Origin of the sequence: Flavihumibacter fluminis, assembly GCF_021491375.1 — a bacterium.
Lineage (GTDB): Bacteria > Bacteroidota > Bacteroidia > Chitinophagales > Chitinophagaceae > Flavihumibacter > Flavihumibacter fluminis.
In genome coordinates this window covers 57,672-115,342 of the sequence record NZ_JAKEVY010000004.1, presented here as the reverse complement: position 1 = coordinate 115,342, position 57,671 = coordinate 57,672, and the positions used below count along the sequence as shown (strand labels likewise).

Below are 57,671 nucleotides of genomic sequence, written 5' to 3'. Positions count from 1 at the left end.
CAAAGATAGGGAGTCGGACTTCCGTCTTTTTCCTTAATTTCGGCCTCTCATAAGCAAACGAAAACTAAATATTTCATTCAGATGGCAGAAGTGATATTGATGCCCCGTTTGAGCGATACCATGACCGAAGGCGTTATCGCAGCCTGGCACAAAAAGGTAGGAGATGCTGTGAAGAAAGGGGAACTACTGGCGGAAGTAGAAACCGATAAGGCTACTATGGACCTGGAAAGTTATAAAGATGGGACCTTATTACATATTGGAATTGAACCAGGAGGAAAGCTGCAGGTAAATGATCTGCTGGCAATCATCGGAGAACCTGGTGAAAATATTGCGGATCTGGTTAAATCAGGGGGAAGCGCCGCCGCTCCTGCTGCAAAAACGGAGGCAGCAGCACCTGCTTCCAAAGAAACCGCTGCACCCGCTGCGCCTGCAACCGCCGGCGTTGATCTCTCAAAAATTGAAGAAGTAATCCTGATGCCCCGTTTGAGTGATACCATGACCGAAGGGGTAATTGCAGACTGGCATAAGAAAGTGGGTGATAAGGTAAGCAAAGGTGATTTGCTGGCCGAGGTGGAAACCGATAAGGCTACCATGGAATTGGAAAGTTATAAGAACGGTACACTTTTATATATTGGTGCGCAGAAGGGCGATAAGGTTCCAGTGAATACCCTGCTTTGTGTTATTGGAGAGCCTGGTTCCGTTGACCTGGATGCAATTAAAGCTGCAGCCAATGGCGGACCAGTAGCTGCTGGTTCAGCATCTCCAGCTGTTGAGCAGGGTTCAGCATCAGGTTCAACCGAAGCGGCTACTGCTACACAGGAGTCAACCAGTAATGGAAGATTAAAAGCATCTCCGCTGGCCCGTAAACTGGCTGCTGAAAAAGGCATCAACCTGCAGCAGGTTCAGGGATCCGGAGATGGCGGAAGAATTGTAAAATCAGATATTGAAAGTTTCCAACCTGGTAAAGCAGCACCGGCCGCTGCTGCCACAGCTGCTGCACCTGCAGCGAGCACTCCGGTACAACCGGCAACTACCACTACAAGTGGTGGAACCGGCCTGGTTAGCTTCGAGGATCGCCCTGTTTCCCAGATGCGTAAAGTAATTGCGCGCCGCCTGGCTGAAAGCAAGTTCACAGCTCCGCATTTTTACCTAACCATGTCCATCGATATGGATAAGGCAGTTGCGAGCCGTGCTCAACTCAATGAACTCGCTCCTGTTAAAATTTCCTTCAACGATATGGTACTGAAAGCAGTGGCTATTGCTCTCAAACAGCACCCGGTGGTAAACAGCAGCTGGCTGGGAGATACCATTCGTACCAATCATCATATAAATATTGGTGTGGCTGTGGCTGTTGACGAAGGACTGCTGGTGCCAGTAGTACGTAATGCCGATACTAAGGGCCTTTCTCAGATCGCTACGGAAGTGAAAGACTTTGCCGGTAAAGCCAAGGCTAAAAAATTACAGCCCTCCGATTGGGAAGGAAGTACGTTTACCATCAGTAACCTGGGTATGTTTGGAATTGATGAATTTACCGCAATCATCAATCCGCCGGATAGCTGTATTCTCGCCGTTGGTGCGATTCAGCAGGTTCCGGTTGTGAAAAACGGAGCAGTGGTGCCCGGGAACGTAATGAAAGTAACCTTGAGTTGCGACCACCGGGTTGTGGACGGAGCATCAGGATCAGCCTTCCTGCTAACTGTTAAAGGACTGCTGGAAGAACCACTCCGAATGTTGATCTGATAAATCAGCACCAGATATTAACAACCCGCTGTCACCGGCGGGTTTTTTCTTGCCCAGCTCCAACTGGAATACACCAGAAATCCCAGCGCTGCAGCAAAAAGGCCCGGTAAAACGAGGGTTGCAGGCCTGGACGGATTGGGTAATCCTTGCCAGGAAGACTGGTTTTTAAGTCCCGGAATCAATTCCAGCAGATCAGTCAGATCTTCCGATTGAAAAAAGTATCCAATGCCGGCTTTTTGTAAACAAGGATGATCGCGTCGACTGGCGCTCACATAAATGATATTAGCAGCGGGGAGCTGATAACGGTCGTGGATATGCGCAAATAAATGTTCTTTACCATACTGCTCCCCATCAAGGAAAAACGGAGCAATTTCCAGTTCCCCTGTAATAATGCCGTCTTGCAGTAATAACTCATTGCTCAAAACAAAATCTATCCCGAGTTTGTTTTTTATATGACTTGCAACACAGGTAAAAAGTTCTGAGACCAGGCCGATCTTGTATCCTTTTTTCTTTAATTCCGAAATTACTTGTGTAATGCCTTTAACAAGGGGTATATCATCTGCGATTTCGAGCAGTTCGGGCATGCTTACTCCTTTGAACTGAGCGGCAATTGATTGTAGCTTTTCATGGGCTGGTGAAGCACTCGAAACAATAGGCAGCAATTCTTCGGTTAGGCCTAACTGTTGGGATACTGCAGCAAGATAACGTCCGTCAAGCACTACACCATCCATTTCCAGCAGCACCATTTTATCAATCTGATCAACTGATTCCAATACAGAGTTTTCCAGTTGACGGCTAATGATATTGATCTCTCCAATAGTTGCCAGGCTTTGCAGGCCCTCTGCACTGGCTTTTTGCAAAATGGTTCTGGATACCTGTTTTGACATTTTTCCCAACTGCTCCAGGCTTTGCATAGCATTCTGCACCCGGCCGATATTCACTTCTTCAATACGCGCACCAAGTTTATGTACATCAATCAGTAAGCCGATGTCAACACCGTAATCCTTTTCAAAACCAACTTGCAACAGCAATTCTTTTTTGGCTGCGATCATGCCACTCAGGGGCTGATCAAGATGACTCAGTTCGGGGAATAAAATACTCAATAAAGGTTTTGCTACCAATTGTGTTACCCGTCCGGCTTGCCGTGTGAAACAGGATTTTACAAAATCAGCCCTCCCTTCCAGGATCGGAGCAGCCAACAGGTCCACAATATTGGGTGGGTAGGTGGTAATGTCTCCATCCAGGTAAAGGATGGTATCATATTTAGAAGCCAGCAGTCCTTCTCGCATGGAAAGTCCCTTGCCACGCTGGCTGCTGGTAACTATCCGAACCGATTCCTTCAACGCTTCTGCTATCGTATTGTCTGTAGAATTGTCATCAACAACAATGATCTCATGCGGAAGGCTTGTTTTACGAATGGTTTTAATCACTTTCCGAATCGTTGCTCCTTCATTCAAAACGGGTATTACAACAGAGACCATAGCAAAGGTTTTTTGATTCTTCCGGTTTATAAAGTTATCGCCAATACTAGCGATTCATCCCCCTTAATCAATAAGGCGCCCGGTTTTAATCGAATTTTCATGCCAGAAACCGGAGTTTGATTTGGGATGACTGATATGTCGTAATTTGTATAGCATAAAAAAAGAGTATATGAAATGTTGGCGGATTCTATATGCAATACTAGCCTTTCTGGTATTGGGTTGTGGTGGTTCGGGCCGGTTAAACAAATACTATACAGAAGAAGATCGCGCGGTACTTGATCTTATCACACAGGTCAAAAAAGAACCCACAGACAAAGCAAGTATCCGTTTGTTATCGGATGCTTATGAAGCCGCTTTTCAGAAAAGAGCCAGGATGGCGCAGCCTTATGCGGGCAGCCAGGCCGGTGATCAGTATATGCAGCAGGTAAGGGAATGGCAGGTAGTGGGACAAATGTATGAGCAGATCCAGGCTATTCCGCAGGTGGTCAAACAATTTCCTGGCTTGCCGGATCCCCGGCCACAGGAGCAGCTGGCACGCCAGCAGGCGGCCGAACAATACTACCAGGCGGGACGTGCATATATGGGATACAATACCCGTCAGCAGGCACAGCAGGCCTATGATTTTTTTGAGAAAGCAAACAAAGCCTGGCCTGGTTACAAAGATGTTAACCAGCAACTTCAACTGGCAGCAGAAAGAGCACTTACCCGGGTATTGGTTAATCCGGTTAATTATAACCGTTATGGATTTGGTTATTGGGGATTTCAAAACGACTGGTTGCAGCAGCAGATGGTCAGGGATCTGAATGCCCGCGCGTTTCGAAATGTGCGTTTTTTTACAGAGTGGGAATTAAGAGCACAACAATTGGTGCCCGATAAAATTGTGGACCTGGATTTTGTAGAACTTTTCGTAGACCGGGTGCATGCAGAACGCCGGCAATATGAAAGAGTGAAAAACATCAAAACAGGTGAAACCAAATCCAAACCTCCTCAGCCGGTATATACCACTGTCAGGGCTACTGTTTTTGTGGAACGACAGTATATGACCAGTTATGCCACACTGGAATGCCGGATTTATGACCGCCTCAGCAACCAGAATAGTTTATACGATCGTTTTCCTGAACGAATCAACTGGACACAGGAGCGTGCCCGGTTTACCGGAGATCGAAGGGCCCTGGAACCTGCTGATATTGCGTTGCTGAACAATCGATGGAATGATTATCCTCCTACGCGGGAACAAATCGCGGATCAGTTGATAAGGGCTACTTATCAGCAGTTATTAAGCAGGATCAACAGTGGGGTGAGTTTTTAAACCGCCATTTATCTTCTGCGGTAAATCCACTGCTGTTGGGTTTGCTTTGGTGGCACGGGTTTACCCCGGTCGAAGAATTTGATCAGTAAAAATCCGGCTGCGAATCCTCCGATATGTGCGGCATAAGCCACCCCATCTGACTGGCCGGATAAACTGCCGAAGCCACTCACTAACTGCAGACCGATCCACATGCCCAATGCAATCCAAGATGGAATGGCGATGATGAACCAGCCAACCAGTGCATTTACCCTTCTGTTTGGATACAGGAGTAAATAGCCGCCCATAACGCCCGAAATTGCACCGGATGCACCCAGGCTTGGAATCATCGGGTCAGCACCGGCAAACTGGGTGAATAATACATGCGACAGCGAAGCGATAATTCCGGTTAACAGGTAAAAGAGCAGGTAACGGCCATGGCCCAGCCGATTTTCCAAGTTATCTCCAAAGATCCAGAGATACAGCATATTTCCTGCAATATGCGCAATACCGCCGTGCATGAACATGGAGGTGATCAAAGTCAGGTAAACCGGAATGGGAGTTGGCTGCAGGCCGGGCACCTGGAAAGTTTGACCACTTGCCATATCCCGTATCAATTTGCCTTCCGTTATGAGATCGTTATTGGTAAGTATCTCTGCCGGTACGGTAGAGAACGCATAGGTAAATCCGATATTGGATCCCAATCCCTGTAAGAATACAAAGACAAAAATGTTCAGCGCGATCAAGCCCCAGGTTATGAAAGGGGTAATATGCCGGTCGCTGTTATCGTCAGAAATTGGGAAAAGCATGAAATGGCTTGATGGGAGATACCTGCTATACCAGTAAAATTTTTGTACCAGTAATTTAAAGTATTTAAGGCAGTAAAAAAAATCTGCGGATATCAGCCTTCGAAGATTAATGAAAATACAATCTGGCGGCTCTGGATGCGGTCAATCACATTCGAGAATTTCAGATCCGGGTCACGTGCATGCACATTACTGATTCCATTACTGATTTTGATCTCCGGTGAAAAAATGAACATTTTGTTATAGAAATTAAACCCGATACCGGCTTCAATACCCATATCGGCTTTTTTCAGTTTCACAAAATTTTCCGCGTTCCGACTATTGGCTTTGGATGTAAGATCCGTTTCAAATTTCACACCTCCCATCATGTATACCCGAAAATTGCCAATTCGGTCGGATTTGAGTTTTAACTGGATAGGAACCCCCAGGAGAATGGATTCAACCTGCTGGTTCATCACCGGCGCCTCGTCATTATTGGAATTGGGATATTTCAGGTTATAGTTGATCGATTTGTTCACAAACAATAACTGTGGGAAAACCACCCTCGCTTCGAATCGGTGATTGATCCGAAAGGTATGCATGCCACCGATCCCGAAACCGAAACTGTTGTTCGGGTTACTGACCATCACACTGTCGTACTGGAGAAAACGGGGATGCTGATTAAACTGGAACCGGTTGGAAGTTCCCATGATCACAATCCCAATATGATACCACTTGTCGTCATTGTCGGGCAGGTTAATGGTATTTCGCAATTGGGCATGCCCTTCTGTTGCCTGAAACAGCAGCATCAAACTGAATAATAGGGAAAAACAAACACCCGGCATCCTGAACGGGCTAACCTTCATAACTGCATACATACGTAAAAATCGAACTATAGGCTGGTGTTTGGCTTCAATAATCAAATAAACGGCCAAAAATTGGTTCTATTGTCGGCTGAGCTGATTATAACATTGCTTTAGTACCTGCATAAATCGTGCTGATGCCCATTGTCAGCGGTTTACGGTAAGTAGCTTCAAATCCGGTTGCGCTTAAAATTTTCAGAAAATCATCCCCCTCCGGGAAAGCCTGCACGGAATCGTTGAGGTATTGGTAGGCAGATTTATTTTTTGCGATCAGTTTGCCGATACCTGGTGTTACCAGGTTCATGTAAAACTTGTACAGGGATTTGAATCCAACTGTTTTCGGTTTGGAAAACTCCAGCACCACCAGTTTGCCCCCGGGTTTTAACACCCTCAGCATTTCAGCCAGGCCCTTGTGCAGGTTTTGAAAATTCCGAACTCCGAATGCTACGGTAATGGCATCAAACTGATTATCAGAAAACGGAAGCGCCTCACTGTCTGCCTGCTGCAGGGTAATGATTTTTTCCAGTCCCAGCCGGGCTATTTTTTGGCGACCGATATCCAGCATGCCATTGGATATATCAATACCTGTAATATGATCTGGCTGCAGATATTTGTAGGTCATCAAGGCCACATCTGCCGTTCCCGTGGCTACATCCAGTACTGTTTTGGGCTGGATAGATTGCAATTCCCGGATGGCCTTTTTTCTCCACCGTACATCAATGCCTCCACTGAGAAACCGGTTCAGGAAATCATACCGAAAAGCGATCTGGTCGAACATTTCCGCAACCTGCTCTTTTTTACTTTTATTCTCATCGCCAAAGGGCACAATGGTATCGTGTGGAAGAGGACTATTCATTGGCGCAAAGGTAACTGGTTTTGATGCGAAGCCGACAGGTGTTTTAAATTCCGGAAACTATTTTTATCTTATTCGCTTAAACAAAGTACCCCGCATGCTTAAACCTCATCCTGATTTCCAGCGGTCTGCCCGGCAGGTCGTTGTACAGATCCTCTTTTTTATCCTAACCTATTTAGTTTTGGTCCTAGCCGGCGCAGCATTGGCAACGGCCTGCGTTCTGGGAGGACTTGCGCTGATGATGGCGATCCCCAATTTTTTCATCCTGCTGGTAGGGGTGGGTATCATCGGACTTGGCTTGATGGTACTTTTTTTCCTGCTGAAATTCCTCTTTCACGTAAACAGGCAGGACAGGTCCGGTTATATCCGGATTATGGAGGGAGAACAACCCGAACTTTTTGAAACAATCCGCGGTCTGGCTACCGAAATTGGTGCGCCATTCCCCAAACATGTATACCTGTCACCCGATGTGAATGCCAGTGTGTTTTATGATTCAGGATTCTGGAGCATGTTTTTTCCGGTTCGGAAAAACCTGGTTATCGGATTGGGACTCATCAATACGCTGAACAAGGGAGAACTGAAAGCAGTGCTGGCACATGAATTCGGACACTTTTCCCAAAGTTCCATGAAACTGGGAAGTTATGTTTACCAGGTGAACAAAGTGATTTATAACATGCTCTATGATAATGAAGGATTTGGAAAAGCCCTGAATGCCTGGGCCAGCGTGAGCAGCACGTTCGCGGTTTTTGCGCAGATAACGGTAAGCATTGTGAAGGGTATTCAATCCATTCAGAAGAAAATGTATGCCCAGGTTAATAAATCCTACATGGGCCTTTCCAGGGAAATGGAGTTTCATGCAGATGCGGTTGCAGCGGAGGTGGCCGGAGCCAATAATCTGATTACAGCACTTACCAAACTCGAATTAGGAGATGCCTCCTACCAATGGGTACTGAACAGGTGTGATGGCTGGCTGAAAGACCAGCAGATTGCTCGAAATTTTTATACCGCACAGCAGTACCTGCTAAATCGCCAGAATGCAACGGGAAACTGGACAACATCTTTCAATCGTATCAACTGCAAGGACCAATGGGCTTCCCATCCTCCGATGGAGGAACGGGTCAAAGCTCTTCAGGCCCTGAACAGGGATAAATCTGCAGATACAGGTGTTGCCTGGGATTTACTTCAACAACCAGAATCTGTACAGGAATCCATGACTTCCCTGGTATACAGGAATGGTGGAGTCGATACAACGAATACCAGTTATATTGATTTATCCGAATTCAGCAGGCGCTATGATTTTGAACAGGAACACTATTCTTTACCTGCAGCATATGCCGGATGTTATGATGGCCGCCCTTTCAGTGAACTGACGATGGAAGTAATACTGGCGGCTCCGCCGGAAAAAAAGAATTGGGAAGAACTTTGCGCTGCTGATCAGGCAACTATCTATCGCAGGATTATTGCTGCAGAGCAGGATATTCAGTTGTTACAGGCCATTCTGGACAAGCAAGTGGAGATTACCAGTTTTGATTTTGAAGGAGCGAAATATCAGGAAGCTGATGCTGCTCAAATAAAGGCAAAGATTGAAGCTGATCGGGAGGAGTGGAAAGCTGCTCTGGTTGATTTTGATTTGCAAATGGCAAGAATCGCGCTTCAAAAAGCAAAGGAAATTCAGCGGGAGGAGGAATTAGTCAACTCATATACTACATTCTTATCGGTCAGGGATCAATTTTCAAATTTTGAAAAAGATGCGTCCTATATGTTTCAATTGCTGGAGCCGATTTTTAAGGGAGAAAGTATCACTATTGAACTGATTACTTCCATGATGGTGGAGCATACGACCAATCGTGAGCCTGCATTTAAACAATACCTGAAAGCCTTTATGGAAGATGGATTATATACAGACAAACCGGAATTGAGTCAAAAGGTTCAAAACTACCTCAACGCCAATTTTGTCTACTTCGCGAACAACCAGTTTTTTGAATCGGAATTCAACACTCTGATTGAATTGTACCGGTCAACAGCTGACTTAAAACAGGAATCAGTTTTTGAGCAATTCAAAAAGCTGCTGGTACTGCAATTGGACTTGCTTAGTAGTCCAACTCCAGCTTCAGCCGGTCTTTCAGGTCCTTTATCAACGGAAACTGCTCAGCCAGTTGCTGGAACCGTTCCCTTGAATTGAGCGGAGCTTCAATTTTAATGCTCAGGTCCTCCCGCTGTTCTACCACTACCTGGTAGGAAAGGCGGCGGTTGTGGAATCGCTGTTGCAGATAATCAGTCAGTGCAATCCGTTCTCCGTCAATGAATTTTTGCTGGAGATTATTGGGGGTTACCACTGTAAACTGCTCCTCATTCACTACCCTTAGCTCTGCCAGTTCAAAACTCTGAACAGCAGGATTGCGGTTGACTTTCAGTTGTTCAATAAATTCCTGCCAGGCGGCCTGTAACAATTCTGTCGTTATAAAAATGACAGATCGTTCCTTGCTGTTTTGGGTGGTTGAGCTGACCTGCTGTCTTAGCTTCTGCAAGGATCCAAGTTTGCCGGTAGCTGTTTTTTTCTCCGCAATCAGTTGATCTTCGATGATCAATTTTGGACCTGATGCAACTTTGGTTACTGGCTGAACCGGAGGCGCCTGAATGGGAGCCTGTTGCACGGTCTGAACCGGATTGGATGAGACGGCATCAGCTACTCTAACTGGCTGGATTACCCGAAAATTAAGTGGCCTCAGGTCCGTTTGTTTTTTTTTATCGGAATCTGCCACCACACTTAGGGCCTGTTGCAGATAACAAAGTTTGATGAGCGCCAATTCAACATGCAGTCTTTTGTTGCGTGCTGATTTAAAATTGATTTCTGCTTCTGCCAGTATGTTTAAGGCGCTGACAAGATAACCCGTACTGCAGGTTGCCGACATTTCCTGATAACGCTGCCTGAAACTTTCCACCACTTCAACCAGGCTGGCTACCTTTTCATCCTTACTGAGCAGCAGGTTGCGGATAAATTCCGCAAAGCCATTTAGCACGAGGTCGCCCTCAAATCCTTTGCGGTTGATATCTTCAAACAATAGTAAAGCTCCTGAAAGATCCTGCTTCAACATGCAGTCCATCAATTTGAAATAATAATCTGCATCCAGTATGTTCAGGTGCTCCAGGGTGTTTTTATAAGTTAACTCACCATTGGTGAAGCTGACAATTTTATCCAGTATGCTGAGTGAATCCCGCATACAGCCTTCACTCTTTTGCGCGATTACCTGCAGGGCCGGTAATTCTGCCTTGATCTCCTCTTTCTGGCAAATCTCTGCCAGGTGATCCACTGTATCCTGTGTAGTGATCCGTTTGAAGTCGAAAATCTGACAACGGGAGAGAATGGTTGGCAGTATCTTGTGTTTTTCAGTGGTCGCCAGAATGAAGATGGCATAGGGAGGAGGTTCTTCCAGGGTCTTCAGAAACGCATTGAAGGCGCTGGTACTGAGCATGTGCACCTCATCTACGATATAGACTTTGTATTTCCCTGCCTGTGGAGCAAAGCGAACCTGCTCCACCAGGGAGCGGATATCATCCACCGAGTTGTTGCTGGCGGCATCGAGTTCATGAATATTCAGTGAGCTGCCTTCATTAAAAGATACGCAGGACTGGCAGGAGTTGCATGCTTCACCATCCGGGGTGGGATGTTCACAGTTGATGGTCTTGGCCAGGATCCTGGCACAAGTGGTTTTGCCAACCCCTCTCGGACCGCAAAACAGGAAGGCATGTGCCAGTTGTTGGTTACGGATCGCATTTTTCAGGGTGGTGGTGATATGTGCCTGTCCCACGACTGTTGAAAAGTTCTGGGGACGATACTTTCTCGCTGATACTATAAACTGCTCCATACGGCGGCTAAATTACAGAATTCCCCCCACCCTTCGGTTACCCCACCTTTACCCGATGAGTGGATGGCGCTGGAAAGGTTTGGTGCGGTCGAACAAATAGCGGTAGGTGGTAAGGATTCGACTTCTTTCGTCCGTGAGATTTTCTGCAACCGCGATCATTTTGGGGTTAAAATCGCCGATCCATTGCATCTCATACTCATCGTAAGGCAGTTTATGCTGGATCACCTTAGCTGATTCAACAATGATAAAGCTGTCCACTCCCTTGCCCTGGTATTCCGGTACCACGCCAAATACCAGTCCAACAAAACGCCGGTTGGGCTTGGTCGCCTTTATCCATAAAAATTTCAGCTTTGCCAGCAGATTAAACTTTCCGTTCAGGTATTTGAACCATTGGTTGAGATCCGGCAGGTTGATAAAAATGGCTATGGGATCTTCCTTGTAGTACGCAAACCAGACAATTTTTTCATCCATTACCGGTTTCATCTGTTCGAATAACCGAAGGCATTGACCCGGACTCAATTGTTTGTTGCCCGCATGCCCCGCCCAGGCTTTATTGTATACCGTGCAAAAATCCTCAGCGTATTTTTTCAGATTTGATTTTCGTATGTGCCTTGCTGTGAAATTGGGATCAACTTCCAGTTTAGCATGACGTTCGTAGAACTTGGCCTGCAAAGGTTCGTGGGGATGCATGCCAAAGCAGATCTGGTTATAAAAAGGTTGAAAACCGTACTGTTCGAAAAGTTCAATGTAATACGGCGGGTTAAAATTCATGCAATACAGCGGTGGCTGGTAGCCTTGTGTAACCAGTCCCCACCATTTATCCCGTTCTCCAAAATTGATCGGTCCGTCCATGGCTTCCACGCCCTGTTCCATCAGCCAGTTGCGAGCCGTATCAAAAAGCAGGTTCGCAGCCTCCTGCTGATGGATGCACTCAAAAAAGCCAACCCCGCCAACCGGAATCTCATCCCCTTTGTTACGGTATTTTTTATTGTAAAAAGCTGCTATTCTTCCAATGGTTTGCCGTTGATCGTTGTACAGGATCCATCGAATGATTTGTCCATTTCGGAATGCCTTGTTTTTTTGCTGGTCAAAAACAGCTTCAATATCCTTGTCCAGGGGGCGGATCCAGTTCGGATGCCCAGCATAGATACGAACAGGCAATTGCAGGAATTCTTTAATCTGAGTGGCGGATTGAACTATTTCGATCTTCATCGGTCGGTTCCGGGATGGTTTGGGTTAGTTTAAAAATGGATGACGTTGAAAGGGATGTTTGGGATCCAGCATATAACGCCAGGTGATCAGTCGCCTGCTTTCAGTAGCGCCCAGATTTCGGGAGATGTTCAGCATTTTCTGGTTGAAATCGCCCTGCCATAACAATTCCAGTTCTTTATAACGCCCTTGTTTCTTGATTACTTTTTCTGCTTCAACAATCATGTAATAATCGATACCGGTTCCCTGGAAAGCAGGCACGATTCCGTATATGATTCCAATAAAGCGGTTACAGGTTCCGGTTTTTAAATGGTAGATCAACCGGAGTTTATTCAACCAGTTCAATTCGCCTTTGAAAAAGCGAAAAATCTGGTTCAGGTCCGGGATATTGATCCACATGGCAACCGGTTCATTATTGTGATACGTCATCCAGGCTATTTTCTCATCCATAATTGCCTGCATACTTCGGAATAATGCAATGGCCTGCCGCTCCGGCATTTCTTTGTTGCCTTCATGTTTAGCCCAGGCCTCATTGTAAATTTTGCAGAAATCAACTGCATATTTTTCCAGGTTATTTTTCTCGACCATCCTTGCCTGAAAAGCCGGATCTGCAGCAAATTTCCGATGTGCCTCATAAAATTTAGGCTGCAACTGTGTGGCACTACCGGCTACGTCCATACGAAAACAGAGTTGGTTGTAAAAAACCTGAAATCCGTAGTTTTCGAACAGGGTTTTATAATAAGGCGGGTTAAAGTTCATGCCATAGGGAGGAGGTTGAAAACCTTCTGCCAGCATTCCCCAGAATTTGTCACGTTCCCCGAAATTGATGGGGCCGTCCATAGCAACCATGCCATTCTCTCTCAGCCAGCCTGCTGCTGTATTAAACAGGAGGTTGGCAGCTTCCTGGTTATTAATGCAATCGAAAAATCCAAATCCGCCTATCGGGCCCGTATCACCTTTCGATTTATACTTTGGATTGATAAAGGCAGCAATTCTGCCAGCAAATTTTCCATTCTCCAATTGAAGCAGCCATCTCCGGGCCTGACCCTGGCGAAATAATTTATTCTTTTCCGGATTGAACACAGCCTCCACATCCTGGTTCAGGGGCTGTACAAAATCTGGATTCTGCTGATTGACCTGTAGGTGTACCTGCAGGAATGCTTTTGCTTGTGCTGGATCGTCTACCGGTACTATTTTCATGCTATTCATTTATGATCCTTGCCTAAAAACGGCAAGTTAAAACGAACAGGCCTATTTTTCTTTCTTTTTAACACCGGTGTGGTTTGCTGGTACTCCCAATAATAAATTTTTAACAATATGAGGAAATAGGAAATCAGGAGCGGACCAAAAATGAGTCCGGGTAACTGAAAGAATTTTAATCCCATTATTACTCCTAAAACAGTTACGATTGGATGGGTATCTGCCATGCGTTTGGCCAGCAGGAAACGTACCACATTGTCCACACTGCCCATGATAATGGCTCCCCAGCCGATCAGGAAAAACCCCTGTCCGATATGACCGGTAGCCATCAGGTAAATGGCTGCCGGAATCCACACTATGGCACAACCTACAATGGGAATAATGGAGGCAAAGCCTGTAATGATGGCCCAAAAACCGGCCTCCGGCAGGTGAATCACCTTGTAGGCTGCGTAGCCGGTTAGGCCCTGCGCTATGGCGATCATTGGTATGCCCACGGAGTTGCTGAAGGTTTGTGCCACCAGTTCACGTCCAAAGAGTTCTATTTTCTGACGGGGAAAAGGCAGGTAAAAAATGATGGCTGCTTCCATCCGGTTTACATTCATGATCATGAAGTACAGGAAAAAGTACATCATGGTAATGGTGCTGAAAAAATTCAAACTGTTGTTCAGCACAGCCGTCATGAGATTGGTGGCATTGGTCTGGATTTTCTCCATATTGGAAGGGGATAACAACTGTATGCCGATTTGTTTGGAAACCTGTGTATCAAATTTTTTGAGGGTTTGAAAAATAAGATCCGGATTTTCGAGAAAGCCTCCGATTTTTTTATATACCATCGTGATAAAAAGAGTCATAGGCCCCATGATGATGATCAGGGTCATCAGGATAATGAATACGGCGGTAATGGATTTGCCCCAGCCTTTTTTCTTGACCAGGTATTCAACAATGGGCTTGCTCAAAACATAAAACATGACTGCTCCAAGAAAGGCGGTAAAAAACTGGATCAGGCTATACAGGAGCATCAGGCCAAACACAATAATGATAGCCAGAAAAAAATACCGGTTGATTTTGTGGTCCTGCCTTATTTCCATGTTGGGTGTATTTGTCCGTTCGGAAGTTGTAATTTTAAACAAGTTAGTTCTATAAAATAGTATGCCATGAGTGACCAGTCAAAATTTATAGCCGGATTATTGCTAGGCGCCGCTGCCGGTGCTGCCCTTGCTTACTTGCTGACAAGTGATAAGGGAAAGGAAATCGTGGAAGAAATCAAAACAGCAGCGGCGGAAGCCGGTGATGAAGTAAAAGCAGCAGCCGGAAAGATAGAAGCGGAATTGAATGAAGCGCTGGAAAAAGGTAAACAATGGGCAAGCGATTTACAATCGCGAACTGATTCCTTCACCTCCTGAATGATATATTATGAGCGAAGCACAGGAACCCGGGTATTTCGAAAAGCTGGAAAACGAGTTCCAGGACTATATCAATAACCGAATCTGGCTGGTTAAACTGGAGGCTACAGAAAAAGCGGCCCGTTTAACCTCGCTGGCACTGATTATGCTTGTAGTTGCTGGTCTTGCTTTTTTTGTGCTTTTATTCATCAGCCTGATGGCCGGGTATTATTTTGCGGAGCTAACCGGCAGTTTATTTTATGGCTTCAGTATTGTTACCGGGATTTACATGCTCCTGCTGGTGCTGGTGCTGGTTTTCCGTAAAAACTACATCGGTCCTTTCCTGATCAATAAACTTATCCGACTTTTCTTAGAGAAAAAAAAATGAAGACGATGAAAGAGAACCGGGCACACCATAAAGATTATTCTCATATCAGCAATCTTGCTGAACTCATTGCGCATACCCGTGAGTTGAGGGCTACTGTCCGGCACCAGGAACGTGTTTTACGGGAGCAGGTAAAAGCCCTTCCTACCGAAGCGTTTAAAGCAGGTACAAGTCGGCTATTTTCCAGTAAGCCCGGAGGAGGGATTGGCTGGCAGGGAGCGCTCACCGGTGTAGCAGTAACGGCAGGAACTGCCTTGCTAGGCTCTTTTCTGACTAAAAAAGCGACGGCGGCTGTTGCTGGTAAGGCGGGAATGGGGCTGGCCAAATCTGGGCTGGTTGCCTTAGCACCTGTATTGCTAAAACTACTTACTCGTAAAAAACGGACTACCTAAACATCTTGCCCATCATTTTTTTATCGTGGCCATAGATATCGTCACGGAAGTTAAGCCGGCCTTCCCGATCAACCCATGCCGTGAAGTATCCAATAAAAACAGGTACTTCTTTTTTTAAGGTCACAAATCTTTCCTTCCCGGCATTCATCGCTTTGGCTATTGCAACATCCGTCCAGGTACTGTCTGATCGTAGTAACCAGGTTGCCATCCATACTGGTTCTGATATCCTGATACAGCCATGACTGAAAGCACGCTTATCCTGCTTAAATAGGTTTTTGCTGGGTGTGTCATGCAGGTAAATACTGAAATTGTTTGGGAAAAGGAATTTTACCAGTCCCAGTGAGTTCTGCGGACCAGGTTTTTGGCGAACCTGCCCGTTTCCGTATTGTTCCATATTATTCCGCCTGAGGTAGGAGGGATCTTTGGCGATAGCAGGCAGCACTTCTTTTTTTAGAATGCCCGGTGGCACATTCCAATAGGGACTGAATACCACGTATTTCAGATTACCGGTAAAGATTACCGTGTTATTGGTGGCGGTGCCGACAACAACATTCATGTTGTGTGCATACTCGCCATTTTCATAAACATGCAGCTTGAATTCAGGAATATTAACCAGGATATAATCCGACGTTGGTTCCTGTGGAACCCAACGGATTCGTTCCATATTAACCAGGATTTGCCGGATGCGGTAATCAAGGGGCTGGCTCAACTCGCGTAGTGTACTGCCGCCGATTACGCCATCTTCTTTGAGTCCATATCGCGACTGGAACCTTTTTACAGCCAGTTCGAGGCTTTCGTCGAAAATATTTCCGGAGTCTGCAACTGGTAAATCGCCCAATAGAGAAAGTTTGTTTTTCAACTGGATGATGGCTTTTCCGGTGTCTCCCTTAACCAGTTTTTTGGCAGTTAAATCGAGTTGGGTCCAGGAACTGAGCCGCTGGATTTCATAATACTTTTTAAGTTGATCGCGCAGCAGGGCATATTGGCGGTTCACTGGTTCATAGCGGTTGATATCCTTTCCTTTTTCTTTAACCAGGGTATCGAGCATGGATAGTATATCCACCCGTTTGCGGGGAATAAACCAGCTCAGGTCACGGGCATTCAGCCGCTGGTCGCCCATATAGGCCTTGGCCGCATATCGGAAAAACTGCAATGTGAGTTGCCATTCAACCCGCTGACGGGCTGAATCGGGCACGGCTGCCATTCCATTGGCCTGAACCGAATCTGCCCAGGCTTGCAGGTAGGCATTATAAATGGAGCTATCCCTGCTGTATTCCAGGTAATTCGCCTGCAGGTTCCAGAAATGGAGGGCCTGCTCTGCTACACCCGTACTGTCGAACCAGGCAAACTGATAATTTCGTTGGATGTAAAAATTACGGACCAGTTGCCGGGCTGTATCGGGCATGGAGCGTTCGTCCAGGAATTTTTCCAGGGATGCGCTATCGAAAAACAGGGTGGAGAAGGCATTCTGTCCGGTGATGGCCGTATCGCGGACAGCGGGAGACTGACCATTGGCCGAGGGCTCCTGGCAGGCAGGAAGTAGGCTTAAAAAAATGATTGAAATCAAAAAAAAGCAGGGCCAGCACGGGCTGGAAAGGTATCTTTGGCGCCGATTCATAAAAGGAATAAGTCAATGGTTTGAGGTAAAGGTAGGAATCCTTCAAATTCCTTTTGGAAATGATGGATTTTAGCTGCCAACCCTTACCTTTGCGGCAAAATTCGAAAACCTCACCTTAAAAGGTCTTCATATATGTCAACGAAAGGAAAGATCAAGCAAATCATCGGGGCCGTACTGGACGTGCAGTTCGATGGCAAACTGCCAGAAATTCTCAATGCCCTTGAAATCAAGCGCCCGAATGCGGATCCGCTGGTGCTGGAAGTACAGCAACATCTTGGAGAAGACAGCGTGCGCTGTATCGCGATGGATGGTACCGAAGGTCTGGTACGTGGAATGGAAGTTGTTGACACAGGTAAGCCGATCGCAATGCCGGTTGGAGACGGAATTTATGGCCGTTTGTTTAATGTAACCGGTGATCCAATTGATGGATTGCCTGCAATTGATAAAAGTAATGGCCGTGCCATTCACGCCAAACCACCCTTGTTCGAAAACCTGAGTACTTCCACTGAAATTCTTTACACTGGTATTAAGGTAATTGACCTGATTGAACCATATGCTAAAGGTGGTAAAATCGGTCTGTTCGGTGGTGCGGGTGTAGGTAAAACCGTATTGATCCAGGAATTGATCAACAATATCGCAAAAGGACACGGTGGTTTATCCGTATTTGCGGGTGTTGGTGAGCGTACCCGTGAGGGAAATGACCTGATGCGTGAAATGATCGAGGCAGGTATCATGAAATATGGGGAAGCCTTCAAGCACAGCATGGAAGAAGGCGGATGGGACCTTGATAAAGTAAACCTCGAAGAACTGAAAGATTCCAAAGCGACTTTCGTATTCGGTCAGATGAATGAACCTCCCGGAGCCCGTGCACGTGTGGCACTGAGCGGACTGACGATTGCGGAATACTTCCGTGATGGTGATGGTACCGGAAAAGGAAAAGACATCCTGTTCTTCGTTGATAATATCTTCCGTTTCACCCAGGCAGGTTCCGAAGTATCGGCGCTGTTGGGACGTATGCCATCTGCGGTGGGATACCAGCCTACCCTGGCTACAGAAATGGGATTGATGCAGGAACGAATCACATCCACTAAAAATGGTTCTATTACCTCCGTACAGGCGGTATATGTACCTGCGGATGACTTGACGGATCCCGCTCCGGCAACTACCTTCGCCCACCTGGATGCCACAACAGTATTGAGTCGTAAGATTGCTGACCTTGGTATCTATCCTGCGGTGGATCCCCTGGATTCAACCAGCCGTATCCTGACTCCTCTCATTGTTGGTGATGCGCACTATAATACTGCGAACCGCGTGAAGCTGATCCTTCAGCGTTATAAGGAACTTCAGGATATCATTGCGATCCTTGGTATGGATGAATTGAGCGATGAAGATAAAATGACCGTACAGCGCGCCCGTAAAGTGCAGCGTTTCCTTAGCCAGCCCTTCTTTGTGGCTGAGCAGTTCACTGGTCTGAAAGGAGTATTTGTAAGCATCGAGGATACAATTCGTGGATTTAACATGATCATGGATGGTGAAGTGGATGAGTATCCGGAAGCTGCTTTCAACCTGGTAGGTACCATTGAAGACGCGATCGAAAAAGGTAAGAAGCTCCTGGCACAGGCACAGGGATAAGACAGGAATTGTTCCGAATCATTGAAACGAACGTATGAACTTAGAAATATTGACCCCAGAACGCAAGCTCTATTCAGGTGATGTGTACGGAGTACAGTTGCCTGGTGTGGACGGACTGTTTGAGGTTCTCGAAAAACACGCACCCATGGTAAGTGCGCTCAAGGCGGGTAAGCTGAAAGTGTTGAAAGACAAGCAGCAATCTGATACCGAGCAGTATTCCATCCAGGGTGGCTTTGTGGAAGTTTTTCAGAACAAGGTGACCGTTTTAGTGGAAGGGGCCATACCTATGAATGATTAACACCAAGTGTCTTTTGGAATAACTAATCCCGCAGTTAACAGCTGCGGGATTTTTTTTCGGTTACTGGTTGCAGCTATATTTTCATTTTTTTGCTCTTGTAAGAAAAGGCCGTATGAAGAAACACCTGCTTTTGCCTTTCCTTATCCTTTTGGGCTTCAACAGTTATACACAACCGAAACGGATAACTGCGGACACTAAAATTGAATCCGTAACAGTCTTTCTGAAAGGAGCGGAGATTAAAAGAACCGGAACGGTTGCAGTACCACTTGGTAAATCAGAACTGGTATTACAGGGAATCTCTACAGATATTGAATCGCCCAGTGTGCAGGTAAAACTGGAAGGAGACCTTACCATTCTTTCAGTGGGTGTTCGAAAGAATTTTTTACAGGAAGAAAAGATCCGTGAGGAAGTAAAGCAATTGCAGGACCAGATTAATGGCATAGAAGAAAAGCAATCGCGCCAGCGCAAAATGCTTGAAGTATTGAAGCAGGAAGAAGCCATGCTGGTGAGAAACCAGGAATTAAAATCAGGAACAGTTGCTGTTAAGCCGGCTGATCTGAAAGCCGCCCTGGATTTCCAACGAGAGCGGTTGGAAGAGTTGTATAACAAGCAACTGGAAATTGAAAAAAGCCAGGTGAAACTGGAAAAGGACAAACAGTCTTTGCGGAACCAGGCCAATGAGATGAACAGTGTACGAAATCTGGCGGTAAATGAAATTTATGCAGTTGTCGAATGCCGCCGTGCAGGGCTGGTGCCGTTGTCGGCAACTTACCTGGTAAATAAAGCGGGATGGCATCCATCCTATTCGATTTCCGTGAAAGATATCAGTGCTCCACTTGACATTCAGTTTGTGGCGAATGTGTACCAGTCGAGCGGAGAAGTGTGGAAGGATATTAAGCTGGCTTTGTCAAGTGGAAATCCGTCCCAGAATAATGAGAAGCCACAGCTGGAGCCCTGGTATTTGAGGTATATGACTCCTGGAATGAGTTCCGGACAGTTTCGAAATGTGCTGAATGGAACTGCTGCGCAGGGCAGGGTGGTGGAAGACAAGGGAATGCCGATTGCCGGAGCAAGCGTGATGGTCAAAGGAACGGCAGCTGGTACGCTAACCGATGCGAACGGTTATTTTTCCTTGAATGCTGTTCCCAGAGGAGCAACCCTGGTGGTTAGTAGTGTCGGTTTCCAGGGAAGGGAAATGATTTTCACAGGTGGTTTCTTAAGTATTCCATTAGCCTACTCGGCGAATGCATTGGAAGAAGTGGTCGTGATGGGATATGGTGGCACAAGCGATGCCCTGGAAGGAAGCGTTGCAGGTGTTCAAAGGAGTAAAAGGGAAATGTCACCCAAGCCTCTGGAAGTAACCACCACCTACCAACCCACCACCACCAAATACGAGATCAAAGAAATTTATACCATCCTCAATGATGGTAAAGTAAATACCATTGATGTAAAGAAATCTTCGCTTCCGGCGGTATATGAATATTATGCCGCACCTAAACTGGAGGAGGCAGCCTATCTGACAGCCCGGCTCACGAATTGGCAGGAACTGGAGTTGATGGCCGGTGAAGCAAACCTGTTTTTTGAAGGCACATTCCTGGGCAAGAGTTTTATAGATCCCGCACTGGCAGAAGATACGCTGTATCTGTCACTCGGCCGGGACGCGAATGTGATAGTGAAACGCACGCTGGTAAAGGATTTCAGCTCGAAACGATTCATGGGCGGAAACAAATCGGAAAGCAAACAATTTGAACTGAGTGTGCGCAACAACAAAAAACAACCTATTACTATTTTACTGGAGGATCAATATCCGATTTCCACCATGAAGGAGATTGAAGTGGAGCGGGATGGACATGATGGCGGCCGGTTGAACAGTGAAACCGGACTGGTAAGCTGGAACCTTACGTTAGCACCGGGAACAGAACAAAAGAAAACAATTCGGTTCACGGTAAAATATCCAAAAGAAAAACGTCTGCAACTGGATTGATTTCGTAGGTATACTAAAACCGTTCAAACACGTTTGAATAAACCGTTTTATCACGCTGGCAGGTGATTCGTTCCCTTTGTACTTTCACTCCGGGAACCAGCCATAGACGAAGAGTGAATACGTGAGAAGGAAATTGGCTGGAGGGGTAGTAAGTGGAACAAAAAACCGGACTTCCTATGAAGTGCCGGTTTTTTGTTTAGTTAAGTTGCGGATCGATGGGATAATTGATCAGCTGCTCGTATTCTCCTCCCAGGTCTTTCAGGGCTTCTTTCCAGATGGCATTCTGATCTATCTCAAAAACAAGTCGCTGGTTGCCTTTGGAGGTGATCCAGGACTTCTCTTTCAGCTCATTTAGTAATTGTCCTTCGGACCAGCCGGAATATCCAATAAAAAAGCGGATACCCCGGGGTGTTATTTCGTTATCGCGTAAAAGTTGTACGGCAGTTTCGAAATCTCCTCCCCAATAAATACCCTCCGCTACTTCAAAACCTCCGGGAATCAGATCCGGATATTGATGCAAAAAATGGATGGTATCAACCTGTACTGGTCCGCCGTAATAAACAGGTAAGGGCATGCCCTCCGCACTGGCCATCAACTGATCCAGCGTGAAATCATACAAACGGTTTAAAACAAACCCGAAACTGCCCTCTTCCTGGTGTTCACAAAGGAAAACCACCGTACGCATGAAATTAGGGTCCTTCAGAAAAGGATCCGCAATTAAAAGGGTTCCTGCAGCAGGTAAGATTTGTGTCATACAGTTAATTTATGGAATATTGGGAAATAGAACAATATTTGTTCAGGATCGCCTATAAACAACTGTTAATTCACAGCGGGAATGCAGGGGCAGATAGGCCAAATCATTAACCAACGCTATTTTTGCCGGAATGAAGCGAATTTTTCCTTTGATCATTTTACTGGTGGCTCTTTCCCTGGTTGGCATCATTGTCATCCAGATATCCTGGTTTCGGAGTATGCTGGTGGTAAAGGAAGAACAGCTGGCTGATAATATTGTCAAAGCAATGGGACAAACGGGAGAGGAGCTGATGGCCCAGAAAGGCACCCTGCCATCGCTGAAAAATCGCCGGCTGCGTCCCAATCTGAGCTGGCCTTCCGATCAGTTAATGATGGAACTGATGAAGCCCTCAACTATTTCCGAAAAATTCACTCCCTTCGAAGTGCAGGAAAAATTGAGAAAAAATTTCAACGCATTTGGTTTGAAAAATACCCGCTTTGAATTCCTGATCACATCTGATGCGGGTTTTCTTACCTACGATGAACTTCGCTCGCCGGGTTTCGACAAAGTATTTGAAGATACCGTGCGAAACCGTCGGTTTATTTATCCCTTACTGGTTCCGGGTGGCAGTAATATGGAAGGACTGGTTCCGGAAGAAGCGATGGTAGTGGTGGTGCCCAATGTGAAGAATATTGTGTTTAAGGAGTTGCGCTGGATGCTGAGTGGTGCCATCCTGTTTACATTAATTCTACTGGCTGCCTTTTATGTTACGGTAAGTGCCTTGTTGCGTCAGAAAAAACTCAGTGAAATCAAGAACGATTTCATCAACAACATGACGCATGAATTCAAAACACCACTCGCCACGATCTCACTGGCGGTAGACGCTTTACGAACAGAAAAAGTTTCCAACGATAAAGAGAAGATGCAATATTTCACCGGCATCATCAAGGAAGAAAACAAAAGGATGAACAAACAGGTGGAAACCATTCTGCAGGCGGCTCTTATGGACCGCCAGGAAATCAATCTGAATAAAAAGCCGGTGCATGTGCATGCAGTAATTGAGCAGGTATTGGAGAATTTTGATCTGCAGTTGCAGCACAAGAATGGTTATGCGGATCTGCACCTGAATGCGAAGAATGATCTGATCATGGCCGATGAAGTTCATTTCACTAACCTGATCAATAACCTGGTTGACAATGCCGTAAAATACTCCAAAGACAACCTGGTGTTAAAACTCTACACCAGCTCCAATGCAAGGGGTATTGTGATTCGAATTGAGGATAATGGCATTGGAATGAGCAAGGAAAGTGTGAAGCGGATTTTCGAAAAATTCTACCGTGTTCATACCGGTAATCTGCACAATGTAAAAGGATTTGGACTCGGACTCAGTTATGTGAAAACCATTGTGGATGCACACCAGGGAAAAATAAAAGTAGATAGTACTATTGGGAAAGGAACCGCTTTCACCATTGAAATGCCCTACAGTAAAGAATCCTGATTATTGTTTGCACCAGAGCAGGGAGCCGTCACCATAACTCAGGAAACGGAATTCATGATCAAGCGCGTATTGATAGATTTTTTTCCAATCCTCTCCAACAACAGCAGCAATCAGCAATAGCAAAGTAGATTGAGGCTGGTGAAAATTTGTGATCAGTCCCCTGATCATACGCATGGTATAACCGGGTGTGATGAGAATCTGTGTTTTACAGATAAGGCAATCCAATTGGCGGTTATCCATCCAGGTTAGTAAGGATTGTAATGCTACTGTTGCAGGCAACGACTTGTGCATCCATTCATCATACACTTCCCACTGGTTGATACTGAGTTCTCCGATGGAAGCCTGGGGCAGGTAATGCGCTTTTACTCCCATCCAATAGAGGGTTTCCAGTGTTCTTAGCGAAGTAGTTCCAACTGCTATCAGGTGATCAGCCTGTTGCTGAAGGTTTTTAATAGAATCCCGGCTAACATCAATGTACTCGGCATGCATATCATGCCCCTGCATGGTATCGGATTTTACCGGTTGAAAGGTTCCGGCGCCAACATGCAGGGTGACCATTTCTTTACGTATGTTCTTTTCCGTTAGGTGATTCAGAAGTGATTGGGTAAAATGAAGACCTGCCGTAGGCGCAGCTACAGATCCTTCTGCTTCTGCGTACACGGTTTGATACCGTTGTTCGTCGGTGCTGTCAGCTGCTCTTTTGATATAAGGAGGAATTGGAACTTTTCCGGCGAGGTGTAATACTTCTGCAAAACTTAGCGTGGGTTGGTTCCAGGTGAACCGGATCAGGTATTCACCGGATCGTTTTTCAGCGAGCCTGGCTTCCAGTTTCAGGCCGGATTCCGATTCCAGTTCCAATACCTGTCCATCTTTCCATTTGGCTGCTCCTCCAACCAGGCAAACCCAAAACACATCTCCTTTCTGCAACATCGCGGTGGTAATATCGGGGTACCTTTTATCCGGCTCCAGGCAGAACAACTCTAGTGCTCCTCCTGTAGGTTTACGGAAGGCGAGGCGGGCTTGTACCACCTTGGTGTTGTTGAATACCAGGGTATAGCCGGATGGGATCAGTTCCGGTAGTTCCCGGTAGGTATATGCTGATATATTGCCAGCCTGGTATACCAGGAGTTTCGAGGCATCTCTTTCTGCGAGTGGATACAGGGCGATCCGCTCCTCAGGCAGATGATACCGGAAAGCTTCAATTCGAATGGAACGGGGGTTTTCTGCAGTAGCCATGAGGGCGCAAATTTCAACAAATAAGTCGAATATTCAGCTTATCCACAGCTATTCACATTCAATTCACAGCCTTCTCACGGGTTTACCCACATTTTCGGCGGAAACGTAGATCTACTAAGGGTTTGACGTAAATCTCCCATGTGGATAAAATAAAGCATCCAAAATTTCTCCCGTAAGTGGGAAAAAGTGTTATTTTGTGGTAATAAATGTCAAAATCAGGGCATATATCGATAAATGAAAGGTTTTCTGGGCGAATACGAAGCAACGCTGGACGCCAAAGGGCGCTTCCTCCTCCCGGCCGGGCTGAAAAAGCAACTGCCGGAGAACGCGATGCCATTCGTCATCAACCGTGGGTTTGAAAAATGCCTCACCTTATATCCCCAGGCAAGCTGGGAACCGATATATGCGCAGATCAGCAAGCTGAATGATTTTGACCCCAAAGTACGGGAATTCAGAAGGTTTTTCATGAACGGGGCCACAGAGGTGGAGCCCGATACAGCCGGAAGGTTGCTATTGCCTCCCAATCTGAAAGAATATGCTGGGCTATCCAAAGACATCGTACTGGTGTCGGCGGTCGACAAAATTGAGATTTGGGACAGTGCAACCTATAAGAAGTTCTTTGAATCGTTTTCAGCTGACAGTTTCAGCAGCCTGGCACAACAGGTGATGGGTGGCGGAAACGGAAACGGGGTTTGATATGCAGGAGGAAGCTTACCATATACCGGTACTGCTTGCCGAATGCCTGGAGGCCCTGCAGATTGATCCGGCTGGCACCTATGTGGATTGCACCTTCGGTGGAGGCGGGCATTCCAGGGCCATACTCGATAAGCTGGGTCCGGATGGGCGGTTAGTGGCCTTTGACCAGGATGCAGATGCCGCACAGAATCTGCCGGATGATCCGAGGGTCTTGTTTGTACCGCATAATTTCCGGCACCTGCAACGCTTCCTTCGGTTGCATAAGATAAACAGTGTGAATGGGGTGCTGGCAGATCTGGGAGTGAGCAGTCACCAGTTTGATGAAGCGGAGCGCGGTTTTTCCATTCGCTTTGATGCTGACCTGGACATGCGCATGGATGCCCGTTCTGAACGAACTGCCGCACAGCTTTTACAAACCTACTCCGAACAGCAACTGCATAAATTATTTGAGCAGTACGGAGAAGTAACGAATGCCAGAACGCTAGCAAAAACCATTGTAACCCTCAGGGCTACGATGCCGATGCAAACCATTCAGCAGTTCAAAGCTGCCATTCAGGGTGTGGTGAAAGGCAATCCGAATAAATACCTCGCGCAGGTTTTCCAGGCGCTGCGGATTGAGGTGAATGATGAGATGGGGGCGCTGAAACAATTACTGGAGCAATTGCCTGAAGTATTGGTGCAGGGAGGAAGAGCGGCAATCATCACCTTTCATTCCCTGGAAGATCGACTGGTGAAACAGTTTTTCAAACAGGGAAGTTTTGAACCGGAGGAAGATCATCCCTTTGAAAACAAAAAACAGGTGAGTCTGCTGAAAGTGATAACGAAAAAGCCCATTGTACCAACAATGGAAGAACAAAAAAGAAACAGCCGCTCCCGGAGTGCAAAACTCAGGGTGGCAGAACGAATATAAAGACGGTCTATATCGTAGTAGTGAAATGTTAATGTCCTATTGATCAACCAGCCAGTCGTATGAAAAAACAAAACGACAAAAAAGAAAAAAGATTCCGGATCAACTACCAGGCGGTAGTGCAAAACCTGCCTTTTTTTCTTTTCCTGAGTGCACTGGCCGTGGTGTATATCTACAACGGACACTATTCTGATAAGATTATCAAATCCATCAGCAGAACCAATAAGGAGTTAAAGGAACTGCAGTTTGAATATAAAACGATAAAAAGTGAAGTGATGTTTCGCAGCAAACAAACGGAGGTTGCGAAGGCGGTAGCTCCACTTGGATTAATGGAATTAACAACGCCTCCGGTGGTCATTAAAAAAGATGCCGGACAGTAATAAAAACAGAAACCTAATCGACCGGCGCTGTGGAAGTAAAACGCGACATACTGTGGAGAGTGTACCTGTGTTTTATCGGTATGGTAGTGTTTGCATTTCTGGTGATTGGGAAAGCTCTTTACATACAACAGGCTGAAGGCGCCTACTGGAGAAGCAAAAGCGACAGCTTGCATACCAAGATCATAAATCTGGATGCGGACCGTGGTACCATCTACAGTGAAGACGGCAGTATGCTGAGTACTTCGATACCCTATTTCAATATTTATATTGATTTCGGTGCCGAAGGATTGAGAGATAAAAACGGAAAACGGTTTCGTGAACATCTCGATTCGCTCAGTTATTCGCTGGCTGGTCTTTTTCAGGATAAATCTGCGGATGGTTACAAAAAACTGCTGCAAGCCGGCTACCGGAAAAAAGATCGCTATTTTCTGCTGAAGAAAAATATCGATTTCGAGCAGTACAAACAACTGCGGGAATTTCCACTGGTACGGCTGGGCAGAAACAAAAGCGGATTTATTGCAGAGGTAAAAAGCAGACGACTGAATCCCTTTGGTATGCTCGCGAACAGAACGATCGGACTGGCAAGGGAGAATGCGCAGAATGTTGGTCTCGAAAGAACCTATGACAGTCTGCTTAAAGGAGAAACAGGAAAAAGGCTGGTTCGTTTCATCGCAGGAGGTGTAGCAGTTCCGGTGGAAGGGTATGAAGTGGAGCCGGAAAATGGAAAAGATCTGATCACCACGCTGGATGTGAATATCCAGGACATCGCTCAACAGGCCTTGCTCAAAATGATGATCGAGAATGAAGCGGTAAACGGAACCTGCATTGTGATGGAAGTAGCCACCGGAAAAATCAAAGCGATTGCCAACCTGGGAAAAAGAGGAGAAGGTGAATACTGGGAGGATCTGAACTATGCGATCCGTGCTTCTGAACCCGGTTCCACGTTCAAACTGGCAACCATGCTGGCGGTACTGGAAGACGGGAAAGCGAATCTCGGATCACAGGTAAACCTGGAAAATGGCGTATGGCAGGTAAACCGGAGAACGGTGTACGACAGTGAACGTCACAAACGGACCAATGTATCGCTGCAGCAGGCTTTTGAGTTGAGCAGTAATGTGGGAATGGCAAAAATGGTGATGCAGCATTATAACGGTAACCCGGAGAAGTTCATCGGTCATTTGAAACGGTTACGCTTACACGAAGTTTCGGGGATTGATCTGGTTGGTGAAACACAGCCCATCATCAAAACTCCGAAATCCAAAACCTGGAGTGCTACTTCGCTGCCCTGGATGTCGTTTGGATATGAAGTGCTGGTGAGCCCGCTGCAAACCCTGATGTTGTACAACGCAGTGGCAAATAATGGTAAGATGATGCGGCCCTACCTGGTACAGGAAGTGCAGCAGGATGGCAGAACGATCTGGAACAGGGAGCCCGAAGTGATGGTGGAATCGATTTGCAAGGAAACAACACTGAAGCAATTGAAGACGAGCCTGGAAGGTGTTGTGTTGAATGGTACTGCAAAATCACTGTCTACTCCGTATTACAGTATCGCCGGGAAAACAGGAACGGCCCTGGTAGCGAACGGAAGCAGAGGATACGCAGATCATATTTATCAGTCGTCTTTTGCCGGGTATTTTCCGGCGGACAACCCAAGATACAGTTGCATTGTGGTGATTAAGAACAAACCCTTTGCTGCAAAATATTACGGCGGAACGGTAGCCGGACCGGTATTCCGGGAAATTGCCGATAAGCTCTTTGCATTGGAGGCACAGCAGATACCTGTTCAGACAGTGTCTTTGCCGAAGCCCGACAGCAGTAAGTTTCGTTATGCCGGAGCAAATGAAAAAATGAAGACGGTTATGCAAACGCTGAGCTTGCCGTACAAAGACAGTGCTGCTCAAACGGATTGGGCAGTGCTCGAAGCGGATGAAAATTATCGCTCGGTTGTAAAAGCATTGGATGCAAAAAGCTCAGGACAAATGCCGGATCTGAAGGGAATGGGATTAAGAGATGCGCTCTTCCTGCTGGAAGAACGAAAACTGAAAGTGCAGGTTAAAGGCAAAGGAAAAGTGATCAGCCAGTCGCTGGCTCCGGGAAGTATGATTCAACCAAAACAAACGATTACGATTGAATTGAATTGATGACCAGTTTGCAGGATATATTATACGGGGTTTCGATCCGCTCGGTGCAAGGAAACCTGCTTACGGAGCCAAAGGATCTGCAGATTGATTCGAGAAAAATAGTATCCGGTTCCTGTTTTATTGCCATTAAGGGAGTACAGGCGGATGGTCACCAGTTCATTGAAAAAGCGGTTGCAGCAGGTGCGGGTTCGGTAATTGCGGAAGTGCTGCCGGCTGAACTGAAAGAAGGAGTGGTGTATGTACAGGTGGCGGATAGTTCAGTAGCAGCAGGTGTGATGGCCTCCAATTTTTACGGGCAGCCATCCAGTAAGTTAAAACTGGTGGGTGTAACCGGTACCAATGGAAAAACAACGGTTGCGACCCTCTTGTACAAGCTCTTTACATCATTGGGATATGATTGCGGATTGATCAGTACGGTGAATAATGTAATCGCCGGAGAAGTGATCGAAGCAACCCATACTACGCCGGATGCTATCCAGCTGCAGGCTTTGCTGAAGCGGATGGTAGATAAAGGTTGCCGGTATGCATTCATGGAAGTGAGCTCTCATGCTATTCATCAAAACCGAATTGCAGGATTGGAATTCGCTGGCGGCATGTTCACCAATATCACGCATGATCACCTGGATTATCATAAAACCTTTGATGAATATATCAGGGTGAAGAAAAAGTTCTTTGATGAGTTGCCTGCTTCGGCTTTTGCGATCAGCAACCTGGATGACAAACGTGGAATGGTAATGCTGCAAAACACCGTTGCCAGCAAGCAGTACTACAGTTTGCGTTCGATGGCTGAATTCAAAGGCAAGATACTGGAGAATGGACTGACAGGTTTGCTGATGACGATCAATGATCAGGAAGTTCATTTCAGGTTGATTGGAGAGTTTAATGCGTACAATCTGCTGGCTGTGTATGGTGCTGCAGTTAACCTGGGAGAAGATAAGCAGGAGGTGCTGGAATGCTTAAGCAAATTATCCGGAGCGGAAGGAAGATTTGATTACCAGGTGTCACCAGTTGATAAGATCATTGGCATTGTGGACTATGCACACACACCGGATGCATTGCTGAATGTGCTGAAAACGATTAAGCAGCTGAAGCAGGGAGAGGAGAAAGTGATTACGGTAGTGGGTTGCGGAGGTGATCGGGATAAAACCAAACGTCCGATTATGGGGCAGGTGGCCTGTGAGTTCAGCGATAAAGCGATTTTCACTTCCGACAATCCGAGGTCAGAAGATCCCGAAGCGATTCTACGTGATATGGAAGCGGATTTGAACTCGGCAGCAAGGCGAAAATATATTTCAATCGCCGATCGGAGACAAGCAATAAGAACAGCATTTAGCCTGGCGATGCCAGGTGATATCATACTGGTGGCAGGTAAAGGACACGAGCATTACCAGGAAATAAAAGGAGTGAAACATCACTTTAATGATAAAGAGGAGATGGAAAGGGTAATAAGGGAGTTGGGAAGATAGGAGGAAAGGAAGAGGGAGGAATGGAAGAGGGAACAAAGGAGACAAAGGAGACAAAGGAGACTTTATAAAGATATTTTGAGTTTGAAAAGGGCAATTCATATTTCCCAATTCATACTTCCAAATTCTTAGGACGGTTACATTCAATCACAGTCACCGGCTGGACACCGGTTGACAACCAGTAACAAAAACCATCATGCTGTACCACTTAATTGATTGGTTAAAGGAAATGGACATCCGAATCCCGGGAAGTGCGCTCTTGCAGTTTATCACTTCCCGGGTGTTACTGGCTGTGATTTTATCACTCGTCATCACTACGGTATTTGGGAAAAAGCTGATTAATTTTTTGCGGAATAAACAGGTGGGTGAATCTGTCAGGGATCTTGGATTAGCAGGGGAAGAGCAAAAGAAGGGAACGCCAACAATGGGAGGACTCATCATCATCCTGGCAATACTTCTGCCTACCCTCTTGCTCGCTGATCTGAATAAAGCCTATGTGCGATTAATGATATTTTCAACCATCTGGTTGGGTATTATCGGATTTGTGGACGATTACCTGAAACTGCGTGCCAAAAGAATCGCACAGAAACAGGGCGTGGCCTATAAAAAAGGGGATAAGGATGGATTGGCTGGCTGGTTCAAAATATTGGGACAGGTAGGATTGGGGTTGATTATCGGACTCACACTTTTATTCAACGACAATACCAAGGTATGGAGAGAGTATAAAGGTGTGCCGGGTTCGAATGAAAATGTGAAAGTAGTGAAGCAGCAGAATACGGAACGGTATTTTGTAGAAGCAAATGAACCCATTACAACTATTCCGTTTGTAGCCGGACATGAATTCAATTATGCCAAATTACTTCCGGAAGCAGTACGAGGATTCACCTCTGTACTATACGTACTAATTGTAATTTTTATAGTAACAGCCGTTTCTAACGGTGCAAATATCACCGATGGAATCGATGGATTGGCAACGGGTGTCAGTGCGATAATTGGTGTTTGTTTAGGCGTATTTGCCTACGCGAGTGGTAATCTTTTGTTGGCCGATTACCTGAATATCATGTATATCCCAAATCTTGGTGAACTATCGATTTTTATTGGCGCGATGACGGGGGCCTGTGTTGGATTTCTTTGGTACAATGCGTATCCCGCTCAGGTATTTATGGGAGATACCGGAAGTTTAACATTGGGAGGAATAATCGCAGCGCTGGCTATTATAGTGAGAAAAGAATTACTTATTCCCATCTTTTGCGGTGTGTTTCTGGTGGAGAATCTGAGTGTAATGTTACAGGTGAGTTATTTCAAATACACCAAAAAGAAATACGGTGAAGGGCGACGAATCTTTTTAATGAGTCCGCTTCATCACCATTATCAAAAGCTTGGTTATCACGAAAGCAAGATCGTAACACGGTTTTGGATCGTAACTATATTTTGCGTGATTTTCTCGATTGTAACCTTGAAAATCCGCTAGGAGAGTAGCGAAAAACCACCTGCCTGAGAAATTGATATTGTGGTGCAGTGAATCCTATGTTTATGAAAAGCCCCCGAATTGTGGGTAGCATGAATCAGCGAATGAATCAGTTTGTAGTCATATTGGGTGCCGGTGAAAGCGGTGTAGGTGCTGCCATTCTTGCTAAAAGAATGGGTTTCACCTGCCTTGTGAGTGATGCCGGAAAATTGCAGCCCCCTCATCTCGAAGAACTGAAGCAATTTGATATTGAATGGGAAGAAGGGCATCATAGTGAAGAACGCATACTCACGGCTGATATTGTGATTAAGAGTCCGGGTATTCCTGAAAAAAATTCCCTTGTAAAAAAGATTCGCGAGAAAGGTATTGAACTGGTGAGTGAAATTGAATGGGCCTGGCGATTCATTGGAGACAGTAAAGTGATTGCTATTACTGGAAGCAATGGGAAAACGACTACTACAGCATTGACTTATCATATCTGTAAACATGCGGGATTGGATTGTGCACTGGTTGGAAATATTGGTTACAGCTTTGCCAGGCAGGTTGCACTGGATCCAAAGCCCTGGTATGTGGCGGAGGTGAGCAGTTTTCAACTGGATGATATAAAAGAATTCAGGCCACATGTGGCAGTTCTGACAAATATTACCGAAGACCATTTAGACCGGTACGACTATCAGTTTATCAATTATATCCGGAGCAAATTCCGGATTACCATGAACCAGGGACCATCCGATTATTTCATCTACTGTGAGGATGATGAGGTAACGATGCAACATATAAATGAATTCCAACTACTATCTAACCCATTACCTATTAGTATGAGAAAAGAATTACTGCAGGGCGCCTTTATCAAAGACCAGGAAATGAACATCGCGACAAAAGATGAAAAATTCCAGATGAGCATTTACGATTTCGCGCTCAAAGGCAAACACAATCAATACAATACTATGGCAGCAGGGTTGGCCGCGTCTGTAATCGGATTGCGCAAGGATAAGATCAGGGAAGCCATTCAGTCGTTTGAAGCGCTGGAACATCGGATGGAAACCGTAGCCACGGTACGTGGAGTGGAATTCGTCAATGATAGTAAGGCGACCAATGTGAACAGTACCTGGTATGCACTGGAAAGTATGAACAAACCGGTCATCCTGATTTTGGGTGGAGTGGACAAGGGGAATGATTATTCTCTGTTACTGGACCTGGTGAAAGAAAAAGTAAAAGCGATTGTATGCATGGGTGTGGACAACCGAAAAATCCAGGAGGCTTTTCAGAACCATGTACCGGTTATGGTGAATACGGGAAGTGCAGCAGAAGCCGTGCATTCCGCTTTCCAGCTATCGAACAAGGGCGATGTGGTATTGTTGAGTCCGGCTTGTGCCAGCTTTGACCTGTTTAAAAATTACGAAGACCGCGGTAAGCAGTTTAAAGAAGCTGTATTAGCGCTCTAAAAACGAAGAATGAACCAACTCTTAAATAAAACCAAAGGCGATAAAGTGATCTGGGCACTGGTAGTGCTCCTGGCACTGATGTCGTTGCTGGTGATATATAGTTCCACTGGTTCATTGGCCTATAAAATGTATAAAGGGAATACCGAAATCTATCTGTTCAAGCAGGTGGTGTTTATCGGTGTGGGACTGGTGCTGATTTATTTTTTCCACCAGGTAAATTATACCATTTATTCCCGTGTGTCGAAAGTGTTGTTCTGGCTGGTTATTCCGCTCTTGATCTATACCCTGTTTTTTGGAGTTCGGCTGAATGAAGGAAGTCGCTGGATCAAACTCCCTATTATCAATCTGACCTTTCAAACATCCGACCTGGCAAAGCTGGTATTGTTCATGTATCTGAGCCGGATGCTGAGTAAAAAGCAGGAAGTGATCAAGGATTTTAAAAAAGGTTTTCTGCCGCTGATCATACCTGTTGGCCTTGTATGTGTATTTATTGCTCCGGCCAACTTATCCACGGCTTTGCTGGTTGGCGCTACCAGTATGCTCCTGCTTTTCATTGGGAGAGCCAGTATGCAACACCTGTTTTATACCGGACTGATTGCCATGGTTCCGGTAGTGATCCTGATTCTGATGGCAGTATGGCAGCATAAAGAAGGAAACGGTGTAGCGCCTAAGGTGGAAAATCGCAATAAGCTAACGGCAAGGGTCGCTACCTGGGTGAACCGGGTGGAAACCTTTATGTATGGCAGTGATCTGAAAAATGATGAGGATAATTACCAGGTTAACCAGGCAAAAATAGCGATTGCGAAAGGGGGCTGGATGGGGTTGGGCCCGGGCAATAGTGAACAACGCAACTTTTTGCCACACCCGTATTCTGATTTCATTTATGCGATCATCATAGAAGAATATGGAATTGCGGGAGGAGCATTTGTGTTGTTTGTATACCTCGTGTTTTTATTCCGGAGTATTCAACTGTTCCGGAAATGTCCGTTTGCCTTTGGTGCTTTCCTTGCATTGGCATTGAGTTTTACGCTCGTCATACAGGCCATGACCAATATGGCAGTAAATGTGAACCTGTTTCCGGTAACCGGAGTAACACTCCCATTGGTAAGTATGGGAGGAAGCAGCTTTTTATTTACCTGTACGGCGATCGGAATTATTCTGAGTGTATCCAGGTTTGTAGAGAAAAATCAATTGGAAGGTAAAGAGGAGGAAGAAGAAGAGGAAGAAACGCATGACGAAAAGGAGGTAGCCCATGCCTAAGCGGATTATCATAGCAGGAGGAGGAACCGGTGGGCACATATTTCCGGCAGTGGCAGTGGCCAATGCTATAAAAAAACTGGCGCCCTCCACCGAAATTCTGTTCGTTGGCGCCAAAGGAAAGATGGAAATGGAAAAAGTGCCGCAGGCCGGTTACCAGATAGAAGGGCTTGATATTGCTGGATTCAATCGTACGGCACTCTGGAAAAATATTTCGCTGCCCTTTAAACTGATCAAAAGTTTTTTCCAGGTACGTGGCATATTTAATCGCTTTCAACCCGACCTGGTATTTGGTGTAGGAGGATATTCCAGTTTCCCTGTATTGAAATATGCACAGCAACAAGGGATTCCAACCTATTTGCATGAGGCCAATTCCTTTGCCGGTAAAACCAATCAGTTGCTTGGCAAGAATGCAAGGACTGTATTTGTTGCTACACCCGGGATGGAGAAATTTTTTCCGGCAGATAAAATCGTGGTGAGTGGAAATCCGGTACGTTCCAACATTGTGAACTGCCAATTATCAAAAACGGATGCGGCCCGATTTTTTGGATTGGATCCGGAGCGCCCGATCCTGCTTTCGGTAGGTGGCAGCCTGGGTGCCAAAAGTATCAATGAAGCCATCGCGGCCGGACTGGATGCTTTACAGGCGGCAGGTATTCAGCTGATCTGGCAAACGGGTAAACCTTTTGCGGAGACGGCTAAAACGGCAACGGCTAACCGAAAAGGAATCTGGGTGAATGATTTTATCAAAGAGATGGAGTATGCTTATGCTGCGGCGGATGCGTTGATCTCCAGAGCCGGAGCAATGAGTATTGCTGAAATCTGTGTAGTACATAAACCGGCTGTATTGGTTCCTTATCCCTTTGCAGCAGAAGATCACCAAACCGTGAATGCCGGTTACCTGGTAAAGGAGGAAGCGGGGATTATGGTAAGGGATGGAGAGGCTGCTAAACAGTTGGTGGCTACAGCTATCCGGTTAATGGAAGATCCCGCAAAACGGGAATCCATGACTAAAAAACTGGCCCTCCTGGCAATCCGGGATGCTGATGAATTAATTGCAAAACATTTATTACAATAAACTTGCTATCCGTTAAAGACATACAATCCGTTTATTTTATCGGTATCGGCGGTATCGGAATGAGTGCACTTGCGCGTTATTTCAATGCGCTTGGGAAAACCGTTAGCGGATACGATAAAACGCCTACGCCTCTTACGCAACAACTGGAAGCGGAGGGTATAGCGATTCATTTTGAAGAAAATCTGACACTGATTCCACAGCGCCCGGATCTCGTGGTTTATACCCCTGCTGTGCCGAAACAACACGCCGAACTGCTCTATTACCAGCAGCAGGAAGTGCCTGTACTGAAACGGAGCGAAGTATTGGGCATCATCAGTAACAGTTCGTTCAATATCTGTATTGGTGGAACACATGGTAAAACCACCACTACTACGATGACAGCTCATGTATTGCGACATACAGGTTATGGCTGTAATGCTTTTCTCGGGGGTATCAGTGTGAATTACCAGACCAATTTCTGGAGCGATCCACGAAATGTAGCAGTGATTGAAGCCGATGAATACGATCGCAGTTTTTTACGCCTGCATCCGGATATTGCCGTGATCAGTTCCATGGACCCGGATCACCTGGATATTTATGGAACTGAAAAAAACCTGCAGGACGCGTTCATTGAGTTTTCTCAAAAACTGAAACCGCAGGGACTATTATTCAGCAAATACGGATTGCCAAGATCCTCGGAGCTAAAGGCCGGTAAGCATTTTACGTATAGCCTGGATAATACCAATGCCGATATCTATGCGAAAGATATCCGTATGCAGGATGGCAGCTACAGCTTTTCTGTGAAACTGCCGGATATCGAACTGAATGATGTAGCACTGCATATGGGCGGGTTGCATAATGTGGAGAATGCTTTGGTGGCGATCGCCATTGCGCAGCAGTTGGGAATAAGTCCGGAAAAAATAAAAGAAGCAATTGCGGCATTTAAAGGTGTGAAAAGAAGATTTGAGTATGTAGTGAAAAGTTCTCGCATGGTCTTTGTAGATGATTATGCACACCATCCGGAAGAATTGAATGCGTTGATCAATGGAGCGAAAGCCTTGTTTCCGGATCGTGTCTGCACTGTAATTTTTCAACCGCATCTGTATTCAAGAACCCATGATTTGTCATCGGGTTTTGCTAAGGCACTCAACCAGGCTGACAAGGTGTTGCTATTGCCGATTTATCCGGCAAGAGAATTGCCAATGGAAGGAGTGGAGAGTGCATTGATCGCAAATCAGATGCAAGCGGGAAAAGTTCAACTGATTGAGAAAGCAGCTTTACTGAATCATATTAAAGAAACAATATTGAATAATAAAGATCAGTTGCATTTATTGATAACGGCCGGAGCCGGAGACATCGATGCACTGGTTCTGCCGATTGCAAAATTAACAGAAGACCATGCCGGGTAAAAAAATCAGTATACGAAAAGTGTTGGTGGCCCTCAGCTGGATGCTGGTGGGAGCAACCCTGCTCGTAGTGCTGATCGCAGCAATCAACCGGACCAACGATGCCAATTGTTCAGTAATTAAAGTAACTATTGAAGGATCTGGTGAAACCAGTTTTGTGGATCGTGGAGATATTCTTTCCATAATTGGTGCCAAAACAACCCGATCGTTTGCCGGCAAATCAATGCAGTCAATAGATCTCCGTGGTTTGGAAAACCGCATTCGTAAAAATGTTTGGGTAAGAGATGCAGAGCTCTACTTTAATGCGGATCGGGAACTGGAGATAATGGTTAAGGAACGGACGCCGGTTGTTCGCGTATTTACAGCCAATGGGGCCTCCTGGTACATGGATACAGCCGGTGTGTATCTGCCCATCGTATATGGAAAAGCTCCGGTGAAATTACCGGTAGTGACAGGACTGCCTGAGAAACTATTGAAAAGAAGGTCTGGCGACAGTTCCCTGATAGCAAGGGTATTGGGCATTGTGGAAGTGTTGAATAAGGATCCTTTCTGGGATGCACAAATCGAACAGGTGGTGTATACGCCAGAAAAACAAATTGAACTGATACCCTTGGTGGGAAATCACCGGATCCTGTTTGGCAATGGCAGTGAGGCGGCAAAAAAGTTCTCGCGACTCAAACTGTTTTACGAGAAAGTGCTGATCAAAACAGGCATGAATTATTATGCTACGATTGATCTTGGTTTTGCAGGGCAGGTTGTAGCAACAAGGGCAGCAGGAATATCCACACCCGTGGATAAAAATATAGTTCCGTACAAGCTCACAATAGCACCTTTACAGGTTAGTAATCCAGTATCCTCCGAATCCCGTCTTTTATCCGGTCCAGCCCCTGTGACAACTGCTTTAAAACAACTAAAAACAAGATAGAATGAACAACGAACAACCCATTATTGTAGGGCTCGATATTGGTACAACCAAGATTGCTGCCATTGCGGGTCGCAAAAATGAGTTTGGCAAACTGGAGATTTTGGGATTCGGTCGTGCGAATAGTAATGGAGTCAAGCACGGACAGGTACTGAATATTGACGAAACCATCAAGGCAATTGCAGTTGCACTGGAAAATTGCATCGCCTCCAATCCTGATTTACAGATCAAGGAGGTATATGTAGGGATTGCCGGTCACCATATCAAGAGTTTACAGACCAGAGGAGATATTGTACGTCAGTCTAATGAAGAGGAAATTTCTCAGCGCGAAATTGATCAGCTGATTGCAGATCAGTATAAAACCTATATCCCCGCGGGTGATCAGATCATTGATGTGATACCGCAGGAGTTTACGGTTGATAATTTTCAGAATATTCCCAACCCCATCGGGTATGGCGGTGTGAAAGTGGGTGCCAATTTTCATATCATCACCGGTGATAAAAATGCCATCCGCAACATCAACCGCGCTGTTGAAAAAAGTGGATTACAAACTAAGGATTTGGTACTTCAGCCCCTGGCTTCTGCTGCGGCAGTAATGGGGCAGGAAGATATTGAAGCCGGCGTGGCCATCGTGGATATTGGAGGTGGTACAACTGATCTGGCTGTATTTTATGAAGGCATCCTAAAGCATACGGCTGTTATCCCCTTTGGCGGAGAGAATATTACCAATGATATTAAAACCGGTTTGGGTGTATTGAAAACCCAGGCAGAGCAAATGAAAGTTCAGTTTGGGTCGGCTTTGTCCAATGAAGCAAAAGCGAATGCTTTCATTACAATTCCGGGTATGCGTGGGTTACCACCTAAGGAAATCAGTGTAAAGAACCTTGCCAACATTATCCAGGCAAGAATGAGTGAGATCCTGGATTTTGTAACCTATCATTTGAAGCAGGTTGGCATGGACAGCCGGATGCTCAACGGTGGCATCGTATTAACGGGAGGTGGCTCTCAGCTTAAACACCTGATCCAACTGACAGAATATGTAACGGGCTTGAATGCACGAATAGGTTATCCGAATGAGCACCTGGCTTCGAATCATACCGATGAGTTGACCAAGCCCATGTATGCTACCTGTATCGGTCTGATCCTGAAAGGGTATGACGATTATGAGCGTAACCGGAAACTCTTCACCAAGCAGTTTAAGATGGTGGAAATTCCGAAAGAGCTCAAAAAGGAAATCCAGGAAGCACCTGTACAGGATTCAGTAGCAGCTGATGTTAAAGAAGAACCTGTTGAAGTAACGGCCAGAACACGGAAGCTGGCCGGCATCAATGGCTTTTGGAGCAAATTCAAAGACAACCTGATCGACCTGTTCAAGGAAGAAGAGGATAAGAATTTTTAAGGATCACATACTAACCCAACTATTCTAAAACAAAAACGTGATATGATACACTTTGATTTACCGAAGGAAAAATCATCCATCATTAAGGTGATTGGTGTAGGAGGCGGAGGCAGCAATGCTGTGAACCACATGTTCAGTCAAAGTATTGACGGGGTGAATTTCATTATTTGTAATACAGACGCTCAGGCCATTGCACAAAGCCAGGTGCCTAATAAAATACAACTCGGTCCACACCTGACACAGGGGCTTGGTGCCGGTGCGAATCCAATGATTGGTAAACAGGCAACTGAAGAGAGCCTGGAAGAAATTAAGCGCATCCTTGAAGTAAATACCAAAATGGCTTTCATTACTGCTGGTATGGGTGGTGGAACCGGAACCGGGGGAGCGCCGATCATTGCCAAAATCTGTAAGGACCTCGGTGTACTGACAGTTGGCATCGTGACGACGCCATTTTCCTATGAAGGAAGAAAGCGCCAGTTGCAGGCCGAAGATGGCATTCAGCAACTGAAGGATCATGTGGATACCCTGCTGGTGATCAGTAATGATAAATTGCGGCACCAGTATGGCAACCTCAAAATGAAAGAGGCATTCGCCAAAGCGGATAATGTGTTGGCTACGGCTGCAAAATGTATCACGGATGTGATCAGCAGCACGGGTCAGATCAATGTCGATTTTGCGGATGTATGCACTGTAATGCGGAATGGAGGCGTTGCCATTCTGGGTAATGCAACTGCATCCGGTGAAAATCGGGCACAGCGTGCTATTGAAGAGGCATTGAATTCACCGCTTCTGAATGATAACGATATCCGCGGAGCACGCTGGATCCTTATCAATATCAATTCTGCAGAAGGGGAACATGAATTCACCATGGATGAAGTGGATATTATTCAAAATCATCTGCTGAGCCAGGCCGGTGAGGATACCGATGTTATTCTCGGGTTGGGATATGATGCCTCCCTTGGAAATGAGATTGGTATTACGTTGATCGCAACCGGATTTGAATACAAGGATCCCTTCAACAAACGTGCAGCGAAGCAGCCCGAAGTGAAGAAAGATGAAAAGATTGTGATGACCCTGGATCAGTCGGTGCTGCCATTTGGAACAGAAGATAAAGCCTATTATAATCCGGTTCCCAGTGCTGCAGTACAAACTGCGCCTGCTGCTGCAACACCGGCCGTGAAGCCTGCAATTTCCGTATTGCGTCCGGCAGAAACACCAGTACCAGCGCCAACGTCAGCATCAGCATCAACGTCTGCGTCACAAGTAGAGGATAGAATGCAGCCAAGACTGATGGAAGAGCCTTCTGTTCGTGAAACTACGAGTCCGGTTATTTCTTTTACGGAGGATGACGATCGTACAATTACTGTGGATAATTCTACCGAAGAAAAAGATAATCAAACCTTAGTTTCGTCGGGCTCACACTCATCCGTACCCGAAGCTAAAATTCAATTCGATCTTTCGGAAAATAATTCTCCGGTGTCTGCAGCATCAGGGGGATACTTGGCCAAGCCATCCAATATTTATGCCGAACCGGTACAAGGGCCTGAACCCAGTTCTCGCCAAGAAGACAGTTCTCCTGTGAACGAACCCATCCGTCAGCAGTTGCCGGCAACGCCACAGAAAGATGACGCAACTTCTTTCGATATGCAACTGGTGATAAAAGATGAACAACCTGCGGCGGAGCAGCCGTTGGCACCATCAACTCAATCTTCTTTTATCCCCTCTGCTGAGGAGCCGGCGATGCTGGACGAAGTGGAGGAACAAAAAAGGAAAGCAGCAGAAAGAATTCAGAAATTACGTAATCTGTCTTTTAACATCAATGCAGCGGACCCGAACAATGAGTTTGACACTGTGCCGGCTTATATCCGCCGCAACCTTGAACTCTACAACACTGTTTCACCGGCTGAAAATTTTTACAGCAATTACACGGTAAAAACAGATGAGCATAATAATACCCAGATCAGTACGATCAATACTTTTCTGGATGGTAAAAAGCCGGATTAATCCGATTGTTCCGGCTTTTGCCAACGATTTTTGTTTTTAGTTGTTTATCCGAAAAGGATAGTCGGCCCTTCGTTTTTGCGAGGGGCCTTTTACTAGGGGGAAGGGAAGAGGAGACAAGGGAGACGGAGGAAGGGAAGACGGAGGAATGGAAGATGGAGGAATGGAAGAAGAAATAAAGGGAAAATGAAAACAATACTTATAACAGGGGGTACTGGCATGATTGGCAGGGCCCTTACAACTGCTTTATTGGAGGCGGGGCATCGGGTGATTATTTTTACCCGTAATCCTGCACAATACAAAGCAACTGGAAATTGCACTTACGCTGCGTGGGACCCTGCTAAGGGAACCATCGATGAAGCTGCTATTCGAAGTGGGCATGCGATTTTGCATCTGGCGGGTGCTGGTGTGGCCGACAAGCGTTGGTCTGAAAAACGGAAAAAAGAAATCCGCGATAGCCGGGTGCAGGGGGGAGAACTATTATGTAAAGCACTTTCCACTATCCCAAATGAAATTTCCGTTGTAGTATCTGCCTCGGCAATCGGATGGTATGGACCGGATCCCCAGGTTCCCAATCCAAAACCATTTGAGGAAATGGCCCCTGCACACGATGATTTCCTGGGATCCACCTGCGAAGCATGGGAACAATCGCTGGCTCCACTAACGGCCATGGGTAAACGTGTTGTATACCTTCGTACCGGAATTGTCCTGGCAACGCAGGGCGGTGCACTCGCCGAATTCATGAAACCCATTAAGTTTGGAATTGCCGCCATTTTAAGTAATGGCAAACAGATGATCAGCTGGCTCCATATCCAGGACATGGTTCGGATGTACCTGGAAGCAATGCAAAATGAGCAGTGGCAGGGTGCCTATAATGCAGTAACACCATATCCCGTATCAAATAAGGAACTGGTGCTGGAGCTTGCGAAACAAATGCGTGGAAATACATTTATTCCCATCCATGTTCCTGGTGTTTTCCTGAAAATCGGTTTGGGTGAAATGAGTATTGAAGTCCTGAAGAGCACCACAGTAAGTGCTGACAAAATCCGGAAAGCAGGCTTCCAGTTTGCCTTCCCGACAATAGAAGCTGCATTGCATGGACTGGTAAAATAAATAATTGATCACCTCAATTGCACAACTTTGGTTTTTGTCCATCTGTCATGAAATGGATAACCGTTAAGAGCGGCAAACGCATCAAAGGGCACCAGTCGGGTTAAACTCCGCAACAGGTAATGTTTAAAGGTCAATTCGGCCCCATCCACGTGTACTACCCTGGTTCGGGTTACCAGTTTACCTAAAGAACGACCCCTGGAAAAGTATTCAAACAAGGTATAATAGACTACATAAACCAGCATGGTAAAGATTCTGTCTATAAGTGGATTAACATCTTCCTCCTGCCATAAAAAGGGTTCGCCGGCTGCATCAAAAATGACAGCAATCAAAAAACCAAATGCAAATACCGAGGCATAAAATCCCGCATAATCGAGCAACAGGTTTGCAAACCGCTGGCCTATTGAAGCTGCTTCAAATTGGGAAGTTTCATGGAACTCTTCGAGTATATCAGCAGTGTAGGGGGCATTTTCCATACGTTATTTTGATTGTACAAAATAGTATGGAGAATCCAAAGATGCAAGCCTGCCGGTTAATTATAAATCCCGCTTCAGGTACAGGCGATAGTTTACGACCCAGGTTAATGCCACCAGTGCAACTGTTAACCATACATGAGTTGATACTGCGTCAAGTGCAGCCTGGTACTTGGCTTCGTCCAGCCTGCTCATAAAAGCTGGTTGTGGTAGCATGCGATCTGCAATCTCCAGCGGAAAAAAACGTCCGATTTCCAATTTGAATTTATACTTCAACAGGTTCACCGCAATCGGTTCTGCAATCAGGGCATAAAACAGAAATATCGCCATGGCCAGAAAGGCTTTCCTTACAAGCAGACCTACCAAAAAAGCGATGGATAATTGGGAAAACGTATGAAGTGAAAATAAAGCGATATAATAGATCTGGTCAAAAATCGCATATTCCTCTCCGGTAGTATTCTGCATGCCCATGAAAAAGGCTACCACTGCATACATGATAGTAACAATCAGAGTAATAAGCAATACATCAATAGCTTTTGCCAGCATGAAATCACTTCGGCTCCAGCCATCAATTATATTCTGCCGGGATGTTTTATAATTGTATTCATTAGTGATCAGCATAATCACCAGTACCGCGGGAATAAATACAAAAATGGAAGAGAGATAGGCGCTTGTTTTCCATACTTCCGGAAAAGAGAATGGGTTTCCCAGCAGCATGGTTACTATCTGTCCTGTTGTGGATTCCTTCTGCGTTACTTCGTGATAAATATTTAATACGATCAGGTTAATGCCTGGATAGGTAATCATACAGATTCCCAGCAACAGCCAGAAAGCTGGATACCTGTTCAGTTTTAACCACTCTGTCCGGAATAGAGAATACATAATGTGTTAGTTACTGGTTAATTCAAAGAAGCGGGCTTCCAATCGTTTTTTACGCATTGCTAAATGATTGATCCGAATTCCTGAAGCATGGCAATGTGCGTTGATCGCTGCAGGGTCCAGGCTGCCTTTGGGCCCTTTCACCAGCAATAAATTTCCTGCTTCTTCAATCGCTGCAATTCCTTCCAATCCATACAGTGCTGCTTTTGCCGCAACCTGATCTTCTACTCCCAATTCAAGCACATCTTCATCTGCCAGCACTTCATCCACTGTTCCCTGTGTGATTAATGTGCCTGTTTTCAAAATGGCTACATGGGTACATACTTTTTCCACTTCATCCAGCAGATGACTGGCGAGTATGATCGTAGTGCCATTTTCACTTAGTTGCTTGATGAGTGATCGAATCTCAGCAATACCAACCGGATCCAGTCCGTTGGTGGGTTCATCCAACACCAGTACCGGCGGGTTGCCCAGTAATGCGGCAGCTATCGCCAAACGCTGTTTCATACCCAGACTGAATGTGCTGAACTTGCTGTTTTTTCGCTCGTATAAATTCACCTTTCTTAATACGTCTTCAATTTCAGCAAGAGATCCCCGCCCGCTAATGCTTTGCGTGATTTTTAAATTATTTACCGCAGATAGATAATGATAGAAGTTGGGCGTTTCCAGCAAAGAGCCGATTTGCCTGCGCTGGTATTTGGAGCCAGGTTGATCAAACCAGGTATATTGTCCCTTGTCTGCAGACAATACATCCAGTATAATACTTAGCAGGGTTGTCTTACCGCTTCCATTCGGACCAAGGATCCCAAATACCGTACCCCTGGGAACAGAAAGGCTGACTCCCTTCAATGCCTGGATGGGACCGTAAGATTTATGGATGGAATCCAATGTCAATACATCCATTAGTTTTTTTAACAAGATAAGCTAAGCGGTGCAGGATCAGAAAACTATTGTAGGACCGGCAAAAAAAGCCGGCCCGAAGGCCGGCATTCCTATGTGTGTTACAAAATGGCTGCTGGTAGCATCCTTTATTAATTGCGAATCGGTTTGCCCGATTTTAAAACAGCTTGAATTCTTTCCAGTGTTTTTCTTTCTCCGCAGAGCGACAGAAATGCCTCCCGCTCCAGGTCCAGCAAATACTGTTCAGAAACCAGGGTGGGTTCACTGAGATCACCTCCGCACATAACATAGGCCAGTTTGCGTGCCACGAGCGCATCGTGTTCGGTTGCATAATTGGCACGCAGCATTCCATTGATGCCGGTTAACAAAGTTCCCAAGCCGGATCTGCCCAATACTTTAATATCAGTTCTTGGTATCGGTGTGATATATCCGCTATCGTATAGTTCAAGTACTGAACGCTTCGCTTCACTGATTCGGCGGCCCTGGTTCAGCACGATCTCATCTCTTCCTTTCCGCAGTATGCCCATCTCCATTCCTTCCTGCGCAGAGGTAGCCACTTTTGCAGTTGCAACTGACAAAAAGCGATTTTTCAGGGTGATGGTTTCGGGCTCGTCTTCATGCATTTCATCTGCTGCGCGTAATGCAAATTCCTTGCTGCCTCCACCACCGGGAATCAATCCTACACCCAATTCAACCAGTCCGATATAGGTTTCAGCGGCAGCACAGATTTTATCTGCATGTAAATTCAGTTCGCACCCTCCCCCCAGTGTGAGTCCATGTGGCGCAACTACTACTGGTACAGAAGAGTACCGCGCTCTCATCATGGTTTGCTGGAATTGACGGATGGCCATGTCCAGTTCATCGTATTCCTGTTCAATGGCCAGCATAAAGATCATGCCCACATTGGCACCTGCACTGAAATTCGCACCTTCATTGGCGATTACCAGTCCCCTGTATTTTTCCTCCGCAAGCCCGATCGACTTTTGGATGGCTTCCAGCACTTCACCACCAATGCTGTTCATTTTGGTGGACCATTCCAGTCCGATTACATCATCACCCAGGTGATACGCTCTGCAGGCAGCATTTTTCCAGACGGTTTGCCCTTCAAAATTCTTCATCACAATAAAAGCTTCTCCACCCGGTATCGGCTGGCAGGCTTTTGTTGCGATATCGTAATAAAAACGTTTGCCGTTTTCCACTTTGTAAAAGTTAGTATGCCCGGCTGCCAGCATTTCTTCTACCCAGGGAGCTACCGAATAACCCGCTTCCTTCATCTTACTAACGGTCTTGCCTACCCCAAGTACATCCCAGCTTTCAAATGCTCCGATTTCCCAGCCAAAACCAGCCATCATGGCATCATCAATGCGGTAGAGCTCATCAGAGATTTCAGGAATACGGTGACTTATATACGAAAACAGTCCATAATGAAAATGACGATAAAACTCTCCTGATTTATCAGTAGCCTGAACCAGCATTTTCAAACGGGTTGCGAGGTCTTCAACCGGTTTGGCTGCTTCCAGTCCGGCAAATTTTGGCTTCTGCCTTGGACCGTATTCCAGAGTGGAAAGATTGAGGGTCAGAATTTCTTTTTCCCCGCCTGCTCCCTTGGTTTTTTTGAAGAATCCCTGTCCGGTTTTATCCCCCAGCCAATTATTGGCGACCATTTTTTCCAGCCAGGCCGGAATAGTGAAAACGGCCCGCTGTTCATCAGCCGGACAATTATCCGCCACCCCTTTAGCCACTTTCACCAGGGTGTCAATGCCTACCACATCAGCCGTGCGGAAAGTGGCTGATTTAGGGCGACCGATTACTGGTCCGGTCAGTGCATCTACTTCATCAATGGTGAGTCCCAGTTTATCTACCAGTCCAAATATCGCCATGATGCCATATACGCCAATCCTGTTAGCGATAAAAGCCGGTGTATCCTTGCAGAGAACGGTTGTTTTTCCTAATTGTAAACTGCCAAACTGCATCAGGAAATCCACCACTTCCGGTTTGGTTTGTGGTGTTGGAATAATTTCCAGCAACCGCAGGTACCGCGGCGGATTGAAGAAATGCGTACCGCAGAAATACTGTTGAAAATCCTCCGATCTGCCCGCAGCCATCATATGTATCGGAATGCCTGAGGTATTGGAGCTAACGAGTGTGCCGGGTTTACGATACTGCTCTACCTGTTCGAAAATCTGTTGTTTAATATCCAATCGCTCCACTACCACTTCGATGATCCAGTCCACTCCCGATATCTCCTTCATGTTATCAGTGAAATTACCAGTACGAATCCTCTTTACGACCTCTTTACTGTAAACCGGAGAGGGGTTGGATTTCAGAGCTGCCTGCAGCGCATCGTTGACCAGTTTGTTGCGGGCTGCTTTGTCCTGGGATTCCTGGGCATCTTTTGGTACCATATCCATTAACAGCACTTCAATACCTACTCCCGCGAAATGACAGGCAATCCGGGAGCCCATGACTCCACTGCCCAGTACCGCCACTTTTCTGATCGTTCTTTTCATATAACAAGTTGATGTTTCGTATTCCGATAGAAAATTAGTTAGTTAAACAACTAATTGAGTCGAAGTTAATGATTTATTGGAAATTCAATAACAGTCGTTCGTTTTATTTAAGTCCTATCTTGGCGATATGAACAATGCTACAGCCAAAACCATATTCCAGGCCGGCGTAGAGGCGGTGCTTCCATCCGTGTTCATGGCGGATTTTCTGGAGAAAAAAGATGCCGCATTTCGGGTTGGAGGGCAATGGTTTGCCCGGAAGGAGATAAGGAGCCTAGTAGTACTGGCCATGGGAAAAGCCGCTTCTGCGATGGCTTTTGAAGCACAAAATATCCTGGGTGATTGGGTTGATCAGGCCCTGGTGGTGACCAAGGAGGAGCATGCATTGCCTGGTTTAGCATGGCCCCAACTGGAAGCGGGGCATCCGGTGCCCAACCAGAAAAGCTTTGATGCGGGACTAGCGGTTCGAAACCTGGTTAGCAGTTTGGATCCGAGGGATTTTTTGCTGGTATTACTCAGCGGTGGTACCAGTGCCCTGGTGGCTGATCTGCCGGAAGGTTGCAGCCAGGAAGAGTTGCAGTCATTTTACCAGTCGCTGCTGGCATCCGGGGCTTCCATTGCTGAAATGAATGCTGTTCGGAAACATTTTTCTTCCCTGAAGGGAGGTCAGCTCGCAAGGCTCGCAGGTGGGGCCACCATCGAAGTGGGAGTACTGAGCGATGTTCCCGGCGATGATCTTTCCGTTATTGCCAGTGGACCTTTTTATCCTGACAGCAGCAGTATTTCAGAGGTGGAACAATTGCTCTACCGGTTTGGTATAACCGAAAAGATGCCACGAGGCTTACAGGATTATATCAACCGACTGAAAACAGATCCCTCTCGGGAAACTCCCAAACCTGGGGATCCGCTTTTTCATCGGGTGCAGCATCATTTACTGGCAACCAATCTACTTGCTTTAAAAGCTTGTGCCGATAAATCACTGGACTTTGGATTTGAACCAATAACATTTCATGCATCACTTGAAGGAGAAGCGCGGGAAGTAGGTGTTAATTTTCTTCGGCAGGCGCTCTCCCAAATGGAAGCATACAAAAAACAGGGCGATTATACGGCCCGCTGTTTTCTGGCGGGTGGCGAAACTACCGTGACTTTAACTGGTAAAGGAAAGGGTGGGAGAAACCAGGAACTGATGCTGGCCTTATTGGTAGAATGCCTGAACAATGAAGATCTTATCAAACAGCTGAAATCCTATGCATTTGCTTTTCTGAGTGGAGGAACCGATGGTACCGATGGACCAACGGATGCTGCCGGTGCAGTGCTGGATGAAACCTTGCTGGAGCAGGTAAGAAAAGCTGAATTGAATCCTGATTCATTCCTGGCTAACCAGGATGCCTATACGTTTTTTTCTGCTGCAGGAGGTCTGGTGAAAACAGGACCCACCCAAACCAATGTGATGGATATCCTGCTTATCCTGTTAGAACATAAAGAGCCAGTACCCCAAGAAGGGTAGTGATTCCCATAGCTGCAGTTAGCAAGGTGTAACTTCGATATAGTTTATTGACAGGGATATTGCCATATTGATGGATTACCCAAAAATAACTGTCGTTGGCATGACTTATCGTCATCGCCCCACCGCCGATTGCCAACACTACCAGGGCCTGCTGCGGAGTGTTAAGATCAAAAGATCCCATGACGGGGAAGAGTAATGCCGAAGTGATAATCAGTGATGCAGTGGATGACCCCTGTGCGGTTTTCAATAGGGCAGCCAGTAAAAAGGCAACCGGGTAAATGGCCCAGTTGGGTATACCGGATGTATGCAGGAATCCTGATAGTACATCCTGAATCGGCGTAGCTTTTAATACAGCTCCGAATGCGCCACCAGCTGCGGTAATAAATATAATAGGACCGGATGCTACCAGGGCCTGTTGAAACCATTCCCCCCAGTTTTTGCGATCCTTTCGGGCCAGTAAAACCAGCGCCAGCAAAGCACTTATTCCGAGTGCCGGCACCGGGTGTCCTACTAATTGAAAACCATGCTGCAGCTTTTCATTGCTGATGAAAAAAGGAGCCACTGAACCAGTGGTGATCAGCAGTAAGGGTAAAAGAAGGGGAATAAGGGAGGAAAGGAGTGTTTGTTCTTGCACCTTGCTTGATTCTGTTACTGAATCGGTTTTGCGTGCCGGAGGATCTATTGCAAATAACTGTTTATCCATTTTTCGAATAAACATACTAGTTAGTATGGCAACCGGTATCAATACTATAAGGCCGAGCAGTATTACCCAGCCAAGCTGGTTCTGAAGACCCAGGTTGCCGGTTGCAGCCATTGGTCCCGGCGTAGGGGGTATCAAAACATGCGATGCATACAATCCGGTACCGAGGGATAACTGCAGAGCAGCAACCGAACTGCCCTCTACCATTTGCATGGAATGAATGAGCCTTGATAATAAAATGAATCCTGCATCACAAAAAACCGGGATCCCGACGAGTAACCCCAATGCATGTGTCAGATAAGGAACCCTTGCTTGTTGGGAACTGTTGATGAGCTCGCTGGCAATTCTGGCCGCGGCTCCACTTCTTTCCAGCACTTCCCCCAGGAAACTACCGAGTATGATCAGGAATCCTATACTTGCAAAAATGGACCCTGCTCCGCTTAAAATGGTTTCAATGGTTTGTTTGGGAGAAATACCGCAACCTATTCCAACAAACAAGGCGGCAGTCAGCAATACCAGCATTGGATGCCATTTCAAACGGGCACAGGCAATAATGATGAAAGCAATCGCACTGCCTATTATGAAAAATAAATAGATGGCAGAATTCATATGGTTAATCAAGCAATTCAATTGGAATCTCCAATCGCTTTGCTTCTTTTTTATAGTTACGAAGGTATTTTCTGTTGGACTTTACACCCAGGTTGGTCATTAATCCGCTTAATGCAATCTTACCCCAGTAATTGAAAGTGGATTTGTTCTGAACCCGCTCCTGGTAGACCAGCCCTTTTTTACCATTCCTGTTTTTTATCAACAGGTTCGCCAGGAAGCTGGTGAATTTCTTTTTTCTACCTTTCTCGTCATAGAGTTCAAACTTAAGCTTGCGATAATCCAGTTCCATATGGCCATAGGCAAAATAATCATTGCCTTTAACCCGAAGCCAGACGCTATCTGCGCGACCCTGTTTAATATGCAGATTGAACAAGGGCATAAGTAAAGGGGACAATGCATTTAATTCCATCTTTCCCATTCTTGCCAATAAATAGAACCCATACAGACTGTCGAGATATGCCTGTTGAAATCCAAAACGAAGGTTACCGCTGTCCATAAAAAGAGTGGTGGCAGTAATCCGTAAGGAATCAGTTGGTTGCAATTCGAAATTTTTAATTGGTCCCGCTACCAGGTTGAGATCATTGAACCAGACCGTTCCCCGCTTTCCTGTTTTACCACTGGTTTCACTATACTGAATGCGGGATTTCGTTAACAATGCGGAACCGATTTCAAGCTTCAGCGGAATTTTTTTGATGAGTCCGGGTAACATGGTGCGATAGCTGACAGTATCCTCCGGCCTTCTTTTATCGCGCTCCACTTCCATATTAAAATGGTCCAGTTCGATGCGATTCGCCATCCATACGGTATCGGTTTCTTTAAGGTCACGATCCAGTCCAAGTATTCTACCTTTTCCGGCATTGAATTCAATAAAATCTGTCTGGTAGGGTGATCTGGCAAGAAAACTGTCTTTGCTGATCAGGCTGCTGAATCGTATGCTGTCGAACCCGATGATTTTTTTGTCAGCATCCAAAATCGTTTTATAGACTTCCCATTTACGATCCTTTTTCTGGTAGAAGACTTCCTTCGCTTCCAGGTTAATATTGGGTATGTTTTCCAGGAATTTGCGGAGCTCTTCTTTTTTGCTGGAGAAAAGAATCGGTTCTTTGGTCAGGAATATAATGTCATTTATCCGCAAGTGATAGTTGTCGGTTTGGTGATCAATGTTTCCTTCCTTTAGTGAAATCTTCTGGATTGTTGTCTGGAGGTTTTTGTCCAGGTGAAAATCGCTCGCACGTAGTTGAAAGTTGCCAATGCGCAGGTTGGTCTTTTCCGGCATTGCAATAATCTTATTCAGGGAGAGGTCTACAAGGGCTGTTGAGACGCGACCTTCATTAATGTTTATGACATCTGTTTGGATATTTCCGCCTCTATTGCTAAAGAGTTCAATGGTTCTGCCTTCTGATTCTCTTGAGATATTCAGCGCCGGATCTTTTAATTCAAGAGCAGGCAGTTTAGTATAACGGTTAGCCGTGGCCGCAGTTTCCTCAAATTCGGTTACTTCCTTAAGTACCAGTTTTATATCGGGACAGGTTAGTACTGCTTTTTTTATGCTGGCTAATGGATCCTTCAGCGATGCGGGACTTCCTGATAACTGCACTCCTGGTATCTGGCCTGCTAAATCAAACCGATTTCCTTTCGCTTGAATTTGAACTTCCTGCAGGTTGGTTTGATCAGATGAAATCAGATAAGGTCCAATACTGAGGGCCAGCTTATCCTGATTTAGTTTCAGTTTTTGTCCCGTCAGGTAATAATGAAACCAGGTCCATTGCTGGTTCTGATACCGTAGACTATCAACTGCAATGCTATCAATGGAAGTATTTATGGATAGTCCGGGTTGGTCAAGTACAAGCTCAATTTTACCGGTTCTTATATTCCGGATCATTTCCTGGGGAATTTTCGTTTTTGAGGAGGAATTATTTTTCCCTGATAGATGACCTAGGAATACCTTGCCAGTTCCCAATTCAATCAATCGCACCCAGTTGGTATCCTTCCCCTCAATGATACCGGCAGCGTTGATATCCTGTACATGAATATTACGAAGCTCAAAACGGATTTTGTTTTCACTGGTGTTGCCAATAGCCTGGCTGGCACGAAGGTCATTGTCTTCGTAAACTGCATTTGTTAAATCTACATTGAAATTCTTAAGACGAAGTGCCAGTTGAGGCATTTCCAACCGGTTCTTGCCATCAAATAATTCCTCGAGCGTACCTGCCCTTAATACACTGTTACTTGAGATGATGGCAGAAAAAGAGGTTGAGCTGACCAGCGGTTTTTTGGCTCCCCTTGCAGATATCTGAAGGTCGGCATCAAACACACGGATGGTTTCAATCTGGAGTTTGCGGCGAATGGTTCGTTGAATTTCGCGCAATGGGTTTAGTTTTTTGCCAGCAGTCTTACCTGCCAGTTGGAGTCTTACATTGGGACTGATCAGATCCAGCTCATCTGCTTTTAACTGACCGCTCAGCAAAGCGGGAATAGAGAGGTTGTTCAAAATCAATTGACTGGTGGAAATACTGGTATTGGCTGTTTTGTTTCGGTTAGACGCGCGGAGAAAATAATTTTGAAGGGTTAACTGATTCTTTTTGATGCGCATGCCGTCAAACCCGGTCTGAAAGGTCTTGTTGCTGTCTGATTCGAGGAAGCCGCGTACTGCAAATTCAAGATCATCCAGCTCGATTTTATTTGGTAAGGAATTGTCAACCACCAGATTGGAAACATAAAAATTATCACCCAATATTTCAAGACTCTCATTACCCCTTCGGGTAATAGTGCTGCCCTTAAATTGAATGCTGTCAATCTGGACGGTTTTTATTTTAATTGCCCCCATTACATCCATGAAACTGTTTTCTATGCGTACTGAATCTTTATTCCTGGCCTTGCGGAACCGAATATTATTACTGGTAAAATATCCCTTTGCCGCTTTCAATAATCCAAGTTCAATTCTTCCTTCTGTCAATAATTTGTTCCAGTTTAAAGAATCCAGTTCAATATTTTCCAACCGAAAACCTGATTTTTCTTTATAGTCTTCCATTCGTTTATGAAAATCAAGTCCGCTTAGCTCAAATCGTCTTGTTTTGGATTGCCAGACCAGTTTATCAAGTACCACCTGCAGTGTAGAATCCGGATATTCAATGGTCGGTTTCAACAATCGAAAATCTACCGCTACCCGGTTGGTATTATCCCATTGTTTGATTTTTCTCAGCAGGTGCAGATCATCCAGTGCCAGGTAAATATGATTCAGAAAAAAACGTCGCTGGTGAATGCTGGTTTCCGGATAAATGGAAACACTGCCGTCGCTCATCCTGAACTGCTGTACTTCCAGGGAGGACAAGACATTAAAAAACACATCCTGGACAGCTGCAATTTCAACATGCAGGGGTCGTAGTGATCGGTTCCTGGTGCTGTCCTTCGAAGCCCTTTTTAATTCCAGGTAGGGAGCTTTTAATATCAGTTTGTTTACCGCCAGCCGCTTAAACAGTAAAAGTTGGATGGGATTGTTAATCTGTATCGAAACCGAATCGGCTTTGAATTCAAACAGACTGTTGTCGTCATTATCAATAGTAGGCGCTACATGGAGATTTCTTGCATTGATCTGGAATTTAAAGAGGTTAAACCGGAAACTGGTGGCGGTTAATTTATACTGCCCGCCTGATAAATTATTCACCAATTGTTCCACTGCTTCCACCGAACGGTACCGTAGCAAATACCCCAGCACCAATCCAAGTACCAACAACGTGATCCCGGCTCCCATCATTATCCAGTGTTTACGCAAAATCCTGCCCATAAGATACAAGTTAAACAAAAAAAAGAGGTTGTTCAAGTGTACCCGAACAACCTCTTTTTACAATGTATTTTCTGACTGCTTAACTTACCCCTGCACCCGGGTTAATTTGTGTGCCCGGTTGTACAAAATGTAATTTACCTTCCTTGTCCTCTGCCATCAGGATCATGCCATTGCTTTCGATACCACGCATTTTACGCGGTGCCAGGTTGGCCACTACTACCACCTGTTGCCCGATGATGTCTTCCGGTTTGAAATGCAGGGCGATGCCGCTTACGATTGTCCTGGTTTCAGTTCCCATATCAACCGACAATTTCAATAGTTTATCTGCTTTCTCCACTTTTTCAGCAGTTACTATAGTACCTACTTTCAATTCTATTTTTGCAAAGTCGTCGAATTGAATGGTGGCTTTTGCAGGTGGGGCCGGTTGCTCTGCAGGCACTGCTGCTGGTGCTTCCGGCGCAGGCTGACTGTTACTCTTTAATTTTTCAATCTGTTGTTGTATTTCCATGTCTTCAATTTTTCTGAATAATAATTCCGGTGCTCTCAAACTATAACCAACACTCAGTAGTTTCAGTGAGCCGGCATTTTCCCAATCCAGCATACGATCCACCACTTTCATCTGGTGTAACATTTTCCTGGATGTGTTCGGAAGGAAAGGATTTGATAGTATAGCCAGGTTCGCGCACAACTGCAAACAATAATGAAGACAGTTGTCAATTTCAGGTTGTGCTGATGCTCCCGCCTTTGCTTTTATCCAGGGCTCTTTTTCCTGCATGTAACGGTTACCTTTTCTGGCCAGGTCGATCAGTTCAAACTGGGCTTCCCGGAACTTATAACCCTCCAGCAGGGCTTCTATTTTTACTTTGGCCGCCTGAATGGCAGCTGCCAGTTCCCGGTCTTTATCATCAAGTATGTCTGCATGAACAGGCGGCACCTTGCCATTGGTGAGCTTGTGCATCAACACAAATGTCCGGTTGACGAAATTTCCAAAAATCGCTACCAGTTCACTGTTCACTGCATCCTGGAATCCTTTCCAGGTAAACTCGCTGTCCTTGGTTTCCGGAGCGATCTGTGTCAGGTAATACCGCAGCGCATCTACCAGTTGCGGCCCGCCATTTTCCTTTTTTACAAAATCGTCGATAAAATCCTGCATATCCAGCTTCCAGTTTCTGCTGGTACTCATTTTATCTCCTTCGAGGTTCAGGAATTCATTGCTTGGTACATTATCTGGCAGGATATTGCCATGCAGTTTCAGCATCACCGGGAAGATGATGGCGTGAAACACGATATTATCTTTCCCTATGAAATGCACCAGCTTGGTATCCTTATCATACCAATAAGGTTTCCAGTCTTTATCGTTTTGTTTTGCCCAGGTTCGGGTGGCACTGATATAGCCAATGGGCGCATCGAACCATACATACAATACTTTTCCTTTGGCTTCTTCCAGCGGCACAGCGATCCCCCAGTCGAGGTCGCGGGTTACTGCCCTGGGCTGCAGGCCACCATCAATCCAGCTCTTGCATTGTCCCAGTACATTGGCTCTCCAGTCGTCTTTATGTTCTTCAAGTATCCATTGCCGTAAGAAGTCTTCATGCCGGTTCAGTGGCAGGTACCAATGGGTAGTTTTTTTCTTGACAGGGGCAGATCCGCTTAGGGTGCTAACCGGGTTGATGAGTTCATCCGGACTTAATGCCGTACCGCATTTTTCGCACTGATCGCCAAATGCTCCGTCGAATCCACAATTCGGGCAGGTGCCTTTGATATACCGGTCGGCCAGGAAGGTAGCTGCCTGCTCATCAAAATATTGTTCGGTTTCGCGGGTTTCCAGTTCACCGGCTTCCTGCAGCGCGGTAAAAAACTCCTGCGAAGTTTCATGATGGATCGGGGCACTGGTACGGTCATAAATATCAAAGGAGATACTCAGGTCGGCAAAATTCTGTTTGATGATCTCGTGGTATTTATCAATGATCGCCTGGGGCGTGGTGCCTTCTTTCATTGCCTGGATGGGAATGGCAGTACCGTGTTCATCACTTCCGCAAACAAAGACAACATCTCTTTTTTGTGCCCGGAGATAACGGACATAGATATCCGCTGGCAGGTAGGCGCCTGCCAGGTGGCCAATATGTTTCAGACCATTTGCATAGGGTAGTGCTGCAGTGATCAGGTATCTTTTTGGTTCTTGCATGGCGCAAAAATACGAAAAGGCAGGCAACCTTATCTTTAGCCTATGAAACGCCATCATTTTCTACAGCAGCTGGGTGCACTTACACTGGGTGCCGGTTTGCCTTATGAAAGTTTTTCAATGGAACCGGAAGACAATGCTGTATTTCAGCCGCCTTTTTTGAAGGCAGGTGATACCATCGCCATCAGTTCACCGGCTGGTTATATAACCCGGGAAGAAATAAACCCCGCTGTTCAGCAATTGCAGTCCTGGGGCTTGACCGTTCGCATTGGTGATACCATCGGAAAACGGGATGGAACCTTTGGAGGCACCGATCAGGAAAGGACGGCCGACTTGCAACAGCTTATCAACGATCCTTCGGTAAAAGCGATCCTCTGTGCAAGAGGGGGGTATGGATTGATTCGTATTATTGACGGGATTGATTTCCGTCCGCTTCGCAAGCACCCCAAATGGCTGATAGGCTTCAGTGATGTAACCGTGCTGCATGCGCACCTGTTTCGAAAAACCGGACTGGCTTCGATTCATTCCAAAATGTGCAACAGTTTTCCGGACGACTGGTCAAAGGCGGATGAGTTGCAAAAAGCCACCATACTTTCCATAAGAGATTTGCTGTTTGGTGAACCCATGAAGTTTGAATATGCTGCGGGCCCTTATAACCAATTGGGAACTGGTGTGGGGCAATTGGTTGGTGGAAACTGTAAGACCATCGAATCGCTGGCCGGATCTGCCTCCGATCTGCATACCAGAGGTAAAATTTTATTCCTGGAAGATACCGGTGAATACCTCTACAGTATTGACCGGATGCTCTGGAATATTAAGAGAAGCGGCAAACTGGAACACCTGGCCGGACTCATCATCGGAGGATTCAAACACAAGCCGGCAGAAAAGCTGGAAGAAGAATTTGGTAAAAACCTGCAGCAGATTGTCCTGGAAAAACTGGATGATTGCAGGTACCCGGTTTGTTTTGATTTTCCTGTCGGTCATCAGAAAAATAATTTCGCGCTGAAATGCGGAGCCTTGGTACGCCTGGAGGTAACCGGATCCAGTGTTCGGTTAACCGAATTAACTTCACTAAAGTGAGAATTGTTAAAATGATTTTAACAATTTGCTTGTAAATATGAGGTTCGGCTATTATTTTGGCGCTCTAAACTTTATTCATGAAAAGATGCCTTTTGGCAGTTGTTTCGATGCTGCTCCTTTCTTTTGTTGGTTTTGCACAGATGGCCGACAGTATTCAATTCAAATTAGATTCTATCAATCAATCCCTGCATTACCAGCAGGGGACCATCGAACTGGAATCCGGAAATGCCAGCCTGAAAGTACCAGCGGGATTTAAATTCCTGGACCGTACCGAAAGCCGCTATGTTTTGGAAGATCTTTGGGGTAACCCGGAAGATACCAGCATCCTGGGTATGCTGGTTCCTGAGAATGCAGGGGTGGTAGGCCCCAACTCCTGGGCATTTACTATCAGTTTTGATCAGATGGGCTATGTAAAAGATAGTGATGCAGAAGATATCAATTACGATGACTTGTTAAAGGAGCAGCAGGCGGATGCTAAGGCTGCCAATGCAGAACGTGCAGCAGCGGGTTATTCTACAGTAGAATTAGTTGGCTGGGCCTCTAGTCCTTATTATGACAAGTCGAAGAAAACCCTTCACTGGGCGAAAGAGTTGGAGTTTGATGGCGACAGTATCCATACACTAAATTATAATCTACGGATCCTTGGTAGAAAAGGTATTTTTCTGATCAATGCAGTTGCAGGAATGGAAGACCTGCCGCAGGTCAAAACTTCTATTGAACCTGTATTGGCCAGTGTATCTTTTAAAGATGGCCACCGGTATGCAGATTATGATTCAAATGTTGATGAAGTGGCAGCCTGGACCGTAGGCGGACTGGTTGCCGGTAAGGTATTGGCCAAGGCCGGATTTTTTGCGGTACTCTTGAAATTCTGGAAAATCATAGCATTTGCATTGATAGGAGGTGGTACAGCACTCTGGCGGTTTATCAGCAGGAAAAAAGAGGATACAGGTGTGCCAGC

45 protein-coding genes (1 of these 45 only partly in view) are annotated in these 57,671 nt (G+C 45.8%); 27 read left to right on the top strand and 18 right to left on the bottom strand.

All coding sequences use genetic code 11. From position 1 onward, the window contains the following. The first annotated feature begins 81 nt into the window (after positions 1-81). Positions 82-1,740 carry a pyruvate dehydrogenase complex dihydrolipoamide acetyltransferase gene (locus L0U88_RS15665; protein ID WP_234867029.1) on the top strand — a complete coding sequence of 553 codons (1,659 nt, stop codon included), beginning with the start codon at positions 82-84 and terminating at the stop codon, positions 1,738-1,740. 17 nt (positions 1,741-1,757) lie between these two features. Here L0U88_RS15665 and L0U88_RS15660 read toward each other — a convergent pair whose 3' ends face one another. Then, positions 1,758-3,221: a glycosyltransferase gene (locus L0U88_RS15660; protein ID WP_234867028.1), complete on the bottom strand. Its 1,464-nt coding sequence runs from the start codon at positions 3,219-3,221 to the stop codon at positions 1,758-1,760. A gap of 169 nt (positions 3,222-3,390) precedes the next feature. On the opposite strand from L0U88_RS15660, the gene L0U88_RS15655 reads away from it, so the two are divergent. Continuing rightward, positions 3,391-4,530, top strand: a complete 1,140-nt coding sequence (locus L0U88_RS15655; RefSeq protein WP_234867027.1) for a hypothetical protein — start codon at positions 3,391-3,393, stop codon at positions 4,528-4,530. Positions 4,531-4,538: 8 nt separating this feature from the next. On the opposite strand, the gene L0U88_RS15650 is transcribed toward L0U88_RS15655, so the two are convergent. From L0U88_RS15650 to ubiE, 3 genes are all read right to left on the bottom strand, one after another. Beyond that, positions 4,539-5,315, bottom strand: coding sequence for a rhomboid family intramembrane serine protease (locus tag L0U88_RS15650; protein WP_234867026.1), 777 nt, complete (start codon positions 5,313-5,315; stop codon positions 4,539-4,541). A gap of 92 nt (positions 5,316-5,407) precedes the next feature. After that, on the bottom strand, positions 5,408-6,157 hold the full coding sequence (gene porT, locus L0U88_RS15645) for a type IX secretion/gliding motility protein PorT/SprT (RefSeq protein ID WP_234867025.1): 750 nt from the start codon (positions 6,155-6,157) through the stop codon (positions 5,408-5,410). A gap of 97 nt (positions 6,158-6,254) precedes the next feature. Beyond that, positions 6,255-7,010, bottom strand: coding sequence for a bifunctional demethylmenaquinone methyltransferase/2-methoxy-6-polyprenyl-1,4-benzoquinol methylase UbiE (gene ubiE, locus L0U88_RS15640; protein ID WP_234867024.1), 756 nt, complete (start codon positions 7,008-7,010; stop codon positions 6,255-6,257). Between the two features lie 94 nt (positions 7,011-7,104). On the opposite strand from ubiE, the gene L0U88_RS15635 reads away from it, so the two are divergent. Continuing rightward, a complete protein-coding gene (locus tag L0U88_RS15635) occupies positions 7,105-9,189 on the top strand; it encodes a M48 family metalloprotease (RefSeq protein ID WP_234867023.1) in 2,085 nt (694 codons plus the stop codon). Here the strand turns inward: L0U88_RS15635 and dnaX are convergent. The 4 genes from dnaX to L0U88_RS15615 are packed head-to-tail and all read right to left on the bottom strand — an operon-like array spanning position 9,098 to position 14,370. Further along, positions 9,098-10,873, bottom strand: a complete 1,776-nt coding sequence (dnaX, locus tag L0U88_RS15630) for a DNA polymerase III subunit gamma/tau (protein WP_234867022.1) — start codon at positions 10,871-10,873, stop codon at positions 9,098-9,100. The two genes, L0U88_RS15635 and dnaX, sit on opposite strands and share 92 nt — an antisense overlap. A 48-nt stretch (positions 10,874-10,921) precedes the next feature. Continuing rightward, on the bottom strand, positions 10,922-12,085 hold the full coding sequence (locus tag L0U88_RS15625) for a hypothetical protein (protein ID WP_234867021.1): 1,164 nt from the start codon (positions 12,083-12,085) through the stop codon (positions 10,922-10,924). 24 nt (positions 12,086-12,109) lie between these two features. Further along, positions 12,110-13,282 (bottom strand): hypothetical protein, encoded by a 1,173-nt coding sequence (locus tag L0U88_RS15620; RefSeq protein WP_234867020.1) that lies wholly within the window; start codon positions 13,280-13,282, stop codon positions 12,110-12,112. A gap of 5 nt (positions 13,283-13,287) precedes the next feature. After that, entirely contained in the window at positions 13,288-14,370 is a 1,083-nt protein-coding gene (locus tag L0U88_RS15615) for an AI-2E family transporter (protein WP_234867019.1), read from the bottom strand. A 66-nt stretch (positions 14,371-14,436) separates the two neighbouring features. Between L0U88_RS15615 and L0U88_RS15610 the strand changes: the two genes are divergently transcribed. The 3 genes from L0U88_RS15610 to L0U88_RS15600 are packed head-to-tail and all read left to right on the top strand — an operon-like array spanning position 14,437 to position 15,441. Next, a complete protein-coding gene (locus L0U88_RS15610; RefSeq protein ID WP_234867018.1) occupies positions 14,437-14,685 on the top strand; it encodes a YtxH domain-containing protein in 249 nt (82 codons plus the stop codon). 10 nt (positions 14,686-14,695) lie between these two features. Beyond that, positions 14,696-15,052, top strand: a complete 357-nt coding sequence (locus L0U88_RS15605) for a phage holin family protein (RefSeq protein ID WP_234867017.1) — start codon at positions 14,696-14,698, stop codon at positions 15,050-15,052. A gap of 5 nt (positions 15,053-15,057) precedes the next feature. Further along, complete coding sequence (locus L0U88_RS15600) at positions 15,058-15,441, top strand: hypothetical protein (protein WP_234867016.1); 384 nt, start codon at positions 15,058-15,060, stop codon at positions 15,439-15,441. On the opposite strand, the gene L0U88_RS15595 is transcribed toward L0U88_RS15600, so the two are convergent. Continuing rightward, on the bottom strand, positions 15,434-17,008 hold the full coding sequence (locus L0U88_RS15595) for a L,D-transpeptidase family protein (RefSeq protein WP_234867015.1): 1,575 nt from the start codon (positions 17,006-17,008) through the stop codon (positions 15,434-15,436). The two genes, L0U88_RS15600 and L0U88_RS15595, sit on opposite strands and share 8 nt — an antisense overlap. A 183-nt stretch (positions 17,009-17,191) precedes the next feature. Here L0U88_RS15595 and atpD point away from each other — a divergent pair, with 183 nt between their 5' ends. From atpD to L0U88_RS15580, 3 genes are all read left to right on the top strand, one after another. Beyond that, on the top strand, positions 17,192-18,691 hold the full coding sequence (gene atpD, locus L0U88_RS15590) for a F0F1 ATP synthase subunit beta (protein ID WP_234867014.1): 1,500 nt from the start codon (positions 17,192-17,194) through the stop codon (positions 18,689-18,691). 34 nt (positions 18,692-18,725) lie between these two features. Further along, a complete protein-coding gene (atpC, locus tag L0U88_RS15585) occupies positions 18,726-18,989 on the top strand; it encodes an ATP synthase F1 subunit epsilon (RefSeq protein ID WP_150848982.1) in 264 nt (87 codons plus the stop codon). A gap of 112 nt (positions 18,990-19,101) precedes the next feature. Next, positions 19,102-20,973: a mucoidy inhibitor MuiA family protein gene (locus L0U88_RS15580; protein ID WP_234867013.1), complete on the top strand. Its 1,872-nt coding sequence runs from the start codon at positions 19,102-19,104 to the stop codon at positions 20,971-20,973. A gap of 196 nt (positions 20,974-21,169) precedes the next feature. On the opposite strand, the gene L0U88_RS15575 is transcribed toward L0U88_RS15580, so the two are convergent. Continuing rightward, positions 21,170-21,727 carry a YqgE/AlgH family protein gene (locus L0U88_RS15575; protein WP_234867012.1) on the bottom strand — a complete coding sequence of 186 codons (558 nt, stop codon included), beginning with the start codon at positions 21,725-21,727 and terminating at the stop codon, positions 21,170-21,172. Between the two features lie 130 nt (positions 21,728-21,857). Between L0U88_RS15575 and L0U88_RS15570 the strand changes: the two genes are divergently transcribed. Next, the gene (locus tag L0U88_RS15570) at positions 21,858-23,204 is read left to right on the top strand and encodes a sensor histidine kinase (protein ID WP_234867011.1); all 1,347 of its coding nucleotides are present in this window, start codon (positions 21,858-21,860) and stop codon (positions 23,202-23,204) included. Here the strand turns inward: L0U88_RS15570 and L0U88_RS15565 are convergent, their stop codons facing one another. Further along, a complete protein-coding gene (locus L0U88_RS15565) occupies positions 23,205-24,440 on the bottom strand; it encodes an S-adenosylmethionine:tRNA ribosyltransferase-isomerase (protein ID WP_234867010.1) in 1,236 nt (411 codons plus the stop codon). It abuts the gene before it with no gap. A gap of 234 nt (positions 24,441-24,674) precedes the next feature. Between L0U88_RS15565 and mraZ the strand changes: the two genes are divergently transcribed. From mraZ to L0U88_RS15495, 14 genes are all read left to right on the top strand, one after another. Continuing rightward, positions 24,675-25,136, top strand: coding sequence for a division/cell wall cluster transcriptional repressor MraZ (gene mraZ / locus L0U88_RS15560; protein ID WP_234867009.1), 462 nt, complete (start codon positions 24,675-24,677; stop codon positions 25,134-25,136). A gap of 1 nt (position 25,137) precedes the next feature. Then, on the top strand, positions 25,138-26,046 hold the full coding sequence (rsmH, locus tag L0U88_RS15555; RefSeq protein WP_234867008.1) for a 16S rRNA (cytosine(1402)-N(4))-methyltransferase RsmH: 909 nt from the start codon (positions 25,138-25,140) through the stop codon (positions 26,044-26,046). A 59-nt stretch (positions 26,047-26,105) separates the two neighbouring features. Next, positions 26,106-26,423 carry an FtsL-like putative cell division protein gene (locus L0U88_RS15550; protein WP_234867007.1) on the top strand — a complete coding sequence of 106 codons (318 nt, stop codon included), beginning with the start codon at positions 26,106-26,108 and terminating at the stop codon, positions 26,421-26,423. A gap of 29 nt (positions 26,424-26,452) precedes the next feature. Continuing rightward, positions 26,453-28,564 carry a penicillin-binding protein gene (locus L0U88_RS15545; protein WP_234867006.1) on the top strand — a complete coding sequence of 704 codons (2,112 nt, stop codon included), beginning with the start codon at positions 26,453-26,455 and terminating at the stop codon, positions 28,562-28,564. Further along, the gene (locus L0U88_RS15540) at positions 28,564-30,030 is read left to right on the top strand and encodes a UDP-N-acetylmuramoyl-L-alanyl-D-glutamate--2,6-diaminopimelate ligase (RefSeq protein ID WP_234867005.1); all 1,467 of its coding nucleotides are present in this window, start codon (positions 28,564-28,566) and stop codon (positions 30,028-30,030) included. Before L0U88_RS15545 ends, L0U88_RS15540 begins: the two co-directional genes overlap by 1 nt. Positions 30,031-30,223: 193 nt before the next feature. Then, on the top strand, positions 30,224-31,498 hold the full coding sequence (gene mraY / locus L0U88_RS15535; protein WP_234867004.1) for a phospho-N-acetylmuramoyl-pentapeptide-transferase: 1,275 nt from the start codon (positions 30,224-30,226) through the stop codon (positions 31,496-31,498). A gap of 62 nt (positions 31,499-31,560) precedes the next feature. Next, on the top strand, positions 31,561-32,940 hold the full coding sequence (gene murD / locus L0U88_RS15530) for a UDP-N-acetylmuramoyl-L-alanine--D-glutamate ligase (protein WP_234867003.1): 1,380 nt from the start codon (positions 31,561-31,563) through the stop codon (positions 32,938-32,940). 9 nt (positions 32,941-32,949) lie between these two features. Next, complete coding sequence (locus L0U88_RS15525; protein ID WP_234867002.1) at positions 32,950-34,200, top strand: FtsW/RodA/SpoVE family cell cycle protein; 1,251 nt, start codon at positions 32,950-32,952, stop codon at positions 34,198-34,200. Further along, the gene (gene murG, locus L0U88_RS15520) at positions 34,193-35,275 is read left to right on the top strand and encodes an undecaprenyldiphospho-muramoylpentapeptide beta-N-acetylglucosaminyltransferase (RefSeq protein ID WP_234867001.1); all 1,083 of its coding nucleotides are present in this window, start codon (positions 34,193-34,195) and stop codon (positions 35,273-35,275) included. Before L0U88_RS15525 ends, murG begins: the two co-directional genes overlap by 8 nt. A gap of 2 nt (positions 35,276-35,277) precedes the next feature. Further along, positions 35,278-36,663 carry a UDP-N-acetylmuramate--L-alanine ligase gene (gene murC / locus L0U88_RS15515; protein ID WP_234867000.1) on the top strand — a complete coding sequence of 462 codons (1,386 nt, stop codon included), beginning with the start codon at positions 35,278-35,280 and terminating at the stop codon, positions 36,661-36,663. After that, positions 36,653-37,585 carry a cell division protein FtsQ/DivIB gene (locus L0U88_RS15510; RefSeq protein ID WP_234866999.1) on the top strand — a complete coding sequence of 311 codons (933 nt, stop codon included), beginning with the start codon at positions 36,653-36,655 and terminating at the stop codon, positions 37,583-37,585. Before murC ends, L0U88_RS15510 begins: the two co-directional genes overlap by 11 nt. A gap of 1 nt (position 37,586) precedes the next feature. Next, positions 37,587-38,981 carry a cell division protein FtsA gene (gene ftsA, locus L0U88_RS15505; RefSeq protein ID WP_234866998.1) on the top strand — a complete coding sequence of 465 codons (1,395 nt, stop codon included), beginning with the start codon at positions 37,587-37,589 and terminating at the stop codon, positions 38,979-38,981. Between the two features lie 42 nt (positions 38,982-39,023). Then, positions 39,024-40,985, top strand: a complete 1,962-nt coding sequence (ftsZ, locus tag L0U88_RS15500) for a cell division protein FtsZ (protein WP_234866997.1) — start codon at positions 39,024-39,026, stop codon at positions 40,983-40,985. A 183-nt stretch (positions 40,986-41,168) separates the two neighbouring features. Further along, positions 41,169-42,095, top strand: coding sequence for a TIGR01777 family oxidoreductase (locus tag L0U88_RS15495; RefSeq protein WP_234866996.1), 927 nt, complete (start codon positions 41,169-41,171; stop codon positions 42,093-42,095). An 8-nt stretch (positions 42,096-42,103) separates the two neighbouring features. Here the strand turns inward: L0U88_RS15495 and L0U88_RS15490 are convergent, their stop codons facing one another. The 4 genes from L0U88_RS15490 to L0U88_RS15475 form a co-directional block, all read right to left on the bottom strand. Then, positions 42,104-42,568, bottom strand: coding sequence for an RDD family protein (locus L0U88_RS15490; RefSeq protein ID WP_234866995.1), 465 nt, complete (start codon positions 42,566-42,568; stop codon positions 42,104-42,106). Positions 42,569-42,628: 60 nt separating this feature from the next. Next, positions 42,629-43,447, bottom strand: coding sequence for a DUF2705 family protein (locus L0U88_RS15485; protein ID WP_234866994.1), 819 nt, complete (start codon positions 43,445-43,447; stop codon positions 42,629-42,631). A 6-nt stretch (positions 43,448-43,453) separates the two neighbouring features. Further along, the gene (locus L0U88_RS15480) at positions 43,454-44,347 is read right to left on the bottom strand and encodes an ABC transporter ATP-binding protein (protein ID WP_234866993.1); all 894 of its coding nucleotides are present in this window, start codon (positions 44,345-44,347) and stop codon (positions 43,454-43,456) included. Between the two features lie 128 nt (positions 44,348-44,475). Then, positions 44,476-46,854 carry a 3-hydroxyacyl-CoA dehydrogenase/enoyl-CoA hydratase family protein gene (locus L0U88_RS15475; RefSeq protein ID WP_234866992.1) on the bottom strand — a complete coding sequence of 793 codons (2,379 nt, stop codon included), beginning with the start codon at positions 46,852-46,854 and terminating at the stop codon, positions 44,476-44,478. A gap of 127 nt (positions 46,855-46,981) precedes the next feature. On the opposite strand from L0U88_RS15475, the gene L0U88_RS15470 reads away from it, so the two are divergent. Next, the gene (locus L0U88_RS15470; protein WP_234866991.1) at positions 46,982-48,358 is read left to right on the top strand and encodes a glycerate kinase type-2 family protein; all 1,377 of its coding nucleotides are present in this window, start codon (positions 46,982-46,984) and stop codon (positions 48,356-48,358) included. Here L0U88_RS15470 and L0U88_RS15465 read toward each other — a convergent pair. From L0U88_RS15465 to metG, 3 genes are all read right to left on the bottom strand, one after another. Continuing rightward, the gene (locus L0U88_RS15465; RefSeq protein ID WP_234866990.1) at positions 48,315-49,667 is read right to left on the bottom strand and encodes a GntP family permease; all 1,353 of its coding nucleotides are present in this window, start codon (positions 49,665-49,667) and stop codon (positions 48,315-48,317) included. The genes L0U88_RS15470 and L0U88_RS15465 overlap by 44 nt on opposite strands. A gap of 4 nt (positions 49,668-49,671) precedes the next feature. Then, positions 49,672-53,451 (bottom strand): hypothetical protein, encoded by a 3,780-nt coding sequence (locus L0U88_RS15460; protein ID WP_234866989.1) that lies wholly within the window; start codon positions 53,449-53,451, stop codon positions 49,672-49,674. 79 nt (positions 53,452-53,530) lie between these two features. Next, a complete protein-coding gene (gene metG / locus L0U88_RS15455; RefSeq protein ID WP_234866988.1) occupies positions 53,531-55,636 on the bottom strand; it encodes a methionine--tRNA ligase in 2,106 nt (701 codons plus the stop codon). A gap of 42 nt (positions 55,637-55,678) precedes the next feature. On the opposite strand from metG, the gene L0U88_RS15450 reads away from it, so the two are divergent. Beyond that, on the top strand, positions 55,679-56,713 hold the full coding sequence (locus tag L0U88_RS15450) for a S66 peptidase family protein (RefSeq protein WP_234866987.1): 1,035 nt from the start codon (positions 55,679-55,681) through the stop codon (positions 56,711-56,713). 77 nt (positions 56,714-56,790) lie between these two features. After that, positions 56,791-57,671, top strand: partial view of a DUF2167 domain-containing protein gene (locus L0U88_RS15445; protein WP_234866986.1) — the 5' portion only. Its footprint extends 19 nt past the window's final position; 881 of the gene's 900 nt are visible here — the first part of the coding sequence; the start codon lies at positions 56,791-56,793; the stop codon falls past the right edge of the window.

Coding starts and splice junctions, on each gene's coding strand:
- metG (WP_234866988.1), bottom strand. CDS start 55,636: ATGCAAGAACCAAAAAGATACCTGATCACTGCAGCACTACCCTATGCA.
- L0U88_RS15540 (WP_234867005.1), top strand. CDS start 28,564: ATGACCAGTTTGCAGGATATATTATACGGGGTTTCGATCCGCTCGGTG.
- L0U88_RS15465 (WP_234866990.1), bottom strand. CDS start 49,667: ATGAATTCTGCCATCTATTTATTTTTCATAATAGGCAGTGCGATTGCT.
- L0U88_RS15615 (WP_234867019.1), bottom strand. CDS start 14,370: ATGGAAATAAGGCAGGACCACAAAATCAACCGGTATTTTTTTCTGGCT.
- L0U88_RS15625 (WP_234867021.1), bottom strand. CDS start 12,085: ATGAAGATCGAAATAGTTCAATCCGCCACTCAGATTAAAGAATTCCTG.
- mraZ (WP_234867009.1), top strand. CDS start 24,675: ATGAAAGGTTTTCTGGGCGAATACGAAGCAACGCTGGACGCCAAAGGG.
- L0U88_RS15550 (WP_234867007.1), top strand. CDS start 26,106: ATGAAAAAACAAAACGACAAAAAAGAAAAAAGATTCCGGATCAACTAC.
- ubiE (WP_234867024.1), bottom strand. CDS start 7,010: ATGAATAGTCCTCTTCCACACGATACCATTGTGCCCTTTGGCGATGAG.
- L0U88_RS15605 (WP_234867017.1), top strand. CDS start 14,696: ATGAGCGAAGCACAGGAACCCGGGTATTTCGAAAAGCTGGAAAACGAG.
- L0U88_RS15600 (WP_234867016.1), top strand. CDS start 15,058: ATGAAAGAGAACCGGGCACACCATAAAGATTATTCTCATATCAGCAAT.
- L0U88_RS15580 (WP_234867013.1), top strand. CDS start 19,102: ATGAAGAAACACCTGCTTTTGCCTTTCCTTATCCTTTTGGGCTTCAAC.
- L0U88_RS15575 (WP_234867012.1), bottom strand. CDS start 21,727: ATGACACAAATCTTACCTGCTGCAGGAACCCTTTTAATTGCGGATCCT.
- dnaX (WP_234867022.1), bottom strand. CDS start 10,873: ATGGAGCAGTTTATAGTATCAGCGAGAAAGTATCGTCCCCAGAACTTT.
- L0U88_RS15460 (WP_234866989.1), bottom strand. CDS start 53,451: ATGGGCAGGATTTTGCGTAAACACTGGATAATGATGGGAGCCGGGATC.
- L0U88_RS15650 (WP_234867026.1), bottom strand. CDS start 5,315: ATGCTTTTCCCAATTTCTGACGATAACAGCGACCGGCATATTACCCCT.
- atpC (WP_150848982.1), top strand. CDS start 18,726: ATGAACTTAGAAATATTGACCCCAGAACGCAAGCTCTATTCAGGTGAT.
- rsmH (WP_234867008.1), top strand. CDS start 25,138: ATGCAGGAGGAAGCTTACCATATACCGGTACTGCTTGCCGAATGCCTG.
- atpD (WP_234867014.1), top strand. CDS start 17,192: ATGTCAACGAAAGGAAAGATCAAGCAAATCATCGGGGCCGTACTGGAC.
- ftsZ (WP_234866997.1), top strand. CDS start 39,024: ATGATACACTTTGATTTACCGAAGGAAAAATCATCCATCATTAAGGTG.
- L0U88_RS15490 (WP_234866995.1), bottom strand. CDS start 42,568: ATGGAAAATGCCCCCTACACTGCTGATATACTCGAAGAGTTCCATGAA.
- porT (WP_234867025.1), bottom strand. CDS start 6,157: ATGAAGGTTAGCCCGTTCAGGATGCCGGGTGTTTGTTTTTCCCTATTA.
- L0U88_RS15565 (WP_234867010.1), bottom strand. CDS start 24,440: ATGGCTACTGCAGAAAACCCCCGTTCCATTCGAATTGAAGCTTTCCGG.
- L0U88_RS15510 (WP_234866999.1), top strand. CDS start 36,653: ATGCCGGGTAAAAAAATCAGTATACGAAAAGTGTTGGTGGCCCTCAGC.
- L0U88_RS15655 (WP_234867027.1), top strand. CDS start 3,391: ATGAAATGTTGGCGGATTCTATATGCAATACTAGCCTTTCTGGTATTG.
- L0U88_RS15525 (WP_234867002.1), top strand. CDS start 32,950: ATGAACCAACTCTTAAATAAAACCAAAGGCGATAAAGTGATCTGGGCA.
- L0U88_RS15485 (WP_234866994.1), bottom strand. CDS start 43,447: ATGTATTCTCTATTCCGGACAGAGTGGTTAAAACTGAACAGGTATCCA.
- mraY (WP_234867004.1), top strand. CDS start 30,224: ATGCTGTACCACTTAATTGATTGGTTAAAGGAAATGGACATCCGAATC.
- L0U88_RS15495 (WP_234866996.1), top strand. CDS start 41,169: ATGAAAACAATACTTATAACAGGGGGTACTGGCATGATTGGCAGGGCC.
- L0U88_RS15635 (WP_234867023.1), top strand. CDS start 7,105: ATGCTTAAACCTCATCCTGATTTCCAGCGGTCTGCCCGGCAGGTCGTT.
- L0U88_RS15570 (WP_234867011.1), top strand. CDS start 21,858: ATGAAGCGAATTTTTCCTTTGATCATTTTACTGGTGGCTCTTTCCCTG.
- L0U88_RS15480 (WP_234866993.1), bottom strand. CDS start 44,347: ATGGATGTATTGACATTGGATTCCATCCATAAATCTTACGGTCCCATC.
- murG (WP_234867001.1), top strand. CDS start 34,193: ATGCCTAAGCGGATTATCATAGCAGGAGGAGGAACCGGTGGGCACATA.
- L0U88_RS15665 (WP_234867029.1), top strand. CDS start 82: ATGGCAGAAGTGATATTGATGCCCCGTTTGAGCGATACCATGACCGAA.
- L0U88_RS15475 (WP_234866992.1), bottom strand. CDS start 46,854: ATGAAAAGAACGATCAGAAAAGTGGCGGTACTGGGCAGTGGAGTCATG.
- L0U88_RS15660 (WP_234867028.1), bottom strand. CDS start 3,221: ATGGTCTCTGTTGTAATACCCGTTTTGAATGAAGGAGCAACGATTCGG.
- ftsA (WP_234866998.1), top strand. CDS start 37,587: ATGAACAACGAACAACCCATTATTGTAGGGCTCGATATTGGTACAACC.
- murD (WP_234867003.1), top strand. CDS start 31,561: ATGAAAAGCCCCCGAATTGTGGGTAGCATGAATCAGCGAATGAATCAG.
- L0U88_RS15450 (WP_234866987.1), top strand. CDS start 55,679: ATGAAACGCCATCATTTTCTACAGCAGCTGGGTGCACTTACACTGGGT.
- L0U88_RS15470 (WP_234866991.1), top strand. CDS start 46,982: ATGAACAATGCTACAGCCAAAACCATATTCCAGGCCGGCGTAGAGGCG.
- L0U88_RS15620 (WP_234867020.1), bottom strand. CDS start 13,282: ATGAAAATAGTACCGGTAGACGATCCAGCACAAGCAAAAGCATTCCTG.
- L0U88_RS15610 (WP_234867018.1), top strand. CDS start 14,437: ATGAGTGACCAGTCAAAATTTATAGCCGGATTATTGCTAGGCGCCGCT.